A 57,671-nucleotide genomic window follows, 5' to 3' on the forward strand; every position below is an offset into this window, starting at 1 on the left:
GCAGGCATTGGGCATCTGAATGTGCAGCAGGGCGGCGATGGTGGCGGCGATGTCGGTCATATACACTTCGCGTACAAGGCGGCCGGGCTGCTGCTTCCAGCCAAAGAATACCAGCGGGATGTGGGCGTCGTAGGGGTAGGGGGCTCCATGGGTGGTGCCGGTGTTGCCGCCCCAGTCGAACCAGCCCGGCTTGAACATAAACTGGATGTCGCCGCTGCGCTTCTGGTTGTAGCCGTTCATGACCATATCGGCGATCCGCGGCGGCAGGGTAGCGGTGGTGAGGTTTTCAAGGTCCACCGCCTTCGACATCCCGGGCTGGCGCATCAGCTCGCTCATAATGAAGTTCTTGATGGCGGCGCGGTCGGCGCCGGCCTTGCGGATGGCGTCGTTGTCGAGGTATACCTGGTAATTGATCAGCGACTTGATGGGGCGGCGGAGACCGAAGGCACGGCCCGTGGCCTGGTTGAGGCTGTCCATCAGCGCACGGTCGTCAACGCGGCCCGCCGGCAGTTTGTGTGCTTCGGCGAAGCCCGGGCTGTGGGCGGCGCCGTGGTCGGCGGTGAGGAAGAGCAGGTATTTGCCCTTGCCTACCGACGCGTCGAGAAACTTCAGGAAGGAAGCGATCTCCCGGTCGAGGCGCAGGAAGCAGTCTTCGGCTTCAATGGAGTTGGGTCCGAAGGCGTGCCCGATATAGTCGGTAGACGAAAGCGACACGGTAAGGAAGTCGGTAAAGGCGCCCTTGCCGAGTTGCTCCGCGCTCACGGCCGCCTTCGCAAATTCAAGCGTATAGGTGTTGCCCCAAGGCGAGGTGCGGAAGGCATCCATCGACACATTGCCTTTGAGCGTATCCATAATGTGCGGGAACGTGTTGCCGCCACCCGGCTGCACGCCTTCCCAGCGCTGTGCGTCGGCGCTGCTCTGGCTGTAGGTGCTGACCGGGTATAAGGTGTTCCAGTTGTTTTTGAGGTAGGCGTCCGGGAGGGCGCGGGCGTTGAATTTCATTACCCAGGCCGGCATGCTGCTGCCATAGTAAGTGCTCGTGATCCAGCCGCGCGCGCTGTTGTCGAACCAATAAGCCTGGTTGGCCGTGTGGCCGCCGGGCAGGATGGCGCCGCGGTCTTTGAGGGCAATGGCGATCGTCTTGTTGCGGAAGTTGGTAGCGAGGCGCAGTTCGTCGGTGATGGTGTTGGCCCAGAGGTTCTTCGGCGACATCTGTCCCCAAACCGTATTGGTGCCAACGCCACGTACCGTCTTGTCTTCCGTGCAATACATGGTGGTGTCTACGCTACGGTCCCACCAGGTGTTGGAAATGATGCCGTGCAGGGAAGGCACGCTGCCGGTGTACACGCAGGTGTGGCCCGGCGCGGTGTACGTAGGTGTGTAGGGGATGAAGGTGTTCTCGCAGCTGAAACCTTCGCGCAGCAGGCGCCGGAAGCCATCATTGCCATAGCGATCGGCATAGCGGTAGAGATAGTCCCAGCGCATCTGGTCAACTACGAGTCCCACCACGAGTGCGGGGCGCTCTGGTGCCTGTGCAAAGGAAGGAGTAAGGGAAAGGAGGAAAAAAAGGGCGGTTAGCCAACGTTTCATGTGTGCAGATTAGGCCGCAAAATTAGGGCGGCGTTGCGGAAGGGCGGCAGGCCTGCTATAAATTTCGATTATATCTTTAAGCCATGAAAAGCCTCCTCCTGCTGCTTGCCTGTGCGGTCTCACTCGTATCTGCGGCGCAGCCTGCCACCAGCACCATGGTTGAAGCCGAGAAAAGCTTCGCCGCCTTCTCCGTGAAGAACGGAACACGCGAAGCCTTCCTTGCCTTCGTGGACAGCAATGCTGTTCTGTTCAGCCGCGACTCCTTCACCAACGGAATGCAGCTCTGGCTCGGTCGCGAAAAGCGCCCGGGCATCCTCGACTGGAAGCCCGTGGTGGCCGAACTGGCGCGCTCCGGCGACTGGGGCTTCACCACCGGGCCCTTTACCTTTACGGCCAAGGCAGGTGATACCGCTACCAGCCGCGGGCATTTCTTTACCATCTGGCACAAGGCCGCCGACGGGCAGTGGAAATTCCTGTTCGACTGCGGTGCCGAAGGCGGCAGGGAGCCGCTGAACGAACTCTATTCTTTCCAGGCGCCGAAGTTGCCGGGAACACTCGCCGCGCTGATGCAGGCCGAGCGCGACCTGGCGGCACGTCTCAAAACCGACCCCGTGGGCGCACACCAGCAATACCTTTCGGTAACCTCGGTGCTTGTGCGCAACGGCCAGGCCGTGGCCATCACCCCGGGGCAGCAAACAAAATGGTTTCGCGGCCTGCCGGCGTCGATCATCTCAGCGCATTCCGGTCACCTCATGGCACCATCTAATGATATGGCGCTTATTTACGGCACCATCATCTCCGGTACGCAGGGCGAAAGGAAAGAGCCCTTCCTGCGTCTCTGGCGCCACGAGCCGGGCGGCTGGCGCCTGGCGGCGGAGCTGCTGCGACTGTGATCTGCAATCTGCAATTTGGAAATCTGGAATCTAAGGACCATGTTGCCATGGCGGTTTGCGTCCTAGATTCCAGATGGTCAGATTCCAGATCCTTCGATTCCTTTTTGTACCTTTGCGCCAATTTTTCGCCCTCCGCGCTTGCCCCGGCTGCATTTGCAGGCGGTGGCGCGGTGGGTTTCACCTATAAAAACTTGTGATTCATGGCTGATATCTTCGAGCGCCTGGTCAAAAATTACGGACCGATTGGACAACACCGCGAACGTGCACACGGCTATTTTGCTTTCCCCAAGCTGGAAGGCGAGATCGGCAGCCGCATGAAATTCCGCGGCAAGGATGTAATCGTGTGGAGCCTCAACAACTACCTCGGGCTTGCCAACCACCCCGATATCCGCAAGGCGGATGCCGACGGTGCCAAGGATTTTGGACTGGCTTACCCCATGGGCGCCCGGATGATGAGCGGCAACTCGAACTACCATGAGCAACTGGAGCAGGAGCTTGCCGAATTCGTAGGCAAGGAAGACGCCGCCCTCCTCAACTTCGGCTATCAGGGCATGGTGAGCATCATCGATGCCGTTTGCTCCCGCCACGACGTAATCGTTTACGACGCCGAAAGCCACGCCTGCATCATCGACGGCCTGCGCCTGCATGCCGGTCACCGCTTTGTATTCAAGCACAACGACCTTGAAGACTTTGAAAAGCAGATGCAGCGCGCCTCCGCCCTTATCGAGGGTAAGGCCGGCGGCATCCTCGTGATCACCGAAGGCGTCTTCGGCATGGCCGGCGACCAGGGGAAACTCAAAGAGATCATCGACCTCAAATCAAAATACGACTTCCGCATCCTGGTAGACGACGCCCACGGCTTCGGTACCCTCGGTGCCACCGGCGCCGGCGCCGGTGAGGCGCAGGGTGTACAGGAAGGCATCGATCTCTACTTCTCCACCTTCGCCAAGTCGATGGCCTCCATCGGCGCCTTCGTGGCCGGCGACCGCCAGATCGTAGACTATATCCGCTACAACATCCGCTCGCAGATCTTCGCCAAGAGCCTGCCCATGCCTATCGTACTCGGCAACCTGAAGCGCCTCGAAATGCTGCGCTCGATGCCCGAGCTGCGCGAGCAGCTCTGGAAGAATGCCCTCGCCCTGCAAGCCGGTCTTAAGGAGCGCGGCTTCGACATCGGCAACACCGATACCATGGTAACACCCGTGTACATGAAGGGTGGGGTAGAAGAAGCCACCGCCATGGTGATGGACCTCCGCGAGAACTACGGCATCTTCTGCTCGATCGTGGTATACCCCGTTATCCCGAAGGGCCACATCATCTACCGCCTCATCCCCACCGCATCCCATACGGAGCAGGACATCCAGGATACGCTCAAAGCCTTCAGCGAAACGAAAGCCAAGCTGGATGCGGGTGCGTACAAGGTGGAAGCGATTCCGGATATGGCCGAGACGAAGGCATAAGAAGGAAAAGAAGGTTCGGAACCGCGAAGAGAAAAAGAAAAAAAGCGATTCGCTAAGTTTTATAGTCCTGCCTGACGGCAGGACTTTTTATTTTTCAGGATGCGTTCTGATAGTGCCAGTTGTTGACAATTCTGCGGATGCCTTCTTTCATCAGCACCACATTGAAGTTTAACAGGAAGCCGAGGCGTCGATCATAAAGCTTCAGGTATGTAAGCGTCTGGGCAAGGTGAATGGGCGCAAAGCAGTCGGCCGCCTTTATCTCTACAGGCACCAAGTCGTTGATCAATACATCCATCGCGTATGTTTTGCCCAGGTCAGCCCCCTTATAGTGGTAATTAATGGGAACTTCAAGATCGACCTTGTATCCCCGAAGTTCCATTTCCCGGGCAAATGCGAGTTTGTAAGCCGATTCAAGAAGCCCGGGTCCAAGCGCTCGATGAACCGTAATAGCTGCATCGACGATATCAGCTGCAATTTTTTCGATATCCAGTTCCATGTTATTTTTTTTACCAAATCTATCTGGCCAGGAATCGGATTGCCATGCGAAATAAACCAGATGAGTGTGGTTTTTTCCTGTTATTAAGATGATGTTTTAACCACTTGAACTTCGCGTATCAACTTCTTTCCTTCTTTCTTCGCGGTTCCGAACCTTGTTTACCTTTTCTTAACTTCCGGTCAGTTAAAGTATTTACCGCTCCTCAAATCGTGGGGCGCGCAAAGCCCCCTTGGGCTTATATTTAGCCCCTTAAACCCCTTACGCACATGCGCATTCTATTCCTGTTCCTCTTCCTGCCTTTTGTGGCGCTTGCCCAGAAAAAGCAGATCACGATGGAGGATATTTACAAGAAGGGCACCTTCCGCAGTGAGCCCGTCGCCGGCTTTTCTTCCACCGCCGACGATAAGCTTTTCGACCCCGAGGAGATCAAGGATGAATCTGGTAAGAAGATCAGCATCCAGGACTACTCCCTGTCGGGCGACAAAAAGCGGATCATCTTCTTCACCGGCCGCGAGCCCATCTACCGCCACTCCTCCAAGGCGACGGTATATGTATACGATCTGAATACGAAGAAGACCCTGCCGCTTGCCGCAGGCAAAGTGCTCCACCCGACCTTCTCGCCCGATGGCACCCGGATCGCCTACGTATTCGAGAACAACCTTTACGTACGCGACCTCGCCGCCGGCCAGACCACGCAGGTCACCACTGACGGCAAGTGGAACCACATCATCAACGGTAACTGCGACTGGGTATACGAGGAAGAATTTTCCTTCACCCGCGCCTACGAGTGGAGCCCCAACAGCCAGTACCTCGCTTACTATAAGTTCGACGAAACCAACGTGAAGGAGTTCCAGTTCACGATGTACGACAGCGCCTACAACCGCCAGTACGGTTACAAGTATCCCAAGGCCGGTGACAATAACTCCAAGGTGGAGATCCACCTGTACAACCTGGCTTCGAAAAACGACGTGCGTGCCCAGTACGAGCAGGGCGATATCTACATCCCGCGCATCAAGTGGACGCAGGACGCCAGCCCCAAGCTGGTGGTGTTCTGGCTCAACCGCCACCAGAACGACCTGCGCCTGCTGCTCACCAACCCCGCTACCGGCGCGGCTTCGCAGCTGTACCGCGAGCAGAATAAGTACTATGTAGACATCAGCGACGACTGGCAGTTCCTCAAGGATGGCAAGAGCTATCTCTTTACCTCCGAGATGAACGGCTTCAACCAGCTTTATCGCTACAGCATCGACGGCAAGGACAAGATCCAGATCACCAAGCTGAAATACGATATCGCCAACATCAACGGCGTGGATGAAAAGAACGGCCTCGTATACTACACGCTGGCTTACCCCACCCCCATGGACCGCAACCTCTTCGTGTCGGACTTCAACGGCAAGATGACGAAGCAGCTTACCCAGGGCCCCGGCACCCACCGCGCCGAGATCAAGGACGACTTCACGCAGTTCATGGACTACTATTCCAACATCAACACCCCGCAGGTGGTGAGCCTCTACGATCTGAAGAAGGACAAGGCTTTCCTCAACAAGGTACTCAACGAAAACAGCAAGCTGAAAGGCGTGCTTGAAGAATATGGCGTGGGCAAGGTGGATTTCATCCGCGTGCCCAACAGCAAAGGCGATACGCTCAACGGCTGGATGCTGAAGCCCGCCAACTTCGACCCCAACAAGAAGTACCCCGTGCTGTTCTGCAACTACGGCGGCCCCGGCTCGCAGCAGGTGGCCAACCGCTTCGGCGCTACCTCCATGTGGCACCAGATGCTGGCCCAGAAAGGCTTTATCGTGGTATCGGTAGACAACACCGGCACCGGCTTCCGCGGCGAAGAGTTCAAGAAGAAGACCTACCTGCAGCTCGGCAAGTTCGAGATCGAAGACCAGATCGACGCCGCCAAGTGGATGGCGAAGACGATGCCTTTTGTTGACAAGAACAATATCGGCCACTGGGGCTGGAGCTTCGGCGGCTTTATGAGCTCGCTGGCCATCACCAAGGGCAACGATGCCTTTACCGCAGCCGTAGCCGTGGCACCGGTAACTTCCTGGCGCTTTTACGACAACATCTACACCGAGCGCTACATGCGCACCCCGCAGGAGAATAAGGCCGGCTATGACGACAACGCGCCGCTCAACTTCGTGAACCGCATCAAAGGCAAATACCTCCTCATCCACGGCACCGCCGACGACAACGTGCACTTCCAGAACAGCACCCAGATGGTGTCGGCGCTGGTGAAGGCCAACGTGGACTTCGAGACGATGTATTATCCCAACAAGAACCACGGCATCTCCGGCCAGGGCGACAACACCACCTTCCACATCTGGAGCAAGATGACCAACTGGATCCTCGACAACCTCGGCAACGAGAATGTGAACAAGACCCATGTGGGTAACGCGATCAATGCTCCGAAGAAGGAGTTTTAAGGTGAAGTAGGTTTTTTACCGCCAAGAGAATAAGAAAAGAAGTTGTTGCGCTAAGATGATATGTAGAAGGTCCCGCCATTGGAGGGGCCTTCTCAATTATGTCCCTTAGCGTAACGCTTGTTCAACTTCTTTTCTTAGCGGTTGAAAACACTTCTTTCCCTTACTCCCCTTATTATGCCCCGTTTTTCCAGGTGCCGGTGAGGCGCAAACGTTCCCGGTAAAAACCGGCTCTGAAAACGCCTAATCCTTACCTTCGCCCCTTATTATTTGACCCAAATCAAACCCTGCAATGACGCAAAAGATCAAGGTGGCCAACCCGGTGGTAGAACTGGATGGCGACGAAATGACCCGCATCATCTGGAAATTCATCAAGGATAAACTGATCCTGCCCTATATCGATGTGGACATCAAATACTTCGACCTCGGTATCGAGTATCGCGACCAGACGAACGACCAGGTGACCATCGATGCCGCCAACGCTATCAAGCAATATGGTGTGGGCATCAAGTGCGCCACCATCACCCCCGACGAAGAGCGCGTGAAGGAATTCAGCCTGAAGCAAATGTGGAAGAGCCCCAACGGCACCATCCGCAACATCCTCGACGGCACCGTGTTCCGCGAGCCGATCGTGATCAAGAACATCCCCCGCCTCGTTACCAACTGGGATGCCCCGATCATCGTGGGCCGTCATGCTTTCGGCGACCAGTACCGCGCCACCGACTTCGTTACGAAGGGCAAGGGCAAGCTCACCGTCAAGTTTGAAGGTGAAGATGGCCAGGTGATCGAGCACGAGGTTTACAACTTCAAAGGCGACGGCGTTGCACTCACCATGTACAACACCGACGAGTCGATCCGCGGCTTCGCGCACAGCTGCTTCAACATGGCGCTGAGCAAGGGCTGGCCGCTCTACCTCTCCACCAAGAACACGATCCTCAAGAAATACGATGGCCGTTTCAAGGACATCTTCGAAGAGATCTATCAGAACGATTACAAGCAGAAGTTCGCCGACGCGGGCATCACCTACGAGCACCGCCTCATCGATGACATGGTGGCCTCCGCCCTCAAGTGGAACGGCAACTTTGTTTGGGCCTGTAAGAACTACGACGGCGACGTGCAGAGCGACACCGTTGCCCAGGGCTTCGGCTCGCTGGGCCTCATGACCTCCGTGCTGGTAACACCCGACGGCAAAACCATGGAAGCGGAAGCTGCCCACGGCACCGTTACGCGTCACTACCGTGAGCACCAGAAAGGTCGCCCGACTTCTACCAACCCCATCGCTTCGATCTTCGCCTGGACGCGCGGTCTCGCCTTCCGCGGCAAGCTCGATGGCAACCAGGAACTCATCGACTTCTGCAACAACCTCGAAGCGGTGTGCATCGAAACCGTTGAAAGCGGTAAGATGACCAAGGATCTCGCCCTCACCATCAACCCCGGTAAGGCCGAGCATGGTAAAGATTACCTGTACACCGAGGAATTCCTTGAGGCTATCGATCAGAACCTGCAAAAGAAAATGGGCAAGTAGGTCACTGACTGGTCCATGTACTGATGAGAAAAAGCGCTGGCATCCACCAGCGCTTTTTCTATGGATAAAGGCCCTTAGTCTTTGAAGACGCCTTTAAAGCTTTTGCGAAACGCATAATAATCCGGTAGCGACACATGCTGTACATAAGACTGCCCCGGGTGCTGCGACACGAACTCCTGGTGATAGCGCTCCGCTGGGTAAAACGCCGTAAGCGGCAGCACCTGTGTGGCGATCGGTTTTTGGTACCTGCCGGAAGCTTTCAGCTTCGCGATTTCTTCCTCGATGATCTGCTTCTCCGCGGCGCTTCGATAAAAGGCGATCGACCGGTACTGCGTGCCGCGATCGGGTCCCTGGCCGTCCACCTGCGTCGGGTCCTGGCTCGCGAAGAAAGCCTGCACCAGCGTGCGGAAGGAGATGACCTTCGGATCGTAATACACCTGCACACTCTCGGCATGACCGGTTCTGCCCGAGCTGACATCCTCGTAGCTCGGGTGCTTTGTGCTGCCGCCGGCATAGCCCGACACGGCGTCGCGCACCCCTTTCAGGCTCTGGAAAATAATCTCCGAATGCCAGAAGCAGCCTTCGGCAAAGGTGGCTACCGCCTCTCCGGAGGCCGGTGCTTTCGAAGATCCGACGTGGATCTGGTATTGGCCCATGCCGGCCTGCGGGTTGCAGGCGATGACGCCTGCGGCAAGCAGTAACAGGAGTAGCTGTTTCATGATCGTTCGTTTTGATTATTGTTTCGACGATGTGGGCGGCTTGCCACCTTCCGGAACAAAGAGGAGCGCGGCTGAATTCATACAGTATCGCTTGCCCGTGGGCGGCGGCCCGTCGTCGAACAGGTGACCCAGGTGCGAGCCGCTCCTGCTGTCGATCACCTCGGTGCGCACCATGCCATAGCTCCGGTCTTTCCGCAGGATTACCGATCCGGGAATGGCTTCATAGAAGGAGGGCCAGCCGGTGCCTGAATGAAACTTGGTTTCGGAACGAAACAGGGGCTGCAGCGAGGCCGCCGAGTAGTAGGTGCCCTTTTGCCAGAAGTCATCGTACTTGCCGGTGCCGGCCGTCTCGGTGCCCTGCTCACGCAGGATGTGGTATTGCTCCTTCGTGAGGCGCGCCCGCCATTCGGCGTCACTGTAGCGGATGGGAAATTTGTCTTGATGCGGCCTGTCTTTTTGTGCCTGCGCACAGCCGGCAACGAGCAGTGCGGCGACACCGAATACGAACAGATAATTCATAAGGGTGTTTTTAATAAGTTACGCAAATGCGCTGGGGCCGGTTCCCATCAAAATGTGAAGATGCGCGGCCTGAAATGGCTCAGTGGCCGGAGTAATAATCATAGCCGCGCTCGGCCCAGTAGTCCCGCGGCGGTGTGTTGCTGAAGAACAGGGTCCCGATGCGCTTAAGGTGCTTGATGCCGTATTTCACCGGTATGATGAGGCGGAGCGGCGCACCATGATCGGAGCTGAGCGGCGCCCCGTTCATCTCGTAGCAGAGCAGGGTTTGCGGGTGCAGGGCGCTGGGCATATCGATGCCCACATAATAGCCGCCATCGGGTGTTTCCAATCCTACATAACGTAGTTTTTCTTTTTGCTTCAGGCCATAATGCTCGAGAAATGTTTTGAGCGAAACGCCACCCCAATGGGTCACCTGGCTCCAACCCTCGATGCATTTAAAGTCGAACACGATCTCTTTTTTCGGAAGGGCTTTTATGTCGTCGAGGGTGAGGCGAAGCGTGTCGCCCGGGGCGCGCACCACCGACAGGTGCCAGTTGGCCGGATCGACCGGGCCGCGGGTGCCGAGCCGCCCGTTGACGCGCGGGTTGCGCAGCGCCGCACTCAGTGGGTAGCTGCGGGCCAGTTTGCCGGAGTCGTAGAATTTGCTGAAGATCTTCTCGTTGGTCTGCAGGGCCGAACGCAGGGGCGCCGGCGTTCCGTCGCGGTCGGGCTGCCGGCCGATCCAGCGGAAGAGCAGCCAGATGCCGCCCAGCATTAGCAGAAAGGCGGCAAAGGAAAGGAGTGTGCGCCGGCGCCACTGCGCGTGCGTCAGCAGGCGGGGTTCAGGGTTCTTCATGTTGATTGGTTTTTGTATCCCGCACCGTTTCCCAGCCGGTGACCATCGACTGGAAATTATTCCAGCCGGCGCGGAGCACCTGCAGGATGTGGATGAGGAAGAAAAAGACGTAACTCAGCGTGAGCACGAAATGCTCTAAGCGCGCGGCCTCGTAGCCGCCGCAAAGGGCCGCGATGCGATGCGCCTGTATGGGCTTGTAAATGGCGAGGCCGGTGAGGATCGAACCGGCACCCATCAGGATAATGGCGGTATAGGCGATGCGCTGCGCACCGTTGTATTTCGACTGCGGCGGCGCGGTTTTGCGCAGGTGCAGGTCGTGCAGCAACACCTGCCAGGCCTCGCGAAACGAGTGCCGGTTGGGCAGCAGGTAGCGCCATTCGCCCGAAACGACCGTATAGCAGACGTAGAGCAACCCGTTGATGAAAAAGACCCACATGATGGTGAAATGCCAGCTCATGCCTTCCGCCAGTCGGTAGGGGATTTTGAGTGCGCGGTAAAAGCCTTCGGGGAAAAAATGAAACCAGCGGCGGCCGCCGATGCGGAGGCCGTAGACGCCGTTGGCCCAGTAGATCAGCAGGCCGCTCCAGATCATACCGGCCAGCACCGGGAAGTTGACCCAGTGAAACCAGCGGATGGCAAGCGGGTGCTTACGGACGACCTTCCGGCTGCGGCGCATTGACTGCTGTTTAATGGCGGTGAAGAAATGGGCCCGGATCCGAACCTACAAGTTACGGAATCGCCGGTGCGAACCGCTGCTACAGCTGCCCGGCCCAGAAAAAAAGCGCCATTCGTATGAATGACGCTTCTCCTATAGTAGGTACGATGATTACCCCATTATCCTACCCCATTAACCCCATTCATTAATACGCTGCGATCACATTATAAAGCGTATCCCGCTCTACCGGTTTACGGCGTACTTGCTTGATGAGGGTAACGATCTCTTCGGTCGTCATCGCGGGTGTTTGTTCCTCGGATCCGGCCATCGAGTAGATCTTGGTGGTGTCGTCGATGGTACCGTCGATATCATTCACGCCGAAGGCGAGGGAGAGCTGGGCGTTCTTGCGGCCCAGCATCGGCCAGTAGGCTTTGAGGTGCGGGAAGTTGTCGAGGAAAAGCCGCGCGATGGCATAGCACTTCAGGTCTTCCACCAGGCTCACCTCGGGCACATGGCTCATGTCGTTGTCGCCGTTGCGGAACTTAAGCGGGATGAAGGTGTTGAAGCCACCGGTGCGGTCCTGCAACTCGCGTAGGCGCAGCATATGGTCTACACGGTCGGCATAGCTTTCCACGTGGCCGTAAAGCATCGTGGCGTTGCTGTGCATGCCCAGCTTGTGCGCGGTTTCGTGGATGTGAAGCCAGCCGGCGCCGTCAACCTTGTCGGCGCAGATCTTCTGGCGCACTTCCTCGTTGAAGATCTCGGCGCCACCACCGGGCATCGATTGCAGGCCGGCGTCGCGCAGGATGGTGAGGCCTTCTTCCACGCTCACCCTGGCCTTGCGGAACATATAATCGAGCTCCACGGCGGTGAAGCCTTTAATGTGCAGGTCGGGACGGTGCGCGCGGATCGCCTTCAGCAGGTCGACGAAGAAATACAGGTTCATCTTCGGGTGTACGCCGCCTACGATGTGCACTTCGGTCTCCGGCTTGCCGTCGTATTTCTTCACGATGTTGAGCATGTCTTCGATACTGAACTCCCAGCCTTCCTCGCGTTTTGCGTAGAGGCGCGAGTAGGAGCAGAAGTGGCAGGAGAACACGCACACGTTGGTGGGCTCGATATGGAAGTTGCGGTTGAAGTAGGTATTGTCGCCGTGCTTTTGCTCGCGCACGTGGTTGGCAAGTGCGCCGGCATAGGAGAGGGTGGCGGTCTCAAACAGCAGGAGTCCGTCTTCGGAGGAGAGGCGGGTGCCTTCCAGCACCTTGCGGCCAACGGCTTTCAGTTCGGGGCTTTGTTCCTCCACGAGGCGCTCGATCGGTAGGATACTCATGGCCGCAAAGCTACGCCAATACCAGTTCTGCGGGCCCCGCCGCCGCATTTTTAGCAGCTTCTTGCCTGCGTGTGGTTCGCAAAAAAGGCTATCTTTCGCGTTCAATCAAAACGTCTTGCTGATGAACCTGAAATTCCGGCTAACCCTAATGAGCTTTCTGCAGTTTTTCGTGTGGGGTGCCTGGCTGATTACGATCGCTACTTATTACTTCAACAACCCGGCCTTCGTAGCCAATAACCCGAATGCCGGCGCGCAGTTCGGTGCCATCTTCGGAACGCTTGCCCTTTCCTCGCTGTTCATGCCGGCCGTTACCGGTATCATCGCCGATAAATTTATCGACGCGGAAAAATTGTACGGCATCCTGCACCTGCTTTATGGGGTATGCCTCTTTATGGTGCCGCGTGCCGAAACGGCCAACCAGCTGTACTATACCATCTTCGCCGCGATGATCTGCTATATGCCCACGATCTCGCTGTCGAACTCTATTGCGTATACGATCCTCAAGCGCGAAGGCTACGACGTGGTGAAGGTATTCCCGCCGATCCGCGTATGGGGCACCATCGGCTTCATCGTGGCCATGTGGCTCACCAACCTTACGGGCTCCAAGGCAAACACCAACCAGTTCATCATCGGCGGCATCGGTGCGGTGGCACTCGGCCTTTTCTCGTTTACACTGCCGAAGTGCCCGCCCCAAAAGAGTATGGAGCGCGGCTCCGGGCCGCTGGAAGCCTTCAAGCTGTTTGGCAACTACAAGATGGCGCTCTTCTTCCTGTTCTCGATGCTGCTCGGGGGCGCCCTGCAGCTTACCAACGCCTATGGTGATACCTTTCTCGACGACTTCAAAAACAATTCGCTTTATGGCCACGATTCCTTCGTGGTAAAATATTCGACCATCATCATGTCGATCTCGCAGGTGTCGGAAACGCTCTTCATCGTCACTATTCCCTTCTTCCTGCGCCGCTTCGGCATCAAGAACGTGATGCTGTTCTCGATGATCGCCTGGGTGCTCCGCTTCGGGCTTTTCGCCTACGGCAACCCGGCTGAGGGTCTCTGGATGATCATCCTCTCCTGTATCGTTTACGGGATGGCTTTCGACTTCTTCAATATCTCGGGCTCGCTTTTCGTGGAAACGACTACCGACGCCCGGATCCGCTCCAGCGCCCAGGGCCTGTTTATGATGATGACCAACGGTGTCGGCGCCTTCCTCGGCAGCCGCATCAGCGGCTATGTCATCGACCAGTATTTCACGCACAACGGCCAGAAGGACTGGCACAATATCTGGCTTTCCTTTGCCGCCTATGCGCTGGTGGTAGCTATTTTGTTTGTGGTTCTTTTCCGCCACAAGCACGATCCGAAGGCAGTAGTCGCAGTGGCTCATTGATCCTGACTTTTACTGAAATACAAGAAGCCCGCACGGTATCGTGCGGGCTTCTTGTTTTATGGAAAGGTGCCGCCGGTTGCAGCGTTAAACGTTCCCGCGGATGTTTTTCGAACAAGGGTTATGGCAATGCGGTATTTTCCTCCTTCGCGGGCGTCGAGGGGGGGTAACCTTTGAAAAAACCGGATTTTTCAATACTGATGACTGCAGTGCCCGTTACAAGCGCGGTACTGATGGCGTAACGCCCCTGGTCATCGGTGGTGGCGGTTTGCAGGCCCGCGCCTACCACCGCATTTTCAACCGGAAGCCGCGGCATGTTGGTTGCCTGTCCAGATAACGCTATCCAGGTATTGCCTGCGCCCTGCACCTCAATAGTTGTTCCTCTATCTGCTTCAGTTGGTTTTTTGCAGCTGGTGATGAACAACAGGCTGACAAATAAATGCCCAGGCAAGGCGTTGCTTCATTTGTGTCGGTTTGGTGAAGTTTGTGGACTGGTTACACTGGTTTCAGTAAAAAGACAAAAGGGGCGGCTTTTTGGCTGCGTGCTAAAAATAACAAAAAAAGCCTCCCGCGGGGGAGGCTGTATTTCTACGAATAACGTTCTTAGATATGCGCTTCGATCTTCTTCACGAAGTTCGACTTGGGCTGCGCGCCCACCAGCTTGTCTACCACCTGGCCGTTCTTGATGAACAGGATGGCGGGGATGGAGGTGATGCCGTAGTTCATGCTCACCTGGGGGTTCTCGTCCACGTTCACCTTGCCGACGTTCACCTTGCCGGCGTATTCTTTCGAAAGCTCGTCGATGACCGGGCCGATCGCGCGGCAGGGGCCGCACCACTCCGCCCAGAAGTCTACAACAGTAAGCTTATCTGCGTTCAGCACATCCGTCTGAAAATTCGCATCTGTAAATGCTTGTGCCATAATTCGGGTTGTTTTGAGTTTTTTCTGTTTTCAGTACTAAGGGCAACAAATTTAATTCCGTACCATATTCGTGCGCCAGGCCCTGCCGGTTTGACAGCTAGGCCGTCAGCACCTTCACGTCGATCTCCGGGCGGCCGTCGAGCCACTGGATTAGGTCCCAGTTCATCTCGAAACCCGCGCCCAGCGTGGAAAAGCCGGCCTTGAGCGCGGCCTTGGGCTCTTTCACAACGATCTTCAAACCGGTGCTGCCGGGGTTTTTCTTGATATTATCATCTAAAAATTCAATAATGCCGGGCTCCAGGTTGCGCACATCCAGCTCCAGTTGCAGCGCTTTTGTCATCTGCCGCTTCATGTTCTCCGCCAGGTTGATCGAGCCGGGCTTGAACTCGTATTCGTCGCGGTAGCGGTGTTTCTGGAAGGAGCCGGTGAGCAGGATGGCGGCGCCCGCCTGCAGGTAGGGGCTGAACCGCACGTAATCATCCCCGAAGAGTACCATCTCGGTCTTGCCCGAATAGTCTTCGAGCACATAAGAGCCGAATTTGTTGCCCTGCCGGGAGATACGCTGCTGCGCGCCGGTAACGAGACAAAGCAACTTGAACGTGCGTCCCTGCGCCGCCAGCAGCTTCGAGTCCTTGGTTTCGTTGAAATCGGCCACGGCCGTTACACCGTAGTGCTTCATCTCGAACTTATAGTGATCCAGCGGGTGCCCCGAAAGGTAGATGCCCGCTACTTCCTTTTCTTTTTCCAACTGCTCGGTGAGCGACCATGGCGGGCAGCCGGGGATCACCGGCGGCTTGATGTCGAGCACGGCCGGCAGGTCGCCGAACAGCGTGTTGGTGGTGTTGACGCTCTGCGCCTGCACCACCTGCCCGAACTTCACCATCTTATCGAGGCCGCTCTGCGTTTCGCCCTCGGGCACGCAGATATACTGGGCGCGGTGCAGCGCCGGGAAGGAGTCGAAGGCGCCGGCAAACACGAGGCATTCCAGCGTGCGCTTGTTCACCGTGCGGGTGTTCACGCGCTTGATGAAGTCGAAGGGATCCTGGTAGCGGCCGCCATCCTTGCGCTCGGCGATGATATTCTCCACCGCGTTCTCGCCCACACCCTTAAGGCCGCCGAGGCCGAAGCGGATATCGCCCTGCTCGTTTACGGCAAAGCCTTTCTTTGATTCGTTGATGTCGGGGCCGAGCACTTTCAGTCCCATCCGCTTGCATTCCTCCATGAAGAAGGTGAGCTTGTCGAGCGCGTTGGCGTGGTTGAGCACCGCCGACATATACTCGCCCGGGTAGTGGGCTTTGAGATAAGCAGTTTGATAGGCTACGAAAGCATAGCACGTAGAGTGCGACTTGTTGAAGGCGTACTGGGCAAAGGCTTCCCAGTCGGTCCACACCTTCTCCAGCACTTTCGCGTTGTGGCCTTTACCAACGGCGCCGTCGATGAACTTGCTCTTCATCTTATCCAGCGTCTTGCGGTCCTTCTTACCCATGGCCTTCCGCAGAACGTCCGCGTCGCCCTTGGAGAAGCCGGCGATCTTCTGCGCCAGCAGCATCACCTGTTCCTGGTACACCGTGATGCCGTAGGTTTCCTCCAGATACTCGGCCATCTCTTCGATGTCGTACACCACTTCCTCGCGCCCGTGCTTCCGGTCTACGTATTGGGGGATGTACGCCATCGGGCCCGGGCGGTACAGGGCGTTCATGGCAATGAGGTCGGCAAACTGGTCAGGCTTCAGTTCCTTGAGGTACTTCTGCATGCCCGGCGATTCAAACTGGAAGGTAGCGATGGTGTCGCCGCGCTGGTACAGCTCGTAGGTCTTTTCATCATCCAGCGGCACGTCGTCGATCACAATGTCGACACCATGATTTTCCTTGATCATGATGAGCGCGTCGCGGATGATGGAGAGGGTCTTCAGACCCAGGAAGTCCATCTTGATAACGCCGGCGTCTTCAATGATGGAGCCTTCGATCTGGGTGATGAGAAGATCCGAATCTTTCGCGGTGAAAACGGGGATCAGCTCCGTCAGGTCTTTGGGGGCGATGATGATACCGGCGGCGTGGATGCCGGTGTTGCGCACCGAGCCTTCGAGCTTTTCGGCAATGCGGAGCACATCGGCGGCCATGTCTTTGCCAGCGTAGATCTCGCGTACCTTTTTAATGTTCTCGATATCATCCTGACCATACTCGTCGTCGAGGGGCTTGTCGCCTTCCTTCGAGGTAAAGGGCGCATGCAGCACGCGGTACAGCTTGGTGCCGGGCTTTTCGGGAATGAGCTTGGCGAGTGCGTTGGAGTCGGCAAGGGGCAGGTCCATCACGCGGGCCACGTCCTTGATGCTCGAGCGGGCGGCCATCGTACCGTAGGTCACGATCTGGGCCACCTGGTTCTGCCCGTATTTCTGCACCACGTAATCGATCACCTTCTGGCGGCCTTCGTCGTCGAAGTCCGTATCGATATCGGGCATCGACTTACGATCGGGGTTGAGGAAGCGTTCGAACAGGAGCTTGTACTTGATCGGGTCGATATTGGTGATGCCGATGCAATAGGCCACCGCCGATCCCGCGGCCGATCCGCGGCCAGGGCCTACGAACACGCCGAGATCCCGGCCCGCCTTGATGAAGTCGGATACGATGAGGAAGTAGCCGGCGAATCCCATCGTTTTAATGGTAAACAGCTCAAAGTCGAGGCGTTCCCGTATTTCTTCGGTGATCTCGCTGTAGCGGGCGCGGGCACCTTCATAGGTAAGAAAGTGCAGGTATTCCCACTGGTTCAGGTTGGAGTCGTCGTGCACCTGGAACTCCTTTGGCAGCGGAAAAGCAGGAAGGAGGATGTCGCGCTTCAGGTTGAGCAGCTCCACCTTGTCCACGATCTCGTTGGTATTATCGATGGCTTCCGGGATATCCTGGAAGACCTTGATCATCTCCTCGGTCTTCTTGAAATAAAACTGGTCGTTCGGGAAGGCGAAACGGCTGTTCTTCAGGTTCACGTCATCGTCCGAAAAATCACGGTTGGCCGGCGTGGCTACCTTTTCGCCGGTGTTGATACAAAGCAGGATGTCGTGGGCGTTGAAGTCTTCCACGTCGGTATAGTGCGAGTCGTTGGACGCGATCACCTTTACGTTGTGCTTCTTCGCGAATTTCACCAGCACCTGGTTCACTTTATCCTGTTCCGCCATCCCGTGGCGCTGGAACTCCACGTAGAAGTCCTCGCCAAACAGGTCGAGCCACCATTTGAATTCCTGCTCCGCTTCGTCTTCGGTCTTATACATAATGGCCTGCGGCACCGAAGCGCCGAGGCAGCACGTGGTGGCGATGAGACCTTCGTGGTATTTTAAAATGAGTTCCTTGTCGATACGCGGGTACTTGGAGTACATACCCTCCATAAAGCCGAGGGAGGTGAGTTTCACCAGGTTTTTGTAACCCTGCTCGTTCTTGGCCAGGAGGATCTGGTGAAAGCGGCGGTCTTTTACTTCTTTGGTGAACGTCTTGGCGAAGCGGTTCTCCACGAGGTAAAATTCGCAGCCGACGATCGGCTTTACCTTGGGCTTGCCATTCTCGTCGGTGTGCTTGTAGGCCTGCGACACGAATTCGAACACACCGAACATATTGCCGTGGTCGGAGATGGCGAGCGCCGGCATGCCGTCGGCGATCGCTTTCTTATAGAGGGAGTTGATAGAAGCGGCGCCGTCGAGAAGGGAATATTGCGTGTGGACGTGTAAGTGGGAGAATTTCATAGCGTCGTGGGTGCACCGGCGCTGCGGCCGGGGCAGGCGTGCAAGTTACGCCCGAAGGGCGGAAAACACCGGCACTTTAACCGGCTCTTTTAATCCACATTTTTGCGCAAATTTTTTATAATTTCGTCTTCCACCTAATCGATACCTATGATCCGGCAGTTCATCCTGATGGCCGCCCTCGCCACCGCGGGCAGCGCCAGCGCGCAGGGCGGTACCAAGTCCGCCACCGGCCCCCAGAGCGTTCGCTTCCTGGAGGATATCGAAGTAGGTTTCGGTCCCGCCGCTAATAATGCAACATCGCCGGCTAATTCCATCGCCCATAAGCCGGGTGCCCTGCCCAATGCGGCTCCTGTAAAATCGGTCGCCCACGGCGCGCCGGTGATGCCCACCCCGCGCAAGCCCGATTTCAGCATCGAAAACGCCGGTACGCTTCATCTGAAGTTCGCCCTGCTGCTCAATACCGAAGTAGAGGCGGTTCCCGAACTGCCACTGCTGGTGCTGATGGACGACTGGTGGGGTACGAAATACCGCCTCGGGGGAAACGACCGCAGCGGCATCGACTGCAGCGGATTTACCTGCATGCTGTACCGGGAGCAATTCCAGGTGCTGCTGCCCCGCACCGCCCGTGACCAATTCGCGGCCACCCGCAGCGTCGATCCGTCGCAACTGAAAGAAGGCGACCTGGTATTTTTTACCACGGGCGGGTCGATCACCCACGTCGGCTTCTACCTGCAGAACAATAAGTTCGTTCACGCCTCCACTTCCGAAGGCGTCACCATTTCCGACCTCAACGACCGTTACTGGCAGGCGCGCTTTGCCGGGGCGGGAAGGTGGGAGACGGGGGCGGTGCCGGTCAATGGTGGTGTAAGGCCTTAAGCCCGGTTGAGAGAAAGGCTTTTGAAGTAAAAAAGAGTCTTTCACCGCGAAGAGAATAAGAAAAGAAGTTGTTACGCTAAGATTATACAAATAGGTCCCGGCTTGCCGGGACCTATTCAATTATATTCCTTTGCGAAACGCTTATTCAACTTCTTTTCTTCGCGGTGAAAGACCCTTCTTCACCTTAAAAATCTTCCAGCGAAGAACTCCTGAAGCGGTCATTCTTTACTACCCAAACCGAGACGTTTCTTGATTGTTTCCCACACCGGCATGATATCCGGGGAAAGCTTCAGCGCCAGCACGCCGGTGGCAAAAGTGACGCTGAAAATGGTCGTGCGCAGCACCAGCCACCAGAAGCCCGTATGATCGCGGCCCGCGAAGTAGGCCAGCAGGTAGCAGGCCGCGGCCAGCAGCAGCGTGTACAGGGTGTTGATCGTAAAGGGCTGCATCCCGTAGCGGCGCCACAGGAAGATATAGCGCACGGCATTGAACACGGTAAAGGCGACGAGCCCGCTCACAGCCGGCCCGTAGATACCCACTTTCCGGGTGAGCAGGTAATTGAGCGGCAGCGCCAGGGTGAACAGGATGAGTCCGCTTGTAAATTCAAAGCGCCAGGAGGTGGAAGTAGCAATGATCTGCGAGGAAAGACCAGTACCCATATCCAACACCCGCGTCAGGCCGAGGAAGAAGAATACGAGGAAGGCGTAATTGAAGTCTTTCTGTATATGAAAGGTAAGCAGCGCGTCGCGGAAGTTGAGCCAGATAAGGCAAAACATGGCAACCGAAAACACCAGCTGGTTGATCGACGAGCGCTGGTAGATCCGCCCGATCCGACCAAGGTCTTTGGCCCGCCAGCCCTCCGACAGGTGGCTTACCGCCGCCGATACGATGGCCCGCTGCGGGGCCTGGATGAGGCTCGCCAGGATCTCTCCAAGCGAGTAAATCCCCGCCATGGCCATACCGTCGGGGAGCACCGCCGCGATGATCAACTTATCAACTACCGAAACCAGGTTGAAGATGATGGTGCTCGACCAGGTAAAGGTGGTGAGTGCGAGAATCTTTGATTTCAGGCGTCGCGACACTTTGCTGACGCGGAAGGTAAAATGCACAACGTCCATGCGCCACAGCACCAGCAGGAGCAGGAGGCCGATGAGCAGGTAAAGGAGCGAATAGATATGGATGAAGCGGTCGAAGCTCCGGATGACCCCCAGGGTGGTGAGCACGATCAGCAGCATCGTAAACAGCCGGAAGAGCACCTCCTTGAAAAAATTACTCAGAACCGACTTGCCGTGAAACCACGAGAAGCCTTCCAGCACCGCGTAAATAGTGTAGCCGAAGGCAAAGGGATAGATCCAGTAGTAATACTTCGGAAGCTCGGGGGCGTTGTTGAATACTTTGTTGACCACCGGCTCTTTGAACACCGCTCCGATGATGGCAACGACCACAAAGCCCAGCAGGGGAAAGAGCAGTGCCCAGGTAAACTGGTCGTTTTGCCTGCGGGGCAGATGCGCATTGTAATAGGGGAAGAACTTGGTGATGTAGGAGAGTGTGCCGAAAGATGCAAGGGTGAAAAAAATGCTCGCCACCGACAGGAAGGTCATGGTGAGCCCGTATTGCTCTTTGGTTAAGCCGCCCTCCCGGGTAAAGAGGTACGTATTGACGAAACCGAGCAGGAAGCCAAAGTATACGATGGCTGAAGAGAAAAGGCTTTGCTTCCGGATGGTGCTCATGGCGGCGAAGATAGGGATCGTGAATCGAGGTCCGTCAGCTGCGGGCGAGGGGCTTTCTGAAGAGGAGCAGGTTTTCGCCCTCGACGGTGCGGGGGCCGTCGTTGCGCAGCCCGAGCCGCTCCAGCAGGCGGATCGAGCGATGATTGTCCGGAAGTGTAATGGCAAATACCTCGGGCAGGACGCCGTTTTGCGCCAGCCTGTCCAGGAGGGCTTTACTCGATTCGTAGGAATAGCCTTTTCCTTCATGCTCCGGAAGCAGCGCAAAGCCGATATCCGGATGTTCCAGCCAGGGACGGCGGATCAGCGTGGTGATACCCACCGGGATGCCGCTTTCGCGCAGCCGAACCACGTGAATGGTGGCATTGGCATTGCCCAGCATCCCCTGTATATAGCGTACCGCGTCTTCTTCAGAATGCACCTTGCGGTCGCCGATAAAGTGAAGCCAGCCTTCGGAGTTGACCAGCCCGCGGATAAAGGTGCTGTCGTCGATCCGCAGGATGTCGAGGCGGAGGCGCCCGGTTTCGAGGTGATCGGGGAGGAGGCCCGCGCCCTGGCGCTGCAGGAAGTCACCATCGATGATCAGGAGGCGAACGCCGTCTTCCGACACCGAGCGGTGGCTGCTCAGCTCGTCCGACACCACGTAGGTGCCGCCTTCCCGCAGCTCGATGCGCTCGCCGCTTTGCAGCTCACTGGTGAAGTGCCCCTGCAGGCAATGCACAATATGCCCCTTGCGGCACCAATGGTCGGCAAGGTAGCCCGGCGAATACTCCACGATCCGGATGCGCAGGCCGCCGAATTGCTGCGTCTGCCACCAGGAGGTGCCCGTTTCACCCTTGTGCTCGGTCTTTTCTATGTGCGACCAGTCGATGGCCTGGAAGGGAATGTTGATTTGTGCCATGGGATGTGGGGCGAGCGATAAAGAACGCTGATTCCGCAGGCGGAATACGCTGATTGGTTATGATGTTTTATGATTGGCTGACGCACGCGATCTCATCTGCGTGCACCATAAAAATCATAAGAAATCTGCGTTCTTTCGTCTTCACGACTTCACCTTAATGTAAAAGTTCTTATCCACCGTCAGCCCGTCGAACTTGCCGCCATCGATCTTTACCTTGGTCTCACCCGTTGTGGGGTTGATCCACTGGCCGTTGGAAAGACGCACCGGCATGTTGAAGCCGTCGATACAGTCGGTCCAGCGGAACACCAGCTTGTCATCCTCCGCCTTGAACTCGAGGGTCGGGACCTGCGTGGTGCGGAGATACTGGTCAAAGATCTTCGAGAGATCCTTGCCGCTTTTCTTCGATATATATTGCTCCACCTGTTGCGTGGTAACGGTCTGGTGGCGGAAGTCTCTGTTGAGACCCCGCAGGATGTCGCGGAACAACTTGTCGTCGTTGATCACCTGGCGGATCGTGTGAATGAGGTTGGCGCCTTTATAATACATATCGCCCGAGCCTTCCTGGTTTACACCGTAGGGGCCGATGATGGGCTTGTCGTTTGCAATGTTTTTGCGCAGACCCTGCAGGTAGACGTTTGCCGAATCCTTGCCTTTGTAGTATTCGATGAACAGGGTTTCCGAATAATCGGTAAAGCCTTCGTGCACCCACATGTCGGCGATGTCTTTGGTGGTGATGTTGTTGGCAAACCATTCGTGTCCGCTTTCGTGCACGATAATATAGTCCCACCATTTGCCCTGGCCCGTGCCCGAAAGGTCGGAGCCGAGGTAGCCGTTGCGGTACTGGTTGCCATAGGCCACGGCGCTCTGGTGTTCCATGCCGAGGTGCGGTGCGTCCACCAGCTTATACGAGTCGTTGTAGAAAGGGTAGGGGCCAAACCAGTATTCAAAGGCGCGGAGCATGGGCTTTACCTGCTGGAATTGCTTCTGCGCTTTTTCAAGGTTGTAGTCGAGCACCCAGTAGGAGAGATCCAGCTTTCCGCCTTCGCCCATCAGCGTGTCGGTGAAGTTGACGTACTTGCCGATATAGGGAATGATCGTGTAGTTGTTGATGGGAGATGTGACGGACCAGTCGTAGTAGCGTTTGCCCGGCACGTTGGCGGCGGCCGTTCGTTTCACCATCATCTGGCGACCATTGCCGACGGCTACCAGCGTATCGGGCACGATCATCGTGAGGTGCGCGCCGAGGTCGGGTTCGTCGCTCTGGTGATCTTTACAGGGATACCACACGGAGGCGCCAAGACCCTGGCAGGCAACGGTCATCCAGGGACGGCCCTGCTTGTCTTTGCGCCAGATCCAGCCGCCATCCCAGGGCGGACGGATCGCGGGGCGCGGTACGCCATGGTAGGTGATCGTCAGCTGTGCGTCTTCGGGGGCAAATTGTTTTGAATCGAGAAGCCACGCATTTCCGTCACGCCGCACCGGGATGTTGTGCCGCTTGGTGCCGTTGCTGAAGGATGCGGTGACCCGGTCGATCGTCATCGGCTCCTGCAGATCGATCTGCAGGAGCCCGGGGTTGGGCGCTACCCGCTTAAAGTCGATCACGACGGAGCCCTTTATACTGCGCTTATCGAAATCGGGTTCCACCTCTATTGAATAACGCTGTACATCCCACCAGGTTCTGTTCGGGTTGAGCGATCCCCTCAGCGAGTCCTGACGGGTAAACTCCTGCTTCTGGTGCAGGGGCTGCGCGCCGGCAACGGAGGCGGCAAGCAGGGCAGAGGCGAAGAGAAGACGGTGTGCTTGTATCATCAGTAAGGCCTTTTGGCTTTAAGGGCCTAATTTAGACTGCTTTTGGATACCGCATGAACCGCCCGTCGAAATATTGGCTTTTTGTATTAGTACTGCTCGCCGGATGCTACGGCGGCGAAAAGGAGGCCGGCAATGTATTCCGGTACAACGAGTCTTCCGGCGTCGCTTCGCTCGACCCGGCCTTTGCCAAGAACCAGAGCGTGATGTGGCCGATCCACCAGTTGTTCAATACGCTGGTGGAGACCGATTCGGCACTCAACCTCGTTCCTTCGCTTGCGCGTGCCTGGGAGCTTTCGCCCGACCGCCGTACCTATACCTTTCACCTGCGCACGGACGTTTTTTTTCACGACGATGCCTGCTTTCCGAACGGTACGGGTCGGCGCATGAAGGCAAGCGACGTAGCCTACAGCCTGGGCCGCATCATCGATCAAAAGACCGCATCGCCCGGCGCCTGGATTTTCCAGGACAAGATCGACAGCGCACGCAGCTTCGTAGCGGTCAACGACTCCACGTTCGAGCTGCGCCTGCTGCGGCCCTACGGACCCATCCTCGGTATTCTTTCCATGCAATACTGCTCCGTGCTGCCCCGCGAGGCCGTGGCGCGCTACGGCAACGACCTGCGCAAGCATCCTGTCGGTACCGGCCCTTTCCGCTACGTGGCCTGGGAAGAAGGGCAGGCCCTCATCCTGAAGCGGCATCCGCACTACTTCGAACGCGATGCACAGGGGCGGCAGCTGCCTTACCTCGACGGGGTGCGGATTTCTTTTTATGACAATAAAGCCACGGAGTTCCTGCTCTTCCGGCAGGGCAAGCTCGATTTTATCAATGATATCGAGGCTTCCTTTAAAGACGAAGTGCTTTCGCGCCGCGGTGAGCTGCGGTCCGAATGGCGCGGCCGTGTGCGGCTCGACAAGCATGCTTACCTGAACACCGAATACCTGGGATTGCTGGTGGACAGCACCAACCCGCTGCTACGGGCGGCGCCCACGCGGCAGCGACTCGTGCGGCAGGCCATCAACTATGCTATCGACCGGAGGGCGCTGGTACGGTACCTGCGCAACTCCATCGGCACACCCGCGGAAAGTGGCTTTGTGCCGGCAGGGCTGCCCTCTTTTAGTGCGGAAGCGGTGAAAGGATACGTGTACAACCCGGCGGAGGCGCGGCGACTGCTGGCTGAAGCGGGTTACGGATCGAGGCCGGTGCCGGCGCTTAAGCTGCAAACAATCCCGGTGTATGCCGAGATCGGCAACTTCATTGCGCGCCAGCTGGGGGAGGTGGGCATCCCGGTGCAGGTGGAGGTAGTGCAGAAGTCGCTGCTGCTGGACATGACCAGCAACGGCAAGGCGCTTTTTTTCCGTGGCTCCTGGATCGCTGATTATCCCGACGCGGAGAATTACCTCAGCGTGTTCTATTCGAAAAACCCGGCGCCGCCGAATTATACGCGCTATCACAACCCGGCCTTTGACGCGCTGTTTGAAGCCGCCATTGCCGAGCCGGATGAGGCAAAGCGCGATGCGCTCTACCGCCAGGCCGATGCGCTCATCGTACGCGACGCGCCCGTGGTGCCGCTTTGGTACGATATGGTGATCCACCTGGTGCAGCCCGGCGTGGAAGGCTTTCCGGCCAATGCGTTGAATCTACTGGAATTGAGAAAGGTCAGAAAGACGAGATGAATATCGAACACCGATCAAGAAATTTCGAATAACGAAATAGGCCTGAGTATCCGGCTCATTTCAACCTTACTTCGAAATTCGGTATTCCTTGATCGATATTCAATATTTTCTACTCTTCATCCTCGTGGTACGAGTCCTGCTCTTGTGTAGACGTGTCATTGTACTGCTTCTCCCACTCCGAAACATGCTCGTCGGTGAGGCACTCAATGATGTCATGAATAGAGTCGCCCTTGCGGCGCCAGCCGGTAGCCAGCTGGTCGTCGTAGTAGAAGACATAAAGGCAATGGTCCGTTTCGCTCGCAACGCGGATGAGGCGAACGGAGTCATCCTTTTTTTCCTGAATCAGATAATAGCAGCCGGGTTCCAGCAATCCATACGAATACATACGTTCTCCTCTTTTTAAAAATCAACACGGGTATGGGTCAGTAAGTGTACTTCCGAATTTAATGGGGGTGGGTACGGGAGCCCGGGTTAAAGGCGCGTTCCGGGGTCAAAATTAGGGGCTTTCGGGTGGAAATAATTTTTAGAATATCAAAAATTTGTGTTATCAAAAGAATCTTTATAATTGATTGATTGTCAATAGTTTAAAATACCTGAGCCGTGCCCGTTAGTGAAAATAAAAACTAAATAATTTAGTACATATGCCGGAAATTCGCCGTATATTTGAGGGCTGAGTTTACGGACCGTTTTAGCCCCTGGAAGCCACCCTTTCCCCGTTTTTTCGATGCGCCTCGCACCCCGTTCGCCCAAAGGCGGCGGTCACTGGCTGGCGGTCGGCTTCCGGGCACCGCGGCAGGGCTACTTGCCCGCGGCGACGGCCAATCCTGTCCGTAACCATTATTTTTACCAAAAAAGTGAATGGACGAACTGATGGCAGATCCTAAGAAAACCGGCGCCGAATACACCGAAGACAGTATCCGGAGCCTCGACTGGAAAGAACACATCCGCCTACGGCCCGGCATGTATATCGGCAAGCTGGGCGACGGCTCGAGCCCCGACGACGGCATTTACGTGCTGGTAAAGGAGGTGATCGACAACTGTATCGACGAATACACGATGGGCTACGGCAAATCCGTGGAAGTGACCATCTCCGAAAAGGCGGTGACCGTGCGCGACTACGGGCGCGGCATTCCCCTCGGCAAGGTGGTGGATGTAGTGAGCAAGATCAATACCGGCGCCAAGTACGACTCCAAGGCCTTCCAGAAATCGGTGGGACTCAACGGGGTGGGTACCAAGGCCGTGAACGCCCTTTCGAACTACTTTAAAGTGACCGCCTTCCGCGAAGGCCGCCAGAAGACCGCCGAATTTGAGCGGGGCAACCTCGTAAAGGAGCATAAAGAGGCCGCTACTTCCGAAGCCAACGGCACCTTTGTGACCTTTACGCCCGACGAAACGATCTTTAAGAACTATCATTTCATCCCCGAATACCTCGAGAAGCAGATCTGGAATTATTGCTTCCTCAATGCGGGCATGAAGATCAACTTCAACGGCAAGAACTACGTTTCCAAAAACGGTCTCCTCGACCTGCTGGAACGGAATACGAATGCCGACGAACTCCGCTACCCGATCATCCACCTCAAGGGTGAGGACATCGAGGTGGCTATCACCCACAACAACGACTACGGCGAAGACTATTACAGCTTCGTCAACGGCCAGCATACCACGCAGGGCGGCACGCACCAGGCGGCCTTCCGCGAGGCTTTCGTGAAGGCGATCCGTGAGTTCTTCAAGAAGGATTACGATGCGTCCGATATCCGCCAGTCGATCGTCGCCGCCGTGTCGGTGCGCGTGGTGGAGCCGGTATTCGAATCGCAGACGAAGACCAAGCTCGGCTCGCTCAACGTAGACGAGGGCGGTCCGTCGATGCGCCAGTTTATCAACGATTTCCTGGGCCGCGAACTCGACAACTTCCTCCACAAGAATCCATCCGTGGCCGAGGCCATGAAAAAGCGGATCGAGCAGAGCGAGCGCGAGCGCAAGGACCTGGCCGGCATTAAGAAGCTCGCCAACGAGCGCGCGAAAAAGGCCAACCTGCACAACAAGAAGCTGCGCGACTGCAAGGTGCACCTCAACGAGGAAACACCTCCGAAGGCCAAGCCGGAATACTTTACCACCAAGCAGAATACGACCATCTTTATTACGGAAGGCGACTCGGCTTCGGGTTCGATCACGAAGGCCCGCAACGTGGATACACAGGCCGTGTTCTCGCTCCGCGGCAAGCCGCTCAACTGCTTCGGCATGAGCAAAAAGATCGTGTACGAAAACGAGGAGCTCAACCTGCTCCAGCATGCCCTCAACATCGAGGAAGGCATGGACGGGCTGCGTTACAACCGCATCGTGATCGCCACCGACGCCGACGTGGACGGTATGCACATCCGCCTGCTCATCATGACCTTCTTCCTGCAGTTCTTCCCCGACCTTGTGAAGAACAACCACGTATATATCCTGCAAACGCCGCTCTTCCGGGTGCGCAACAAGCAGGAAACGATTTATTGTTACTCGGAGCAGGAAAAGCAGAAGGCCGTGAAAAAGCTGGGCAACAAGCCGGAGATCACCCGCTTCAAGGGCCTCGGTGAGATCTCGCCCGACGAGTTCGGCCGCTTTATCGGCGACGAAATGCGGCTTGACCCGGTCATCCTCGAGCATGGCGACCACATCACGCACCTGCTGGAATATTACATGGGTAAGAACACACAGGAACGCCAGGAATTCATCATCAACAACCTGCGCGTGGAGCTCGACGCCGTAGAAGAAGGCGCCGTAGTAGCCGAAGGATGAAAAGACGCACCTTTGCGCGCAAACCGATAAAGACCAGAACCGATGATTCATTTAGTGTTCCAGCCGGCCGATGCGGACACCCTCCGCAAGGCGATGGAGGTTGATGAAACCCTTCAGGGCGACATCGTAGAAATAAAAGACGACTATGCCGTAGGTCCGCTTTACCTGGCGGATGACGCCGAACCCTGGCAGCAGCGCCGCGACTGGTGGAAGGGCCTGTGGGAACAGTCGCCCTACGTGGCGGGCGAGAGCCTGCCGATGGTAGACGACAAGATGACCCTGCACAGCCTGATGCGCACCCTCGACGAGAACCCGAAAGAGGAACTCTGGATCTGGATGGGACAGAACGCCCACGACGTGTGCGGCTACTACTGGCTTATTGCGCAGATCCAGAAATACCAGGGCCGCGTGTTTGTGCTGTATATGAACAACCTGCCTTTCATCAACGAAAAAGGCGGCATCTTTTACCCCGTATACCTTTTCGAGATACCGCCCGCCGAGTACCGCAAGGCCAAGAAGCTTTGCCGCAAGGTGACGCTTTCGGAAATGGAGGTGGACCCTGACGAGTGGAAGCGCCTCTGCCAGGAAAATACGCGGGTGCGCCACCTCGAGGGCGGCAAGAAGATCGTTTCCAAGGGCGACGACTTCTTTGATGCCGACATCCTGAAGGCGCTGACCAAAGAGCCGCAGAAAGGGGCCAAGGCGATGCACAACATCCTGTCGAAGATGAAAGTGAAGACCGGCGACATCTTCCTGCTGTGGCGCATGCGGGTGCTGCATGAGCGCGGCGAGCTGGTAATTACCGGCGACCCGGCAAAAGGCTGGAAAGAATTTGATGTGCGCCTGCCGGGCGGAGCTTCCATCGCTCCTGAGAGCGATGGAATATCGAATATCGAGCAAGGAATAACGAATAACGAAGGGTAGGCTTCGGCTGCGCTCGGCCTGACAAAAAGCAATTGTCGTCCTGAGCTTGCCGAAGGACCAATTAACCAATAGACTAATTAACCGAGTACTACGAACATCCATGAAGAACAAGAACTACGAACACGTACAAACCGACCATGGCATCAATGGCCAGTATAAGAGCTGGTTTCTCGACTACGCCTCCTACGTGATCCTGGAGCGCGCGGTGCCCGCCGTGGAAGACGGACTGAAGCCCGTACAGCGCCGCATCCTGCACGCGATGAAGGAGATGGACGACGGGCGCTTCAACAAAGTAGCCAACATCATCGGACAGTCGATGCAGTACCACCCGCACGGCGATGCCTCCATCGGCGACGCGCTGGTGAATATGGGCCAGAAAGGCCTGCTCATCGACACCCAGGGCAACTGGGGCGATGTGCGCACCGGCGACGATGCCGCCGCCTCCCGCTATATCGAGGCACGCCTGTCGAAGCTCGCCCACGAGATCGTCTTCAACCCGAAGACGACCAATTGGCAGCTTTCCTACGACGGCCGCAAGAACGAGCCGGTGACGCTCCCGGTGAAGTTCCCGCTGCTGCTGGCGCATGGCGCCGAAGGCATCGCCGTGGGCCTGGCCACCAAGATCCTGCCGCACAACTTCTGCGAGCTCTGCGATGCCGCCATCAAATACCTGAAGGGCCGCAAGTTTGACCTGTATCCCGACTTCCTCACCGGCGCTATGGCCGATGTGACCGATTACAACCAGGGCATGCGCGGCGGCCGCGTGAAAGTGCGCGCCCACATCGAGGAGATCGATAAGAAAACGCTCGCGGTACGCAGCGTACCCTTTGGTGTTACGACGTCCTCGCTGATGGATTCCATCGTGAAGGCCAACGACGCCGGCAAGATCAAGATCAAAAAGGTAACCGACAATACGGCCGCCGAAGTGGAGATCCAGATCGACCTGGCGCCCGGCATATCGCCGGATATCACCATCGATGCACTGTATAAGTTTACCGACTGCGAAGTATCGGTAGCCACTAACGCCTGCGTTATCGTTGACCAGAAGCCGGTTTTCATCGGCGTGCACGAACTGCTGCGTCTTTCGGTTGACCGCACGAAGGACCTGCTGCAGAAAGAGCTGGAGATTCGCCTCGGTGAACTGCAGGAAAAATGGCACTACACCTCGCTCGAAAAGATCTTCTTCGAAGAAAAGATCTACAAGGAGCTCGAGAAGAAGCATGATACCTGGGAGCTGGTGATCAAAGCCATCGACAAGGCCTTCCAGCCTTTTGCGAAGCACCTGCGCCGCCCCATCACCCGCGAGGATATCCTCAAGCTGACCGAGAAGCCGGTGCGCCGCATCTACAAGCTCGATATCGACGAACTGAACGAACAGATCCGCGGCCTCGAGGCAGAGATCAAGCAGGTGAACCACGACCTGGCGCACCTCAATGAATACGCGATCTCCTATTATGAAAACCTGCTGAAGAAGTTCGGCAAGGGTCGTGACCGGAAGACCGAGCTGAAGGTGTTTGAAGTGATCGAAGCCAAGCACGTAGCCATCGCCAACACCCGCATCTTTATCAACCGCGCCGATGGCTTTATCGGCACCTCGCTCAAGAAGGACGAATTCCTGGTGGAATGCTCCGACCTCGATGATATCATCGCGTTTACCAAGCGCGGTATCATGAAAATCGTGAAGGTGCAGGATAAGGTGTTTATCGGCAAGGACATCATACATGCGGCGGTGTTCCGCAAGGGCGACGACCGGATGACCTACAACATGATGTATACCGATGGCGAAACGGGCACCACTTATGCCAAGCGTTTCAATGTTACCGGTATCACCCGCGACAAGGAATACGACCTCACAAAAGGACATGATAAGAGCAAGGTGCACTACTTCACTGCCAACCCCAACGGGGAAGCGGAGGTGGTGCGCATCATCCTGAGCCCCAACTGCTCGGCCAAGAAAAAGGAGCTGGACTTCTTCTTCGAGGAGATCGAGATCAAAGCCCGTGGCTCCATGGGTAACCAGGTAACCAAGTACCCGGTGCGCCAGGTACGCTTCAAGGAAGCCGGCGTGGCTACCCTGGGCGCCATCAAGCTGTGGTATGACGATAAGTTCGGTCGCCTCAACCACGACGGCAAGGGCATTGAGCTTGGCGACTTCGACGCCGAAGACCGCCTGCTGGTCATCTACTCCGACGGCTCTTACGAGATCACCGACCAGGAGCTGACGCAGCGCTTCAATCCGGAGGAAGTATGGCTGGTGGAGAAATTCGAGCCCCAGCGCATCATTACGGCCGTTTACCTCGATGCCGACAAGCTGCAATTCAACGTCAAACGCTTCCGCATCGAAACGCAAACCCTCAAGACCAAGTTCACCTTCATTAAAGAAGGAAAGAACAACAAGCTGGAAGCGGTTTCAACCGAAGCCGACCCGGTGCTGCTGGTGAACAGCGGCAAGGGCGCCCAGGCACGTGCCAGCAAGTTCAAGGTGGCCAACTTGGTGGAAGTGATGGGTTGGAAAGCCGTTGGCGCCAAGCTGATCGACTTCAGCAAGAGCACCGAGCTGAGCTGGGAAGTGAAGGAAGAAGCGAAACAGGTAGGACTGTTCTGATGTCAGATCTCAGATGTAAGATGTAAAGATTTAAAGGCCGTCGCTAGCGACGGCCTTTTTCGTTTGCGTAAGCGACGGGCGCAGCCCGTCATTGCGAGCGGAGCGAAGCAAACTCCCCGACCTGAAGACTGGTCATAGCAGGTATGAGCTCTAGCACGCCAGCTCTTGCGCTATCAAACAACGTGCGTAAAGCAGGAGTTAGCTTCGCTCCGCTCGCAATGACGCCGAAGGCGTCGCTTGCGCGATGTCTTCGGCGAACAACCAGTGCTACTTCCAGTAATCCTGCAGCAGTTCATCCACCCACGCCGGCTGCCGTACCTCGCCCTGTGTGCCGAACTGGCGGAACACCGGTTTGATGTCGAGCACCGGGGTGCCGTCGATGGCATCGAGGCGGCGGACAAGCAGGGAGCGCTCCCCGCGCTCCAGTAGTTCTACGGTGACGAGGCCGATCCGGTTGGGGCGGTCTTTGTTGCGCTGCGCGAAGATGCCCACCCGCGGCCAGGCGGTGTTGCCCCGCGGGTGGCGCGCGAAGGGGAAATCCTGCTCCGCCACCTGGTTGAAGCAGTAGATGATCTCGAGGTGTGAAAAAGCCTCGATCCCGTCGAGCGCCTCGGCGGGGACGTTGTCTGCCAAAATGATCTCCGAACGAACGGTACCCCAGTAATCATCCGTGGGGGTGCTGCGCACGTTGTGAACAAAGGCCACCGGTGCTAGTGAAAAGGTCATCTGAATTACTGGCGGTTATTTTCTCCTAAATATTATTTCCCTGTTCTCCAAGTCTTCCGCATGCTACAATTTCCCGTCCCTGATCTCCTCCACCACGCCCGGGTCGAGCAGGGTAGTGGTGTCGCCGAGGTTCGCGGTTTCTCCCTCCGCGATCTTGCGCAGGATGCGGCGCATGATCTTGCCGGAGCGCGTCTTCGGAAGGCCGCTCACAAACTGAATCTTGTCGGGTTTGGCAATGGGCCCGATAATGCGCGATACGGTCTGGATGATGTTCCTCCGGGTCTCGTCTTCACTTCCGCGATGATTCGTGCAAATCACGTACGCATAGATGCCCTGCCCCTTGATGTCGTGCGGGTAACCCACAACGGCGCTCTCCACCACATCGGAATACATGTTGATGGCGTTTTCCACTTCTGCGGTCCCGATGCGGTGGCCGCTTACGTTGAGCACATCATCCACGCGTCCGGTGATGCGGTAGTTGCCGGCTTCATCGCGCAGGGCACCGTCGCCGGTGAAATAGAGTTCCGGGTAGCTCGAAAAGTAGGTTTGCCGGCAGCGCTCATGGTCGCCCCAGGTGGTGCGCAGGATGCCGGGCCAGGGAGCACGTATGCAGAGGTTGCCGGCGGCGGGGTTGCCGGTGAGCTCTTGCCCGGACTCATCTACCAGGAGCGGCTGAACACCAGGCATTGGCAGGGTTGCGAAGGTGGCCTTGTCGGGCGTTACACCGGCGAGGCTCGTCATTAGAATACCACCGGTCTCGGTCTGCCACCACGTATCCACAATGGGGCAGCGCCTGCCCCCGATTTGTTCGTCGTACCAATGCCAGGCTTCTTCGTTGATGGGCTCGCCTACAGTTCCGAGCACTTTAAGCGTCGATAAGTTCTTGCCCTGCAGGGGAGCGAGTCCGAAGCCCATCAGCGAGCGCAATGCGGTAGGGGCCGTATACAGGATATTCACCTTATGCTTTTCCACGATATCCCAGAAGCGGCCAGCATCCGGCCAGGTGGGAATGCCTTCGAAGATCAGCGAGGTGCCACCGGCGCTCAACGGGCCGTATACGATATAGCTGTGGCCGGTGATCCAGCCGATATCGGCACTGCAGAAGTGCACCTGCCCCGGTTTGTATTGAAAGGTGTTGACGAAGGTGTAATTGGTCCAGATCATATAGCCGGCCGTAGTATGCACCACGCCTTTGGGCTTGCCCGTGGAGCCGGACGTATAAAGAATGAAAAGCGGGTCTTCCGCGTCCATCGTGGCGGCGGGGAACGAAACGACGCCTTCTTTTTCCACCTGCGATTCGGCGTATTCCATTTCGTCTTCCCACCAGAGGTCACGGCCTTTGAGCATCGACACCGGCGTTCGGGTACGGGTATACACGATCACTTTCTTAACCGTATTGTTGCCGACCAGTGCGTCGTCGATCACATTTTTTAATGGAATCACTTTGTCGCCGCGGTAGGCGCCGTCGCAGGTGACGATGTATTCCGCCTGCGCGTCTTCAAGGCGGTCGGCAATGCTTTGTGCCGAGAAGCCGCCGAAAATGACCGAGTGGATGGCGCCGATGCGCGCGCAGCCCAGCACCGCGTAGGCGAGCTCGGGGATCATCCCCATATAAATGCACACCCGGTCGCCCTTTTTTACACCGAGGTTGGTAAGCACCTGTGCAACCTGGCAGACCCGCTTGTGGAGGCGGTTGTAGGTGACCACGCGCACGCGTTCATCGGGGTTGTTGGGCTCCCAGATGAATGCGGGCTGCTCGCCCTTGTCGGTAAGATGCCGGTCGATGCAGTTCTCCGTGATATTAAGCTGGCCGCCGCCGAACCATTCAATGCGTGGTTCGGTGAAATTCCACCGGAGCACGCGGTCCCATTTGCGGCGCCACTGGAAGTGCTCCGCGATGGAACCCCAGAAGCCTTCAGGGTCGTCTATGCTGCGCCGGTAGTCTTCATGGTACTGCTCCAGGGTCTTGATCTGGTACGGGTAGGTCATAGCAATCAGGCTTTGCGCACAAGTTAACGAAAACGCGAGCCCGCTTTTATTTCCTAATTTCCACATATGACCAGGACAACCGTTTCGGGCCGCACCCTTGCCAAAGTGATCAGCGCCTCTTCTGTAGGAACCATGATCGAATGGTACGACTTCTACATCTTCGGTATGCTCGCCAAAACAATATCGGTGCAGTTCTTCCCGGAGGGAAACGAGACTGCTGCATTGCTGAGCACACTCGCCATTTTTGCCGCCGGCTTCATCGTGCGGCCTTTCGGCGCGCTTGTGTTTGGCCGCCTTGGCGACAAGGTGGGGCGCAAGCACACCTTCCTGCTGACGCTTGTGCTCATGGGCGCTGCCACGTTCCTCATCGGCGTGGTGCCGGGCTATAAGCAGATCGGCATTGCGGCACCGGTGCTGGTTTTGCTGTTGCGTCTTTTGCAGGGACTGGCCCTTGGCGGCGAGTACGGCGGCGCGGCTACCTACGTAGCTGAATATGCACCGGAGGGGCGCCGCGGCTTTTTTACCAGCTGGATCCAGACCACGGCAACGCTTGGCTTGTTCCTGGCGCTTGGCGTTATCATGGCCGTTAAAATGAATATGAGCGACGCGGCTTTCAACGCCGACTGGGGCGGCTGGCGTTACCCGTTCTGGGCATCGGCCCTGCTGGTGGGCGTGAGTATCTTCATCCGGCTGCGGATGGCCGAGTCGCCCTTGTTCTCGATGCTGAAATCGGAAGGCAAGACTTCGGTAAACCCGCTGAAGGAAAGCTTCGGCAACCGGGAGAATTTCCGGATGGTGCTGCTGGCACTCTTCGGCGCGGTGATGGGACAAGGCGTCATCTGGTATACGGGACAGTTTTATGCGCAGTCTTTTCTCGAAAACACCGTCCGTCTCGACTTCGTGGAAAGCCGGTCTATCCTGCTCTGGGCAATTGCATTTGCAACACCGTTCTTCGTTTTCTTCGGGTGGCTCAGCGACCGCATCGGCCGTAAATGGATCATGATCACGGGTATGCTGCTGGGAGTGCTCTGCTATCGCGACCTGCCCGGCATCAAGGACTGGGGCATTTACAATTCACTGCTCCGCGGGGCACAGGTGGACGAGGGCCGGATTGCCTATGATAATATCGTCTGGCAAAGTGCCGTGGCGCGGAAGGTGGAACCGCTTCGCGCGGGCAACGGCACCGTGCGCACATCCACCGACACCATTCAATTGCGCGAAGGGCTTCGTTTTGTGCGGATGCGCGCCGATACGGCCTTTGTGCCGACACCGATCGTGGCGCACTATTCAAAGCCGGTTTATAAGGACAAGGTGCTTCCGCCGGCCACACGCCGCCTCTTTATCTTTCTCGTATTTCTACAGGTGCTTTTCGTAACGATGGTATACGGCCCCATCGCCGCATTCCTGGTGGAGCTGTTCCCGACGCGGATCCGGTACACATCGATGTCACTGCCTTATCATATCGGCAACGGCATCTTCGGCGGGCTGGTGCCTTTCATCGGCGTGCTGCTTTCCGCTACCTACCCCTCCGACCCTTTGGTGGGACTGTGGTACCCCGTCGGTGTTGCGGCGCTTTGTGCATTGATCGGTATACTCTACATCGGTCACCGTAACGGCCTCCTGCAGCGGGTAGCCGGGCTGGCATGGCTGCTGCTCGGACCGCTGCTCGTATTCCTGCTATTGAAGGGCGCTGCGCAGCACATCAACTTTACGGGCTCCCGGGATATCAACAAGCCGGTACCCTGGATGATCATCATCGCGGTGTTTGTACCCATCGCCGCCGGCCTGGTGGTGTTTGGCTGGTATGCATGGAAAGGAGACTATGAAAAAGCAGCAACAACGGCTGAATAAGATTTATACGTACCACACCTGTCCCGCGTCGGCAACCACGCTTACTTCCTGGCCATGCGACCAGTTGCGGCCGTGTACCCGCGCACGCAGCGGATGCCCGGCCACGAAAACCTCCGCTTCGAAATGGCTCCCGTAATAATACAGGTGTCGTATGGTGCCGCGGGCTCCCGGCTCGGAAGGCGGTAACAGGAATAATCCTTCGGGCCGTATCCCGATGTCACGTCCTTCGGGATGAAAGGTATTTACGCCCGCGAATGCCTCAGCCTGCGCCAGGGTAAGCAGGTTGTACGGGCCAAAAAGTCCGGCCACGTATTCCGAGACCGGTTGGCGGTAAAGCTGCTGGGGCGTGCCGCGCTGTACCTGGCGGCCGTTCTCCAGAACAACGATGGTGTCGGCCCACGAGAGCGAGTCCAGCGGGTCGTGGGTGACCAGCATGCAGGTAATGCCCAGCTCGGCGCCGATGGCACTGATGACCGATTGCATGCGTGTCTTATGGTTGCGGTCGAGGTTCGAGAAGGGCTCATCGAGCAGCAGGAGCGAGGGCCGCTGCACCAGCAGGCGGGCCGTTGCCACGCGCTGGCGTTCGCCGCCGCTAAGCTCGTTTTCCTTGCGTTGCAGCAGGTGCGTGATCCGGCACAGGTCGTAGATCCACATTGCCTCCGTATACGACAGGCTGTTGACGCGGTCGAGCAGTTCCTCCACCCGGTAGTGATGGCGGAGCTCGAAGTGCTGCGACAGGTAGCCGATCTTTTCGTGACCGGGTATCAGGCGCTCTGCCGGTCCCTTGACGCGCTTGCCTTCAAAGATCACGGCGCCGCCGTCGGGCTGCTCGAGCCCGGAAATGATTTTGAGCAGGGTGCTTTTGCCGGAGCCGGTAGCACCCGCAATGGCCCACTGGCTCCCTTTTTCCAACGAAAAAGAACCACTGGTCAGTTCGAAATCAGTCCCCACCCGCTTACGGATATCCTGTACCTCCAAAAACGCCATACGGGCTGCAAGGTAATCAAGAACAATAGGTTGCGGCAAAGCCCGTTGGCGGTAACGCGGAGCTTGGGCGGCAACCATGCTTCAGTTTGGTTCAGCTTTTGTTAGTCGAGGCAATATGACACGCGAAACCTGGAATAAAATACCGGCCCTTACCCTGCTTTTCTGGGTAATGAAAATTATTGCCACGACCCTGGGCGAAACCGGCGGCGACCTGCTGGCCCAAACGATGGGTATCGGTTACGGTGTAAGCACCCTGATTTTTTTCGGCTTTTTCCTCGCTGCCCTGGGCGGGCAACTGGCCGTCAACAGGTATATACCGGCCCTGTACTGGTCGGTGATCGTGGCAACCAGCACGGCCGGCACCACCATGTCGGATTTCATGGACCGTACTCTCGGGCTCGGCTATATGCTGGGGGCGCTGATCCTGGCAACTTTACTCGGGTTAATACTCCTTTGCTGGAAGCTTGTTGAAAAAAATCTTTCCGTGCAGGATGTGCGCTCGCGGCGCGGCGAGCTGTTTTACTGGATCGCCATACTCGTTTCCAATACCCTGGGCACCGCGCTTGGTGACTTCCTTGCAGACGATTCTGGCCTTGGTTTCGGCGGAAGCGCAGCGCTCATCAGCGGGGTACTCCTGCTGGTAATTGCCGCCTATTTCCTGACGCGGGTGTCCCGCGTGCTGCTCTTCTGGATAGCCTTCGTACTCACACGTCCGTTCGGTGCCACCTTCGGTGACCTGCTTACAAAATCGACGGAAAAGGGAGGCATGGGCCTGGGCACCCGGGGCACATCGGAGATACTATTCGGATTGCTGGTGGTACTGATCATTTACGAGTCGGTAAAGCGGCAACGGGCCGGTGCGTCGCTCCAGGCTGCCGGGCAATAAGCGCCGGATTGCGCAACCTGCTGCCTTATTCCGACAATTGGCGCGGTCTATGTCGCGGTGTATCCCGGGCACAACTACTTTCGGCTGCCTGAAGCAGCTACGTGAACACACAATTTTGCATACCGGTCCATTGCACGCTGGCAGCGTACGCCACGCTGATCTGGGAGGTGAACGGCCCTGCAGTGCAGGAGACCATTTTGCCGCAGGGCGTGGTGGAGATCGTCTTTCATTTCGCCGATGCCATTCAAGGCATCCCGCCGCACCAGGAAGATCCGGTGCGGACACCACGCTGCTTTGTCCAGGGATTCAATACCCACGTGATCCGCGCTACCTATATCGGCAGGCAGCACCTGGTAGGCGTCCGCCTGCAGCCACACCGGGTGCGCGGGCTTCTGGGCGTTCCGCCGTCGGCCTTTCTCAATGCCACGGTCGACCTCTCGCTGCTGCACCCGCGTTTCGATACGCTCTGGCACCAACTTGGCGAAGCAGCTTCGTTTGAAGAGCGGGTGGGTATACTGCTCCGGGAACTGCCGGTACTCGATCCGGCCACCTGTCCCCGTTCGGACCAGCTCAGTAAACTGGTGCTGGGGCCGGGAGCCGATGCTTTTGAAAGTGTTGATGCGCTTGCCCGTGCCGTATGTTATTCCACCAAACAGCTCGGCCGGGTTTCGCGGCAGCTCTTTGGCATTTCCGCCGAAATGCTGGTCACCTACAAGAAGTTCCTCGAAGCGGTCAAGGGCGTGCACCGGCCCCACGCCAGCCTGACTTCGGTTGGGTACGATTCCGGTTTTTACGACCAGGCACATTTCTCACGCGTATTCAAGTCTTTTTCCGGAATGACGCCGAAGGAATACCGGGCAGGCAAAAGCGCCGTGCCTTTTCACTTGTTTCCCGGTCCCGGCGCAACATGTCCGATTGGTACAATTCGGGGCGGCCTGGCAACCGGAGCTTTACATCATGGAACGAACCATGATTTTGTAAAGCTTTAAAAAAACACCTATGCTTTTTCTTCTCATTCCCGCGGCTTACCTCGCTGTGGGCTACCTGTGCCACTACCTGCTTTTTCCTGAAAAGAAGCCCGACATCAAACACTATTTTCAACCGGGCCATGTGTTTTACAGCAAGGCCGAAGGCGTACGGCAAACGGTGCTTCGCCAGGAAGGTGGTGTCGTGTATTGCCATGCGGTGATCGAGCCCTATGCGCCGGGGCCTCCGAAGCATATCCACGCCCGCTTCGACGAGCACTTTGCGGTGGCCAACGGTGAGCTGAGCATTTGGTATGGCGGTACGGTGAAAAAGATCCGCCCCGGCGAAACGCTGCTGATCCCGAAAGGCATGCCGCACAAGCCCTTCAACGAAACCGGTGAAAGCATCGCCGTCGCGGGAGAGATTCATTTTCCGGAGCAGTTTGCCTTTTACCTGAGCCAGATCTACGGTGTATTTGATCGGAATCCCAGGCTGGCCCATCCTTTCCATGCGGTGCTGCAGATCTCGCTGTTTCAGCGCGCCGGTTTCGACTCGTATATCGTCGATGGCCCGCCGGTATGGGTGCAGCAGCTTACCGGCTTCCTGCTGACACCGCTGGCGCGCCTGATGGGTTACAAGAGCTACTATCCTGAATACCAGCCACAGGTGGAAGACATGGCGACCGGGCGCACACCGGCCCGCGAGCTGGCGGCTCCCTGAACAGCTGTTACCGTGCCGGGTAAATGCCCTGTGGCCATCAGGGCAGCACGGCATTTCCTTTGCCTGCAATGCGCACCATGGCACTGGAAAAGCGCAAAGCCCTGCTGGAAGGGCCGATACTACAATCATTGCTCCGGCTGGCGATACCGATCGTGCTGGCAAACCTGCTGCAGGCGGGCTACCAAATTGTGGATGCCTTTTGGGTGGGCCGCCTTGGCGGCGCCGCGGTAGCAGCCGTGAGCGTCAGCACCCCGGTGACCTTCCTGACACTTGGCCTGGGGACCGGTTTCGCCATTGCCGGATCCGTGCTCATCGCGCAGTATTACGGTGCCGGCGACCACCGGATGGTAGGGCATGTGGCGGCCCAAACCCTGCTGATGGTGATCGTGGTATCGTTGCTGCTCGGCACGGTGGCCTTCATCTTTGCGCCCGACTTCCTGCGCCTGCTGAAGGTGGCTCCTGAAGTTTACCAGGGAGCGCTTGGCTTTATGCGCGTATCGTTTGTCGGCCTCGTATTCAACTTCAGCTTTTTCGTATTCCAGTCCATCATGCGCGGCGTGGGCAATGCCACGGTGCCGGTCTGGATCGTTCTAGGAACTGTCATCCTCAACTTCGCGCTCGACCCGCTCTTCATTTTCGGCTGGGGGCCGGTGCCGGGTTATGGCGTGATGGGGGCGGCGCTGGCCACGCTCAGCACTCAGGTGGTTGCGGCCCTTGCCGGATTCCTCATCCTGCTGCGCGGGCGGCGCGGCGTACACCTGCGTCTGGCCGATTTTCGGCCCGACGGGAAGCATATCCGCAGGGCATTCAATATCGGCCTGCCCGCGTCGGTGGAGCAGTCCATGCGCGCGCTGGGCCTTACGGTGATGACCTTCCTGATCGCTTCCTTTGGCACCGAAACGGTCGCATCCTACGGCGCCGGCTCCAACCTGTTGCAGGTGGTCATGATCCCTGCACTGGGTCTTTCGATGGCCATTTCAACGCTTGTGGGGCAAAACATCGGTGCCGGCCAGATCGCCCGCGCGGCCCGCATCGGGAAGCTTGGCGCCATGCTCGGTTTCAGTGCCCTGACGATACTCGGCGTCATGGCCTACCTGCTGGCCCCGCAGCTCGTTGCCTTCTTCGTGCCCGAAGACCCGGCGGTGATTCGCGGCGGTTCGGAGTTTTTGCGCACGATGTGTCTTGCCTGGGGCTTCCTCGGGCTGCAGATGAGCCTTTCGGGTGTGCTCCGTGCCTCCGGCAATATGGTGCAGGTGATGATGCTCACCATCATTTCGCAGTGGGTGCTTCAGTTTCCGTTGGCCTGGATGCTGGCTGAAAAATCGGGCATGGCCGCCCGCGGCATCTGGCTGGCCTTTCCGGTCACCAATATCGTGATGTCGCTGGTGACGATGGGCATTTATGCGCGTGGCGACTGGAAGAAGGGGCGCCTCACCGATGAATCTTCAGTGCTTTCCCGGGCCGTGCGCAACGAGGCAGAAGCGAAAGAAGGCGCACTCAAGTAGGAAAACGAAAACGCCCTTCGCGGGAAGGGCGTTTTCGTTGGATTATTTCGCACTTTTTTAGAAGCGGCGTACAGGGCGGACATAGGCATCAGCGGTTTTCGCGGAGGCCTCGGCAAAGGCGTACACGCCGTTGTAGGGGCGGATGACATAGGCGCTGTTATTGTCGATCTCGGTCGACGTCCAGTAGGTACGTCCCTGCAGCACTGCATAGGGAAGCGTTTCAAACATAGCCAGCACTTCATCGCGGGAAGGAAGGAACCAGCCGGTTGCTCCGTTTACGGTGTAGTTGGCGCAGAGCCGGGCGGCGCAATTGCTGGCCGTACAGTGGCTTATGATCTGGGCCGTGTTGGCAAGACCGGTGCCGAGGTCGGGCGCCGTAGAAGTTACCGAGGTGCCGGTGCAGCCCCACTGGGAGCCCACATAGTAGGTTACGTTGAGGTTGGTGGGAGCGATCTCCAGGTAGCGCCACCCGTTGGTGGTTTCACCTTTGTCGTAATACACCGTGCCGCCGGAAGCGCTCAGGTAGTCGGCGGTGCGGAAGCTTACCTCCGGACCGTAAACGGTGATGTTGTAACTGATCGCATAGGCGCGCACGTAATACGTAGTATTACGGGTCAGGTTGATGAGGTCAGCCTGGAAGTCGCCGTTAGAAGCGCTGCCGCTAACCGTGGTTTGCGCGATCGTCGGGTTGGGCGTGGTGGCGTAAGCGAAGCCCGTGCTGCCGGTAGCGCTGGTGGGGTACGCCACGCTGCCGCGGAGCGTGGCCTTGCTCGCGTAGATCGCAACGGTAGGTTTGGTGGTGACCGTTGCCGCAGCAGTGGTGGTAAAGGTCTGGTCGGCGCCATAGGCGATCCCGGTGGCATTTACCGCGTAGGCGCGGAAATGATACGTGGTGGCCGGCGTCAGGTTGAAGGCATAGGTTCCAAAGGAGCCCACGGTGCCGTTCCCGGAGCCGAAGGTGAAGGTATTGGATTGGTTGAGCTGCGGATTGGCATTAGTGCCGACGGTAAAACCTTGCTCGGTAACATCGCTGCCGCCCTTGCTGGTGAGGTTGCCGCTGAGGTCGGCCGTGGTGGCGGTGATATTATTGACGCCTACAGTGGTTACCGTGGGCACGCTGCCGGATGATTCAGCACTTTTCTTCGAACAGCTGGAAATGAAAACGGAAGCGGCGAACAGCGCCGCTGTGAAACGGATCTTCATGCAGTTAGTGTTTTGAAATTCAGAAAGCGAATGTAATTTTTTCAACCGACCTGCGAAAGAAACAGCAAGGATAATTTAGCGGCATCCTGGTCGGTTTCGGTTGTGGTAAAATCCGATCGTAAAAATGCGATCGGAAGGGCCTGTTTCAAATGGAAGTCTTGCTGCATTCCTGCTCTGGTTTTTGGCCGCCTGCATACCCGGTTCGGCCCCTGGAATCCGTCTGTTTGTCTGATACGTATACTAATCGTTGCCGGCGCGGGTAATTTTATCATGTTCGACAGAACCGGTGTTTTCCTTTTTCACCCTTACTTCCTAGCCGAAAGACGCTCATCCAGACAACAAAACCCCGGCGTTGCAAAACGACCGGGGTTTTCTGTTCTTTATTCCTCGGAATGCTATTTATTCTTTTACGGTTTTTCGCGTGGAGCCGCGGGCCGCTTGCGGCGGATGCGCACCACCGCATTTTTTTCGAGGTTACTCGACAGGCGTACCTCGTAGCGTCGCTTGCCATCCCACACCGTCATGAGCGCCGTGTTGGGCGCAATGCGGCCCAGGTTGTTGGCGAACATGCTGATCTCGTTCACCTCTTTGGTGGTGTCGAGCCCAAGGTAGAAATGAATGGCACGGGTGCTGAGCATGCGGTTGAATGTAAGCAGTTGCCGGTTGAAGAAAACGGAGATCGAATCGCCGTCTATCTCACCGTTGTCGTAGAAGTTTACGTCCACCGAATCCGCCTCTACCTCGATCTCCTGGCTTACTTCGCTGGTCCGTTTCAGGAATTCGTTGTTCACGACATAGTTAACTACCGGGCGCTGCTGCACGTTCACGGCAACGAGCGTGTCGTAGGCGCCCGGTGTCCAGTATTGTTTTGTTTCCTTGAACTGTGCGATTGCCAGGAGGATGGAGTCGCGGTTGCCGGCGTCCTTGTTTTGCTTCAGGGTAAAGTATACCGGCGGGCAGGTGTTGCGGTACGTTCCCTTGCTCACGAACGCTCCTTTCAGTTCGGCGCCTACGCGCGATACCCGCAGCTGGCCCACGAAGTCCATCGGGCAATCCACCTCCATCGATGCCGGCGACGCGTAGTAGGTCACCGGCACGTTGAACAGGGTGAGGTTGCGGGTCATCGAGTTGAAGTTGCCGCCGAGCCTGAAGCTGCGGAAGGAATTCTTGAAATAGTAGTTCAGGATGCCCGTGGCCGAGGTGCCTTTTTGCTCCACCAGCAGCTCAAACATGTAGTTATTGCTCGAGCCGCCGTTCTCCACGTTGCCCGATCCGTACCAGTAGCCGTTCGCGTCCTGGGCGCGGGCGGCCAGGGCGGTGAAGGCGAGCAGGAAGGAGAGGAGGTGCTTCATAGCAGGTGATAACGGGTTTGCGGGGTGTTTTATTTCAGGTAGCGCTTCAGGTCGCGGTCATTGTCGCGCGCCTTGATGCTTTCCCGTTTGTCATAAAGCTTTTTGCCGCGTGCCAGCCCGATCTCGATCTTGATCAGGTTTTTGTCGGAAGTGAAAATGCGCACGGGTACAATGGTGTAGCCCTTTTCCTTGATCTTGGACTCGAGGCGGCTGAGCTCGCGCTTTTTCAGCAGGAGCTTGCGGTCGCGCAGCGGGTCGTGGTTGTTGTCGGTGCCATGGCTGTAAGGGGAAATGTGCAGGCTTTTGAGCCAGAGCTCACCTTTGTTGAACTGGCAATACGCGTCGTTGAAGGAGGCTTTGCCTTCGCGCAGCGCCTTCACCTCCGTGCCGAGCAGGAGTGCGCCGGCCACGAAAGTGTCGTCAATAAAGTACTCGTGGTACACCGGGCGGTTGCGTATGTCTACGGCTTTGGGTTTTCGCGCCACTTAGTTGCTGAATAATGTGAGTACCGTGGCCAGCTTTTGCTTCAGGTTTTTGCGGTCCACGATAAAATCGAGGAAGCCGTGCTCGAGGATGAACTCGGAGCGCTGGAAGCCTTCGGGCAGGTCTTTTTTAATGGTCTCCTTGATAACACGCGGTCCGGCAAATCCGATCAGCGCGCCGGGTTCGGCGATGTTAAGGTCGCCCAGCATACCGAAGGAAGCCGAGATGCCGCCAAAGGTGGGGTCGGTGAGCAGCGAGATATACGGGAGTTTCGCATCGGAAAGCCGGGAGAGCTTGCCGGAGGTTTTGGCCAGCTGCATCAGCGAGAAGGCGCTTTCCATCATCCGGGCGCCGCCGCTTTTGCTGATGACCATATAGGGCAGCTTGTGCTCGATACAATAATCCACGGCGCGGCTGAATTTTTCGCCCATCACCGACCCGAGCGAGCCGCCGATAAACTCGAAGTCCATACAGGCGATCACGATGCCCTGGCCGTTTACCGTGCCAGTGGCCACGCGCATCGAGTCTGTCAGGTCGGTCTTGGCCCAGGTTTCCTCAAGGCGCTTCTGGTAAGGCTTCAGGTCGGTAAAGCCGAGAAAGTCCTTGGAGCGGATATTGTCAAAAAGCTCGGTAAACTGTCCTTCGTCGAACAGGATGCTATAGTATTCGTTGGAATCTACACGGTGGTGATAGTTGCACTTCGGGCACACGAACAGCTGCTCGCGCAGGTCGTTGACGGTGCAGATATAATTACACTCGGGGCATTTGGCCCAGAGGCCTTCAGGCGTTTCCCGCTTTTCTGATGAAGAAGTAGTGATCCCTTTCTTCAGGCGCTTGAACCAACTGCTTTTTGTTTCTTCGGTCCGTCCTTCCTCGCCCGCCAGGTTCGCGTCAAAGTCTTCGATTTGCTTGGACATCAGCCAGATTGTTTAGCGGCAAATATAGCGGGAATCTCAGATCTCAGATCTCGGATCTCAGATCTGGCTGAGCGCTTTTTGTGTTCGTTACGTTATGAGCTTCCGAGTACCGGAACCTCGATCTGACATCTGACATCTGAGATCTGACATCATTTTCCCTACTTTTACCGCCACATTTTCCGACTATGCCTAGAAACGCGAACCGCCAGTTTCTCGATTTCGAGAAGCCGATCAAGGACCTGATCGACGAGATCGAAAAGCTGAAGCACTCCGGCGAGCAGAAGAAGATCGACTATACCGAGCAGATCCAGAAGCTCGAGGAACAGATCCTGGAGCGCCGCCGTGCGATCACTCAAAGCCTGACCTCCTGGCAGAAAGTGCAGCTGAGCCGCCACCCCGACCGTCCCTATACCCTTAAGTACATCGAGAAGATGACCACCAACTTCGTGGAGCTTTTCGGCGACCGCAACGTGAAGGACGACAAGGCCATGGTAGGCGGCTTTGCCCAAATCGAAGGGCAGACCTGCATGTTTATCGGACAGCAGAAGGGCATCAACACCAAAACGCGCCAGATGCGCAATTTCGGCATGGCCAACCCCGAAGGTTACCGCAAGGCCCTGCGCCTCATGCGCCTCGCCGAGAAATTCAACAAGCCGATTGTAACGCTGATCGACACACCGGGTGCCTATCCCGGTCTCGAGGCGGAAGAACGCGGCCAGGGCGAAGCCATCGCCCGCAATATCTACGAGATGATCCGCCTCAAGGTGCCCGTGATCGTGGTGATCATCGGTGAAGGCGCTTCCGGCGGTGCCCTCGGCATCGGCGTCGGCGACCGCATCCTGATGATGGAGAACGCCTGGTATACCGTGATCTCGCCCGAAAACTGCTCCACCATCCTGTGGCGCAGCTGGGCACAAAAAGAGATCGCCGCCGAGCAGCTGAAACTTACCGCCGATTATATGAAGTCCTTCGGCCTTGTGGACACCATCGTGCCCGAGCCCGCCGGAGGCGCCCACTGGGATTACGACGAGGCCGCACAGCTGCTCAAGGCAAAGATCCTTGAAACGCTGGCCGAGATCCGTAACATCCCGGCAACGGAGCGCATCGACGACCGGATTGAAAAGTTCGGCAAGATGGGGCATTGGGAAGAGCTTCCCGTTGCCGCCCAAGCTTCCTGATCGGTCCTGGCTTAAATTCGAAGTCAAAATTCAAAAGTCAAAAGGCTGCCCGGTCATTACGGTTTTGAATTTTGACTTTTTATTTTTCATTTAATTACGACACTTCCATGGTTAAAGACCTGTTACAGGGTACCGGCGTAGCGCTGGTGACACCCTTCGATAAAAACGGTGTGCTCGATCTCAAGTCGCTGGAGCGCCTTATTAATTTCGTGATCGAAGGCGGCGTCGACTACGTTGTGTCCCTGGGCACCACCGGCGAAACGCCCGTGCTGAGCCGCGAGGAAAAGCTGGAAGTGCTGCAGTGCACCTTCTCCACCGTGGAGGCCCGCGTGCCCGTGGTGATCGGCGCCGGCGGCAACAACACCGCGTCGGTCATCAAAGAGATCGAAGCCCTGCCCGTGGAAAAAGCAGCCGCCATCCTCTCTGCTTCTCCCTATTACAACAAGCCTTCGCAGGAAGGCATTTACCAGCACTATAAGGCGATCGCGGCAGCCACCCCGCGTCCGATCATCCTGTATAATGTTCCGGGCCGGACCGGCTCCAACATTGCCGCCGAAACCACCGTGCGCCTCGCCGGCGATTTCGAAAACATCAACGGCATCAAGGAGGCCAGCGGCAATATGAACCAATGCATGCAGATCCTGCGCGACGTATCGCCCGACTTCATGGTGGTGAGCGGCGACGATAACCTCGCGATGGCCCAGATCGCCTGCGGCATGAGCGGGGTGATCTCGGTGGCGGCCAACTGCTTCCCGAAAGATTTCAGCACGATGATCAGCAGCGCGCTCGAAGGCAATTTCACCGAGGCCCGCTCCATCAACACGCGCCTGCTGCGTGGTTACGACCTGCTGTTTGCGGAGAACAACCCCGCCGGCGTCAAGGCTTTCCTTGCCGAAATGGGTGTGATCGCAAACTACCTGCGCCTGCCGCTGGTGCCGCTCAGCGAGGGCGTGCACAACCAGGTGCGCGCCTACCTGCAGCAGCTGCATCAAAGTGGCCTGCATGCGTAAAATCATCTGCCTCCTAGGCTTGCTGACGGCAGTGCGCGCATCGGCCCAATACAAAGTGGTGCTCGAAGTGGAGGGCCTTCCGGCCAATACGCCCGCCGACTCCGTGTATGTTGCCGGTAGCATGAACAGCTGGAATCCCGGGGTAGACAAGTACCGGGTCAGCAGGACACCGGACGGGCCAGCCCGGGTGACCCTGATGTTGCCCGAGGGCCCTGCCTCCTTCAAATTTACCCGCGGCTCCTGGGCTTCGGTGGAAACCGGTAGCTCCGGTGCGGATGTCGATAACCGCACGATCGTGGTTCGCCGCGATACCACCGTCCGGGTTTCCATTGCGGGCTGGAAAGACCGCTTTGCCCCCGTGGCGAAAAAGAGCACCGCGGGAAGCCGCGTTCATATTGTCAGCGACCGGTTTTATATGCCGCAGCTGAACCGGTACCGCCGCGTATGGATCTGCCTGCCGAAAGGCTATGAATCGGGACGGCATTACCCCGTGCTGTATATGCACGACGGCCAGAACCTGTTCGAGGACACGACCGCATTCTCCGGCGAGTGGGGCATCGACGAAGCGATGGATACGCTCCAGGCCAAAACCGGTGGCCTCATCATCGTGGGCATCGACCACGGCGGACCGAAGCGGATCAACGAATATTCGCCTTACGACATGGAGCGCTTCGGCAAGGGTGAAGGCGCGGCCTACACCGACTTCCTGGTGCGCACGCTGAAACCTTTTATTGATTCGGCCTACCGCACGCGCAAGGGACGCGCCGACACGTATGTGGCCGGCTCCTCGATGGGCGGGCTCATTTCGATGTATGCGATCCTGCGTTATCCCAATGTCTTCGGTGGTGCCGGCATCTTCTCGCCCGCCTTCTGGGTGGCGCCGGGGCTGAAGCGCGATGTGCTGCGCTGGGGAGCGGACGTCCGCGGGCGCCTCTATTTCTACGCCGGGGCGCAGGAGAGTTCCGAAATGGTGCCCGACATGATGGGTATCTACCAGCTCCTGCGCCGTCTTTCCGCCGCCCCGATGCAAACCGTGGTACGACCGGACGGAAAACACAACGAGCCGACCTGGCGGCAGGAGTTCCCCGCCTTCGTGGAATGGGTGACGAAGAAGCCACCCGTGAAGCCGATGCCGAAGTTCTGATCTCGGCCCGGCCTGCGCTCCTTTCGACCTCACCCCCGGCCCTTCTCTCTGGGGGAGAGGGGTGGCTCTCGGTAGAGTTACTCTTGTTTGAACCATTTTTCTGTTTGATCCTGATACTAAGAGCGGATGCCTTTGGCATCCGCTCTTAGCTTTTGAAGTTCAATCAGCAGAAAGCAACAAACCGAAATGAATGTACAACAGAGACACCCCTCTCCGTCCCGGAAAGGGGCCGGGGGTGAGGTCTGGGTGATGTCAATGTACCTCGTACGTATTCCCTTCAATTGCCAGATCCGTATTGGGAAATACTTCCCGCGCCTCTACCTGGAACTGGTCGAGCACGGCGTACTTGGAGCTGAAGTGCCCGATGAGCAGCTTGCGCACGCGGGCTTTGCGCGCGATCTCGGCGGCTTGCCGCGTGGTGCTGTGAAAGCGGAGTTCGGCCTTGTCGCGCATGTTGTCGAGGTAGGTCGTTTCGTGGTAAATCATATCGCATCCCTGTATGTAGGGGATGATGTTCTCATCATACTTTGTGTCGGCGCAGAAGGCGTAGCACTTGCCCGGCTCGGGCGGTGCCGTCATCCGCTCATTCCTGATCACCTCGCCGCGCGGCGTGATGTAGTCGAGGCCGGCCTGCAGCGAGCTGTAAAAGGAAACCGGGATCTTGAACTTGCGCACCTGCTCAATCAGCAGCTTGCGCTTCCCTTGCTTTTCCTCGAAAAGAAAACCATAGGTTTCGATGCGGTGCGTAACGGGGAAAGCGCTGATGCGGATCTTGTCGTTATCTACCAGGATACCGGGGCCGGCCAGCGTATGAAAATGAAGCGGGTAGCAAAGCACCGAGTCGGCCACCTTCAGCTGCGTTTCGATGATCGCCTTCAGGGGCGCCGGGCCGAAGATGTGCAGCTCCTGCTTGTGCGACAGCAGGTTGAAGGAGTTGATCAGGCCCACAAGCCCGAAGTAGTGATCGCCGTGCAGGTGCGAGATGAAGATATGGGTGATCTTGCCGCGACGGATCTTGTAGCGGATCATCTGGATCTGCGTACCCTCGCCGCAGTCAACAAGAAAATTGGTGCCGTCCTGTGTAACCACCTGGCTCGTAGGGTGGCGGTTGAAAGCCGGAACTGCCGAATTATTACCAAGGATCGTCACCGAAAGCATAGGTCGTAAAAATAGGAAAAAGTAAAATGGGTAAGTGGGCTATCAGTCAATTGGTTACTTGGTAATTGAACCCGACTGACATTTCAGGATCGGTGCCGGCACTCACGATTGACGATTTACGAATAGATTCGTAGTGTCTCTTCGATTGCGCCGAGGTAGGAGCGCCCGAACAGGTACAGGTGCACCAGCAGCGGGTAAAGGTTGGCAAGCTCCCATTGCTCCCGGTGGTTCGGTGGCAGGGGCGCGGCCTCCTGGTAGGCCTGGTAAAAGCGGTCGGCGAAGCCCCCGAAAAGCGTGGTCATGCCGAGGTCGACGGCGGGGTGCCCGTAATAAACGGCGGGGTCGATCAGCACCGGGTCGCCGTTGCCGGCGCAGAGCAGGTTACCGCTCCAAAGGTCGCCGTGCAGCAGGGAAGGAGCGGGGCTGCCGAATACCGAAGGCAGCCGTTTTTCGAGCGCCGCGACGGCGTCGGAATGGCGGCTGTCGAGCAGGCCCTTTTCCCGGCAGCGGGCAGCCACCGACAGGAGGCGCTCTTCGAGGAAAAACCGGTTCCAGTCGCCGGTCGGCCGGTTGCTTTGTGGTACGGCGCCCATATAATTATCCGGCACCGAGCCGAAGGCGGGGGCGCTCCGTTGGTGGAGGGCCGCAAGGGCGGCACCGAAGCGCTCCCAGTAGGCATCATCGGGTGTTCCTTCCTCGATCCACTCGAGCAGGAGGTACTGGCGCTCCGCCGTTTCCCATTGATCCACAACGGCCGGTGTGCGGATGAGCTGAGCCTCTGCTATTAATTTCAGGCCAGCCGATTCCGTACTCAGCAATTGGGGAAATTTTAGCGCAGAATTCTCCTTGCAGAAAAGGGTCGTTCCATTTACGAAGCGCAGCTTGGCGGTGGCATTAATGCTGCCGCCACCGACGGGGTGTGCAGAACCGAGCCCTATACCGAGCCGGTCCCAGACAGGTTGCCAATGGTACAGCTCCGATCGCATCAGGCATCGGGTTCATCGTCCAGCAGCTCCCGTTCGATCTCTTCCATCTGAACGATGTCCCAGGCCTCGCTTTCGGAGGGGGTGACGTTCATCAGCTCCAGGAGGTCGTAGTCATCGAGCTTTGTCTCCAGCGTGGGAGGCATACAGCAGGCCACGAAGGAGGCGCCGCGCTCGTAAAACTCCTGCTGCATCCGCACCAGCTTTTCGGCAGCCACTTCGTCGATATCCGAGACGCCTTCCATGTTCAGCACGATGTTCTTCAGCGGGGCCTCGAGGTAGCTTGTCAGTTGGCGGCACAATTCTTCTGTCATTGTTGCCGATAATTGATCCGGAAGACCAGATATGACAGTAAATTTCTCTTTGGTACTAGTTTTGACTTCCATACGGAATAGCTGGTGATACGCGGATATTTAATTAACAAAACAGAGGATAAACCCTCGGTAAAAATATTCGTTATTACGTTATTATTGTAAGGAGCTTAATCTAAACACGCTTAATCAATCAAATGGACAATAATTTCTCCTCGCAGGTTAAAGAGATCATCTCGTTCAGTCGGGAGGAGGCATTGCGTTTAGGGAATGATTTTATTGGAACGGAGCACCTGCTTCTGGGACTCATCCGCGAAGGAGACAACACCGCGGTACGAATCTTGAAGAGTTTCAGCGTCGACCTCTATGAGTTGCGCAAAGAAGTGGAGCTGGCCGTCAAGGATAAAACTGGTAAAAACATTGCCAACATAAACAGCTTGCCGCTGACCAAACAGGCCGAGAAAGTGATCCGGGTGACGGTCCTTGAAGCCAAGGCCCTCAAAAGCCCCACAGTCGAAACCGAGCACCTCATGCTGTCGATCCTCAAGAACAAGGAAAACATTGCTACACAAATCCTAAATCAGTTTGACGTGGACTACGAATTATTCAGGCAGGAACTCGGCATTGTAAAATCGAACGATGTCCGGGCAGAGTACCAGGAAGAAAACGACGACGACTTCGACGACGAAAAGAAATTCTCCGGCTCCAAGTCTCGCGGCGGCGCTGCCGCCAAGAGCAAGACGCCGGTGCTCGACAACTTCGGTCGCGACATTACCAAGCTCGCCGAAAGCGGCACCCTCGACCCGATCGTGGGCCGCGAGAAGGAGATCGAGCGGGTGTCGCAGATCCTGTCGCGTCGCAAGAAAAACAACCCCATCCTTATCGGTGAGCCCGGTGTGGGTAAGACCGCCATCGTGGAAGGCCTCGCCCTCCGCATCGTGCAGCGCAAGGTGAGCCGCGTGCTGTTCGACAAGCGCGTCATCTCCCTCGACCTCGCCGCCCTCGTGGCCGGTACCAAGTACCGCGGCCAGTTTGAGGAGCGCATGAAGGCCATCATGAACGAGCTGGAGAAGAACCGCGACGTGATCCTGTTCATCGACGAGATCCACACCATCGTGGGTGCCGGCGGTGCCTCGGGTTCGCTCGACGCCTCCAACATCTTCAAGCCGGCCCTCGCCCGCGGTGAGCTCCAGTGCATCGGCGCCTCCACCCTCGACGAGTACCGCATGTACATCGAGAAAGACGGTGCCCTCGACCGCCGATTCCAGAAAGTAATGGTGGATCCCCCGAGCGTGGAAGACACGATCAAGATCCTCAACAATATCAAGTCGAAGTACGAAGACTACCACAATGTCAACTACGACGATGCGGCCATCGATGCCTGCGTGAAGCTCAGCGACCGCTACATCACCGACCGCCTGCTGCCCGACAAGGCCATCGATGTGATGGACGAGGTTGGCGCCCGCGTGCACCTGAAGAACATCAACGTGCCGCAGAACATCCTCGACCTCGAGCAGAAGATCGAAGACATCAAGGTAGAAAAGAACCGCGTGGTGAAGAGCCAGAAGTTCGAAGAGGCCGCCGCCCTCCGCGACACGGAGAAACGCCTCGGTGAAGAACTCGAAAAGGCCAAAGCACAGTGGGAGGAGGAATCCAAGCACAAGCGCTACCCCATCGGTGAAGAAGAGATCGCCGAGGTGATCTCGATGATGACCGGCATCCCGGTGAAGCGTATGGTGGAAGCCGAAACGCAGAAGCTGCGCAAGATGGCCGACGAGATGAAAGGCATGGTGATCGGGCAGGACGAAGCGATCCTGAAGGTGGTGAAAGCCATCCAGCGCAACCGCGTTGGTCTGAAAGATCCGAAGAAGCCGATCGGTACCTTCATCTTCCTGGGTCCCACCGGTGTTGGTAAAACCGAGCTCGCCCGCGCCCTCGCCCGTCATATGTTCGACTCCGAAGATGCGCTGATCCGCATCGACATGTCGGAATACATGGAGAAGTTCACCGTGTCGCGCCTTATCGGTGCACCTCCCGGGTACGTTGGCTACGAAGAAGGTGGCCAGCTTACGGAGCGCGTACGCCGCAAGCCCTACAGCGTGATCCTGCTCGACGAGATCGAGAAGGCCCACCCGGATATCTACAATATCCTGCTGCAGGTGCTCGACGACGGACAGCTCACCGATGGTCTCGGCCGCAAGGTAGACTTCAAGAACACCATGATCATCATGACGTCCAACATCGGCGTACGCCAGCTGAAGGACTTCGGTGAAGGAGTTGGTTTCGCCACCCAGGCCCGTATCGACAATGCCGACGAGGCTTCGAAGGCGGTGATCGAGAAAGCGCTGAAGCGTACCTTCTCGCCCGAGTTCCTCAACCGTATTGACGATGTGATTATTTTCAACTCGCTCACGAAGGACAATATCTTCCAGATCATCGATATCCTGATGAAGGGTGTGATGAAGCGTCTGCAAAACCTCGGCTTCTCCCTGGAGCTTACCGAGGCGGCGAAATCCTTTATCGCTGATAAGGGTTACGACCAGCAGTTCGGTGCCCGCCCGTTGCACCGCGCCATCCAGAAATACCTGGAAGACCCGCTGGCCGAGGAGATCCTCAACATGAACATCAAGAACGGTGACGTGCTGCAGGCCGATCTCGACGAACCCAACGGAAAGCTGACCTTCACGCTGAAGGAAAGCGCCAAGGAGGAAGAGACGAAAGCCTAAGCGGTATCCCTTTTATAGATTTGAAATCCCATCGAAAGATGGGATTTTTTTTGCCCGGTACTCATCCGTAATACCGCCTGCGTTGAAATGTGTTTTTTAAACACAAAGAAGTCTACCGGCTAAGTAGGGATAAGGTCTTCCAATTAACGCCCGGAATTTCTCAAAAAACTTCAATCCGTCTCCTGTTTTACGCCCGTATAAACAGGGTCATCGTTAAGAGTTTGTTAACGAACTGGCGTATTTGTTGCTGAGATTTTTAAACAAGACAATCGCATCTGTTTTTGACCCTTAACTTCTTACAACTGTCCCAATCGTTTATCGGCGATGCCCGCCGGATGATCTGTTGCAGACGCTCGTCATCCCTTTTCACACACATAAAAACCAGAAACCTTATGATTAAAAGGTTACCCGCCCGCAGGCTGATGGGCCTGCTTGCTTTTGTATCGATTGCCGGAACGGCAACCGCGCAGGAAAGCACCCGCGCCGATGCGGCCCGAAAGGCTGTGCTCGGCGACCCGAAGGTGGCGCGCATGGCACTGTCGCCGGAACGAGAAACGCCGTCGCTGATCGTGCTGCGCGCCGGCGAAGGTTATGGCCGCGACTACGTGGCTTCGGCACTCGGTAAATACCTTTCGGTGCGCAGCGGCCAGGATGAACTCCGCCCCGCCAACGTACAGCAGGTTGGCAATAGCCTGGAGGTGCTCGAATACCAGCAATACTATAAAGGCATCAAGGTAGATCGCGCCGGCTTCAAGGCATTGATGAAAAACGGCACAGCCCGTTTCTTCAACGGCGCCTGGTACGATGTGCCCGCCAGCCTGCCGGTAACGCCCGCGCTCGACGAGGCTACCGCACTCGGCCGCGCTAAAGCCAGGATCGGCGCCCGCCGCTGGGCCTGGGAAGATGTGAGCGATAAGATGGCGCAAGCCAACGACCGTAACCTGCGCGCAGCGCTGGAGCAGGAGCGCCTCGAATACCTTCCCAAGGGCGAGCTCGTGATCGTCAACGATTTCAACAACCGTAAGAAAGCAGTGCCGCGTCTCGCATGGAAGTTCAACCTCTACGCCGCCGAGCCGGTGAGCCGCGCGTGGGTGTATATCGATGCGCTGGACGGCCGCACGCTGCTGGTTGACAAAATCATCAAGCACTTCGACGGCAACCCGCCTTCAACTTCGGTAAGCGCCACGGTGCAGACGCGTTACGCCGGTCAGCAGGTGATCAGGACGAAACGCATCAGCGGCAATGATCCTGTACTCGGTTTGCCCATCACCAGCAGCCACCCCACAAACGAAGTGTATGTTCCGGGTAGTGCTACCTATGTATTGATCGACGATACCCGCGGCAATGGTATCGAAACCTACGACATGAACGGCGTTGGCGGCCTCCCGCTGTCGGTGCCGCAGCTCTACCTGCAGGGAAAGAGCTTCACCGACATTGATAACGTCTGGAACGTGTGGGAGCACCACCGTTCGCAAAGCGAGGGCGGTGCCTTCGAGGCAGAAAACGACGACATCGCCTGGGATGCCCATTGGGGTGCCAGCGTGGTGTACGACTACTGGCTGGCGAAGCACAACCGCCTCAGCTACGACAACAAGAATGCCCGTATCCGGTCATTCATACACTACGGTCCGGCCTACGACAACGCCTTCTGGAACGGCTCTGTGATGACTTACGGTGATGGCTCCGGCCCGCTCGCCGGCGGCTTCAAAGCCCTGACCTCGCTCGACGTGTGCGGGCACGAAATCGGTCACGCCGTTTGTTCCTCCACTTCCGACCTTGTATACCAGGGTGAGTCGGGGGCTATGAACGAGGCGCTCAGTGATATCTGGGCCGCCTGTATCGAGCACTTTGCCATGACGCGTAGCGGCAGCACCGTTCCGCCGTCCGCTTATCGTCCTTTTTATATCGGCGAGCAGATCGGCGCCGATGAAAACAGCCCGCTGCGCCGCATGGATAACCCGAAGGCGCAGGGCAATCCCGATACTTATGGCGGCACCAACTGGCAAGAGCCCAACTGCGCGCCCAACCTGGCCAACGACCAATGCGGCGTGCACACCAACAGCGGCGTGCTGAACCACTGGTTCTTCCTGATGACGGCCGGCTCGCTGAACGGCACGCGCCCGGCGGGGATGACACCCAGCCAATACTATATGGCCGACAGCGATGACGAACGCAACGACCTTGGTAAGAGCTACCGGGTGAACGGCATCGGTTTCGACCTTGCCGAGCAGGTAACCTTCCTGATGGAAACGATGCTGAGCTCCACGGCTACGTATGCGGAAGCCCGCGCCGCTTCCATCGAAGCCGCCACCGTACTTTCCAACGATCCCTGCAGCAACCTTGTAGAGTCGGTAACCAATGCCTGGTATGCCGTGGGTGTAGGCGACGCTTTCGTGAAGCCCTGCATCATCACCTATGGCTTCATTTCGAAAAACGGAGCTTCCCTGCTGGAAGCAGCCGATACCAGTGGCTGTTATGCCACCCGTACCTTCGAAGTGCCGGTGCTGCTGCCCGCAGGTGGTACAGCTACCCTTACAACGCGCGGCACCGCCATCAACGGCACCGACTATACCGTGAATACCACTTCGCTGACGAACAGCGGTACCGGTATCTCGCGCCAGAATTTCGTAGTGACCGTGAAGAACGATGCGGTGGTGGAGCCCGATGAAACCATCATCTTAAATATCAGTGTAACGAATGCAGGCACCTCGCCTGTGAATTCGTCCTTCACTATTACCCTCATTGATGATGATGTGGTGCCTGTGATCGGGGAGGGGCAGCGCTCGCTGCTCAGCGAGACCTTTACACGTGCCGATGGCTTCGACGATCCTTCGGGATGGAGCGAAGTGCTCGAGGTGGCGGAAGGCAGCGCCGACCCGATGGCTTTCGGGAAAAACCAGTGGGGGATTTTCTCCAATAAGCTCGCTATCACCGGCAGGGAAGGACTCACCGGTACGGTGTTCCCGGGTGGCACTTACAACAGCAACAGCGAAAGCCAGACCCTGATAAAATCGCCGCTGCTCGATTCGCGCGGCCTCAGCCAGCTGAAGATCCAGTTTGACTACGAGGTGCAGGGCGAAGTGGATGTGCAGAATGCCGATCCCACCAACCTCGAAGGCGCCCCCGTATTCGATTACATGGCGGTTGCCTACTCGCTCGATGGTGTCAACTTCGTGGAGCTCAACACCGGTGCGTTCAACCGCTTTGCCTCCGTGCAGCCGGCCTCCGGAACCTTTACGGCCAACCTGCCGCCCAACCTTGCCAACAAGCAGTTCTACCTGGCCTTCCGTTGGGTGAACGACGGCAATGCCGGCGGACCGGGGTCGGTAACGATCGATAACCTGAGTGTGACCGGTACGCCGCGCCGCCTGGAGAGTGAAATCAATCAGCCGGGCCGCGAAACGCTGCTCCCGGGACAGGATGCCTACTTCTATAGCATCCAGGATGGTGATCTCATCGTGCGCGCTTCCAACAACTCCACCCGCGACTACGGTTGCACCACGGCCTACCTGGAGAAGACCGGCAACGGCACGTTCAATCTCTACCAGGGCGGCGGCAGCCTCATCAAGGTTTCGGATAAGATTGTACGCATCGAGCCGGTAACGGCCTATCGCGTGTCGAACACTGTGACCTTCTACTTCACGGAGCAGCAGCTGCTCAGCCTCGAGCAGAACACCGGCATCAGCCGCGCCAACTTCAAAGTATACCAGGCCAATGTGGGCAATTACCTGCAAGCCTCTTATAACAATACGACGGCTTATAACGCGGTGTATACCCCAATTCCGGGTGTGGGTGCTTCCTACACC

The 57,671-nt window shown here is 57.2% G+C and carries 44 protein-coding genes (2 of these 44 cut by a window edge); 20 read left to right on the plus strand and 24 right to left on the minus strand.

Annotated features, from left to right (window positions below; all coding sequences use genetic code 11):
• On the minus strand, positions 1–1,590 hold the 5' portion of the coding sequence (pafA, locus tag EPD60_RS14840) for an alkaline phosphatase PafA (protein WP_131450300.1). Its footprint begins 33 nt before the window's first position; only the first 1,590 of its 1,623 coding nucleotides appear in the window; its start codon is at positions 1,588–1,590; the stop codon falls past the left edge of the window.
• Between the two features lie 83 nt (positions 1,591–1,673).
• Between pafA and EPD60_RS14845 the strand changes: the two genes are divergently transcribed.
• Both EPD60_RS14845 and EPD60_RS14850 read left to right on the plus strand, forming a co-directional pair.
• Positions 1,674–2,483: a Cif family virulence factor gene (locus EPD60_RS14845; protein ID WP_131450301.1), complete on the plus strand. Its 810-nt coding sequence runs from the start codon at positions 1,674–1,676 to the stop codon at positions 2,481–2,483.
• Positions 2,484–2,683: 200 nt separating this feature from the next.
• A complete protein-coding gene (locus tag EPD60_RS14850) occupies positions 2,684–3,943 on the plus strand; it encodes an aminotransferase class I/II-fold pyridoxal phosphate-dependent enzyme (protein ID WP_131450302.1) in 1,260 nt (419 codons plus the stop codon).
• 94 nt (positions 3,944–4,037) lie between these two features.
• On the opposite strand, the gene EPD60_RS14855 is transcribed toward EPD60_RS14850, so the two are convergent.
• Positions 4,038–4,439: a GxxExxY protein gene (locus EPD60_RS14855; protein ID WP_207896692.1), complete on the minus strand. Its 402-nt coding sequence runs from the start codon at positions 4,437–4,439 to the stop codon at positions 4,038–4,040.
• 266 nt (positions 4,440–4,705) lie between these two features.
• On the opposite strand from EPD60_RS14855, the gene EPD60_RS14860 reads away from it, so the two are divergent.
• Both EPD60_RS14860 and EPD60_RS14865 read left to right on the plus strand, forming a co-directional pair.
• Entirely contained in the window at positions 4,706–6,871 is a 2,166-nt protein-coding gene (locus EPD60_RS14860; RefSeq protein WP_131450303.1) for a S9 family peptidase, read from the plus strand.
• 289 nt (positions 6,872–7,160) lie between these two features.
• Positions 7,161–8,393, plus strand: coding sequence for an NADP-dependent isocitrate dehydrogenase (locus EPD60_RS14865; RefSeq protein ID WP_131450304.1), 1,233 nt, complete (start codon positions 7,161–7,163; stop codon positions 8,391–8,393).
• A 74-nt stretch (positions 8,394–8,467) separates the two neighbouring features.
• Here EPD60_RS14865 and msrA read toward each other — a convergent pair whose 3' ends face one another.
• The 5 genes from msrA to mqnE all read right to left on the minus strand — a co-directional run bounded on the left by msrA (position 8,468) and on the right by mqnE (position 12,451).
• Positions 8,468–9,112, minus strand: coding sequence for a peptide-methionine (S)-S-oxide reductase MsrA (gene msrA / locus EPD60_RS14870; RefSeq protein ID WP_131450305.1), 645 nt, complete (start codon positions 9,110–9,112; stop codon positions 8,468–8,470).
• 15 nt (positions 9,113–9,127) lie between these two features.
• On the minus strand, positions 9,128–9,631 hold the full coding sequence (msrB, locus tag EPD60_RS14875; protein ID WP_131450306.1) for a peptide-methionine (R)-S-oxide reductase MsrB: 504 nt from the start codon (positions 9,629–9,631) through the stop codon (positions 9,128–9,130).
• A 79-nt stretch (positions 9,632–9,710) separates the two neighbouring features.
• Positions 9,711–10,466 carry a molybdopterin-dependent oxidoreductase gene (locus tag EPD60_RS14880; RefSeq protein WP_131450307.1) on the minus strand — a complete coding sequence of 252 codons (756 nt, stop codon included), beginning with the start codon at positions 10,464–10,466 and terminating at the stop codon, positions 9,711–9,713.
• Positions 10,453–11,142, minus strand: coding sequence for a cytochrome b/b6 domain-containing protein (locus tag EPD60_RS14885; protein WP_131450308.1), 690 nt, complete (start codon positions 11,140–11,142; stop codon positions 10,453–10,455). The genes EPD60_RS14880 and EPD60_RS14885 overlap by 14 nt, the downstream gene beginning before the upstream one ends.
• A 184-nt stretch (positions 11,143–11,326) precedes the next feature.
• Positions 11,327–12,451 carry an aminofutalosine synthase MqnE gene (gene mqnE / locus EPD60_RS14890; RefSeq protein ID WP_131450309.1) on the minus strand — a complete coding sequence of 375 codons (1,125 nt, stop codon included), beginning with the start codon at positions 12,449–12,451 and terminating at the stop codon, positions 11,327–11,329.
• A 121-nt stretch (positions 12,452–12,572) separates the two neighbouring features.
• On the opposite strand from mqnE, the gene EPD60_RS14895 reads away from it, so the two are divergent.
• Positions 12,573–13,832: a nucleoside permease gene (locus EPD60_RS14895; RefSeq protein WP_131450310.1), complete on the plus strand. Its 1,260-nt coding sequence runs from the start codon at positions 12,573–12,575 to the stop codon at positions 13,830–13,832.
• Positions 13,833–13,950: 118 nt separating this feature from the next.
• On the opposite strand, the gene EPD60_RS14900 is transcribed toward EPD60_RS14895, so the two are convergent.
• From EPD60_RS14900 to dnaE, 3 genes are all read right to left on the minus strand, one after another.
• Positions 13,951–14,280, minus strand: a complete 330-nt coding sequence (locus EPD60_RS14900; RefSeq protein ID WP_131450311.1) for a carboxypeptidase regulatory-like domain-containing protein — start codon at positions 14,278–14,280, stop codon at positions 13,951–13,953.
• Between the two features lie 152 nt (positions 14,281–14,432).
• On the minus strand, positions 14,433–14,750 hold the full coding sequence (gene trxA, locus EPD60_RS14905) for a thioredoxin (protein ID WP_131450312.1): 318 nt from the start codon (positions 14,748–14,750) through the stop codon (positions 14,433–14,435).
• A gap of 97 nt (positions 14,751–14,847) precedes the next feature.
• Positions 14,848–18,477: a DNA polymerase III subunit alpha gene (dnaE, locus tag EPD60_RS14910; RefSeq protein ID WP_131450313.1), complete on the minus strand. Its 3,630-nt coding sequence runs from the start codon at positions 18,475–18,477 to the stop codon at positions 14,848–14,850.
• A 147-nt stretch (positions 18,478–18,624) separates the two neighbouring features.
• Between dnaE and EPD60_RS14915 the strand changes: the two genes are divergently transcribed.
• Positions 18,625–19,353: a C40 family peptidase gene (locus EPD60_RS14915; RefSeq protein WP_131450314.1), complete on the plus strand. Its 729-nt coding sequence runs from the start codon at positions 18,625–18,627 to the stop codon at positions 19,351–19,353.
• Positions 19,354–19,571: 218 nt separating this feature from the next.
• On the opposite strand, the gene EPD60_RS14920 is transcribed toward EPD60_RS14915, so the two are convergent.
• From EPD60_RS14920 to EPD60_RS14930, 3 genes are all read right to left on the minus strand, one after another.
• On the minus strand, positions 19,572–21,083 hold the full coding sequence (locus tag EPD60_RS14920; protein ID WP_131450315.1) for a lipopolysaccharide biosynthesis protein: 1,512 nt from the start codon (positions 21,081–21,083) through the stop codon (positions 19,572–19,574).
• A 34-nt stretch (positions 21,084–21,117) separates the two neighbouring features.
• Positions 21,118–21,981 carry a DHCW motif cupin fold protein gene (locus EPD60_RS14925; RefSeq protein ID WP_131450316.1) on the minus strand — a complete coding sequence of 288 codons (864 nt, stop codon included), beginning with the start codon at positions 21,979–21,981 and terminating at the stop codon, positions 21,118–21,120.
• A gap of 141 nt (positions 21,982–22,122) precedes the next feature.
• On the minus strand, positions 22,123–23,790 hold the full coding sequence (locus tag EPD60_RS14930) for a M1 family metallopeptidase (protein ID WP_131450317.1): 1,668 nt from the start codon (positions 23,788–23,790) through the stop codon (positions 22,123–22,125).
• A gap of 53 nt (positions 23,791–23,843) precedes the next feature.
• Here EPD60_RS14930 and EPD60_RS14935 point away from each other — a divergent pair, with 53 nt between their 5' ends.
• Positions 23,844–25,463, plus strand: a complete 1,620-nt coding sequence (locus EPD60_RS14935) for an ABC transporter substrate-binding protein (protein WP_131450318.1) — start codon at positions 23,844–23,846, stop codon at positions 25,461–25,463.
• 109 nt (positions 25,464–25,572) lie between these two features.
• Here the strand turns inward: EPD60_RS14935 and EPD60_RS14940 are convergent, their stop codons facing one another.
• Positions 25,573–25,848 (minus strand): hypothetical protein, encoded by a 276-nt coding sequence (locus EPD60_RS14940; RefSeq protein WP_131450319.1) that lies wholly within the window; start codon positions 25,846–25,848, stop codon positions 25,573–25,575.
• Positions 25,849–26,321: 473 nt separating this feature from the next.
• Here EPD60_RS14940 and EPD60_RS14945 point away from each other — a divergent pair, with 473 nt between their 5' ends.
• From EPD60_RS14945 to EPD60_RS14955, 3 genes are all read left to right on the plus strand, one after another.
• A complete protein-coding gene (locus tag EPD60_RS14945; protein ID WP_207896695.1) occupies positions 26,322–28,241 on the plus strand; it encodes a DNA topoisomerase IV subunit B in 1,920 nt (639 codons plus the stop codon).
• Positions 28,242–28,283: 42 nt separating this feature from the next.
• A complete protein-coding gene (locus tag EPD60_RS14950; RefSeq protein ID WP_131450320.1) occupies positions 28,284–29,165 on the plus strand; it encodes a DUF1835 domain-containing protein in 882 nt (293 codons plus the stop codon).
• A 100-nt stretch (positions 29,166–29,265) separates the two neighbouring features.
• Positions 29,266–31,770 carry a DNA gyrase/topoisomerase IV subunit A gene (locus EPD60_RS14955; protein WP_131450321.1) on the plus strand — a complete coding sequence of 835 codons (2,505 nt, stop codon included), beginning with the start codon at positions 29,266–29,268 and terminating at the stop codon, positions 31,768–31,770.
• A gap of 267 nt (positions 31,771–32,037) precedes the next feature.
• On the opposite strand, the gene tsaA is transcribed toward EPD60_RS14955, so the two are convergent.
• Positions 32,038–32,496, minus strand: a complete 459-nt coding sequence (tsaA, locus tag EPD60_RS14960) for a tRNA (N6-threonylcarbamoyladenosine(37)-N6)-methyltransferase TrmO (protein ID WP_131450322.1) — start codon at positions 32,494–32,496, stop codon at positions 32,038–32,040.
• Between the two features lie 63 nt (positions 32,497–32,559).
• Positions 32,560–34,485, minus strand: a complete 1,926-nt coding sequence (acs, locus tag EPD60_RS14965; RefSeq protein ID WP_131450323.1) for an acetate--CoA ligase — start codon at positions 34,483–34,485, stop codon at positions 32,560–32,562.
• A 66-nt stretch (positions 34,486–34,551) separates the two neighbouring features.
• On the opposite strand from acs, the gene EPD60_RS14970 reads away from it, so the two are divergent.
• Entirely contained in the window at positions 34,552–36,336 is a 1,785-nt protein-coding gene (locus EPD60_RS14970) for an MFS transporter (protein ID WP_131450324.1), read from the plus strand.
• A gap of 3 nt (positions 36,337–36,339) precedes the next feature.
• Here EPD60_RS14970 and EPD60_RS14975 read toward each other — a convergent pair whose 3' ends face one another.
• A complete protein-coding gene (locus tag EPD60_RS14975; RefSeq protein ID WP_165871563.1) occupies positions 36,340–37,323 on the minus strand; it encodes an ABC transporter ATP-binding protein in 984 nt (327 codons plus the stop codon).
• Positions 37,324–37,438: 115 nt separating this feature from the next.
• On the opposite strand from EPD60_RS14975, the gene EPD60_RS14980 reads away from it, so the two are divergent.
• The 4 genes from EPD60_RS14980 to EPD60_RS14995 all read left to right on the plus strand — a co-directional run bounded on the left by EPD60_RS14980 (position 37,439) and on the right by EPD60_RS14995 (position 41,400).
• Positions 37,439–38,209 (plus strand): COG4705 family protein, encoded by a 771-nt coding sequence (locus EPD60_RS14980; protein ID WP_131450326.1) that lies wholly within the window; start codon positions 37,439–37,441, stop codon positions 38,207–38,209.
• 101 nt (positions 38,210–38,310) lie between these two features.
• Entirely contained in the window at positions 38,311–39,198 is an 888-nt protein-coding gene (locus tag EPD60_RS14985) for a helix-turn-helix domain-containing protein (RefSeq protein WP_131450327.1), read from the plus strand.
• A 10-nt stretch (positions 39,199–39,208) separates the two neighbouring features.
• Complete coding sequence (locus EPD60_RS14990; RefSeq protein ID WP_131450328.1) at positions 39,209–39,895, plus strand: cupin domain-containing protein; 687 nt, start codon at positions 39,209–39,211, stop codon at positions 39,893–39,895.
• Between the two features lie 77 nt (positions 39,896–39,972).
• Positions 39,973–41,400 (plus strand): MATE family efflux transporter, encoded by a 1,428-nt coding sequence (locus tag EPD60_RS14995; RefSeq protein WP_131450329.1) that lies wholly within the window; start codon positions 39,973–39,975, stop codon positions 41,398–41,400.
• Between the two features lie 57 nt (positions 41,401–41,457).
• Here the strand turns inward: EPD60_RS14995 and EPD60_RS15000 are convergent, their stop codons facing one another.
• From EPD60_RS15000 to accD, 4 genes are all read right to left on the minus strand, one after another.
• A complete protein-coding gene (locus EPD60_RS15000; protein ID WP_131450330.1) occupies positions 41,458–42,603 on the minus strand; it encodes an Lcl C-terminal domain-containing protein in 1,146 nt (381 codons plus the stop codon).
• A gap of 407 nt (positions 42,604–43,010) precedes the next feature.
• On the minus strand, positions 43,011–43,955 hold the full coding sequence (locus tag EPD60_RS15005) for a hypothetical protein (RefSeq protein WP_131450331.1): 945 nt from the start codon (positions 43,953–43,955) through the stop codon (positions 43,011–43,013).
• A gap of 29 nt (positions 43,956–43,984) precedes the next feature.
• Complete coding sequence (smpB, locus tag EPD60_RS15010) at positions 43,985–44,440, minus strand: SsrA-binding protein SmpB (protein ID WP_131450332.1); 456 nt, start codon at positions 44,438–44,440, stop codon at positions 43,985–43,987.
• Entirely contained in the window at positions 44,441–45,355 is a 915-nt protein-coding gene (accD, locus tag EPD60_RS15015) for an acetyl-CoA carboxylase, carboxyltransferase subunit beta (RefSeq protein WP_131450333.1), read from the minus strand.
• A 185-nt stretch (positions 45,356–45,540) separates the two neighbouring features.
• Between accD and EPD60_RS15020 the strand changes: the two genes are divergently transcribed.
• From EPD60_RS15020 to EPD60_RS15030, 3 genes are all read left to right on the plus strand, one after another.
• Positions 45,541–46,533 (plus strand): acetyl-CoA carboxylase carboxyltransferase subunit alpha, encoded by a 993-nt coding sequence (locus EPD60_RS15020; protein ID WP_131450334.1) that lies wholly within the window; start codon positions 45,541–45,543, stop codon positions 46,531–46,533.
• A gap of 107 nt (positions 46,534–46,640) precedes the next feature.
• Complete coding sequence (dapA, locus tag EPD60_RS15025) at positions 46,641–47,543, plus strand: 4-hydroxy-tetrahydrodipicolinate synthase (protein WP_131450335.1); 903 nt, start codon at positions 46,641–46,643, stop codon at positions 47,541–47,543.
• Positions 47,536–48,687 carry an alpha/beta hydrolase gene (locus EPD60_RS15030; RefSeq protein WP_131450336.1) on the plus strand — a complete coding sequence of 384 codons (1,152 nt, stop codon included), beginning with the start codon at positions 47,536–47,538 and terminating at the stop codon, positions 48,685–48,687. The genes dapA and EPD60_RS15030 overlap by 8 nt, the downstream gene beginning before the upstream one ends.
• Before the next feature lie 252 nt (positions 48,688–48,939).
• On the opposite strand, the gene EPD60_RS15035 is transcribed toward EPD60_RS15030, so the two are convergent.
• From EPD60_RS15035 to EPD60_RS15045, 3 genes are all read right to left on the minus strand, one after another.
• Positions 48,940–49,845 carry a ribonuclease Z gene (locus EPD60_RS15035; protein WP_131450337.1) on the minus strand — a complete coding sequence of 302 codons (906 nt, stop codon included), beginning with the start codon at positions 49,843–49,845 and terminating at the stop codon, positions 48,940–48,942.
• 116 nt (positions 49,846–49,961) lie between these two features.
• Positions 49,962–50,831 carry a fructosamine kinase family protein gene (locus EPD60_RS15040; protein ID WP_131450338.1) on the minus strand — a complete coding sequence of 290 codons (870 nt, stop codon included), beginning with the start codon at positions 50,829–50,831 and terminating at the stop codon, positions 49,962–49,964.
• Positions 50,831–51,214: an STAS domain-containing protein gene (locus tag EPD60_RS15045; protein WP_131450339.1), complete on the minus strand. Its 384-nt coding sequence runs from the start codon at positions 51,212–51,214 to the stop codon at positions 50,831–50,833. The genes EPD60_RS15040 and EPD60_RS15045 overlap by 1 nt, the downstream gene beginning before the upstream one ends.
• 122 nt (positions 51,215–51,336) lie before the next feature.
• Here EPD60_RS15045 and EPD60_RS15050 point away from each other — a divergent pair, with 122 nt between their 5' ends.
• Both EPD60_RS15050 and EPD60_RS15055 read left to right on the plus strand, forming a co-directional pair.
• Positions 51,337–53,865 (plus strand): ATP-dependent Clp protease ATP-binding subunit, encoded by a 2,529-nt coding sequence (locus tag EPD60_RS15050; protein WP_131450340.1) that lies wholly within the window; start codon positions 51,337–51,339, stop codon positions 53,863–53,865.
• A gap of 392 nt (positions 53,866–54,257) precedes the next feature.
• Positions 54,258–57,671: the 5' portion of a M4 family metallopeptidase gene (locus EPD60_RS15055; protein WP_165871564.1), read on the plus strand. The gene runs 363 nt beyond the window's last position; the window shows 3,414 of its 3,777 coding nt (coding positions 1–3,414); it begins with the start codon at positions 54,258–54,260; its stop codon lies off the right edge, out of view.

This window comes from Flaviaestuariibacter flavus, assembly GCF_004337505.1.
In the GTDB taxonomy this organism is placed as follows: domain Bacteria; phylum Bacteroidota; class Bacteroidia; order Chitinophagales; family Chitinophagaceae; genus Flavisolibacter; species Flavisolibacter flavus.

Bases quoted from the DNA above. Each gene is read 5' to 3' on its own strand.
- EPD60_RS14845 (WP_131450301.1), top strand. From the start codon at position 1,674: ATGAAAAGCCTCCTCCTGCTGCTTGCCTGTGCGGTCTCACTCGTATCT.
- EPD60_RS14850 (WP_131450302.1), top strand. From the start codon at position 2,684: ATGGCTGATATCTTCGAGCGCCTGGTCAAAAATTACGGACCGATTGGA.
- EPD60_RS14855 (WP_207896692.1), bottom strand. From the start codon at position 4,439: ATGGAACTGGATATCGAAAAAATTGCAGCTGATATCGTCGATGCAGCT.
- EPD60_RS14860 (WP_131450303.1), top strand. From the start codon at position 4,706: ATGCGCATTCTATTCCTGTTCCTCTTCCTGCCTTTTGTGGCGCTTGCC.
- EPD60_RS14865 (WP_131450304.1), top strand. From the start codon at position 7,161: ATGACGCAAAAGATCAAGGTGGCCAACCCGGTGGTAGAACTGGATGGC.
- msrA (WP_131450305.1), bottom strand. From the start codon at position 9,112: ATGAAACAGCTACTCCTGTTACTGCTTGCCGCAGGCGTCATCGCCTGC.
- msrB (WP_131450306.1), bottom strand. From the start codon at position 9,631: ATGAATTATCTGTTCGTATTCGGTGTCGCCGCACTGCTCGTTGCCGGC.
- EPD60_RS14880 (WP_131450307.1), bottom strand. From the start codon at position 10,466: ATGAAGAACCCTGAACCCCGCCTGCTGACGCACGCGCAGTGGCGCCGG.
- EPD60_RS14885 (WP_131450308.1), bottom strand. From the start codon at position 11,142: ATGCGCCGCAGCCGGAAGGTCGTCCGTAAGCACCCGCTTGCCATCCGC.
- mqnE (WP_131450309.1), bottom strand. From the start codon at position 12,451: ATGAGTATCCTACCGATCGAGCGCCTCGTGGAGGAACAAAGCCCCGAA.
- EPD60_RS14895 (WP_131450310.1), top strand. From the start codon at position 12,573: ATGAACCTGAAATTCCGGCTAACCCTAATGAGCTTTCTGCAGTTTTTC.
- trxA (WP_131450312.1), bottom strand. From the start codon at position 14,750: ATGGCACAAGCATTTACAGATGCGAATTTTCAGACGGATGTGCTGAAC.
- dnaE (WP_131450313.1), bottom strand. From the start codon at position 18,477: ATGAAATTCTCCCACTTACACGTCCACACGCAATATTCCCTTCTCGAC.
- EPD60_RS14915 (WP_131450314.1), top strand. From the start codon at position 18,625: ATGATCCGGCAGTTCATCCTGATGGCCGCCCTCGCCACCGCGGGCAGC.
- EPD60_RS14920 (WP_131450315.1), bottom strand. From the start codon at position 21,083: ATGAGCACCATCCGGAAGCAAAGCCTTTTCTCTTCAGCCATCGTATAC.
- EPD60_RS14925 (WP_131450316.1), bottom strand. From the start codon at position 21,981: ATGGCACAAATCAACATTCCCTTCCAGGCCATCGACTGGTCGCACATA.
- EPD60_RS14930 (WP_131450317.1), bottom strand. From the start codon at position 23,790: ATGATACAAGCACACCGTCTTCTCTTCGCCTCTGCCCTGCTTGCCGCC.
- EPD60_RS14935 (WP_131450318.1), top strand. From the start codon at position 23,844: ATGAACCGCCCGTCGAAATATTGGCTTTTTGTATTAGTACTGCTCGCC.
- EPD60_RS14940 (WP_131450319.1), bottom strand. From the start codon at position 25,848: ATGTATTCGTATGGATTGCTGGAACCCGGCTGCTATTATCTGATTCAG.
- EPD60_RS14945 (WP_207896695.1), top strand. From the start codon at position 26,322: ATGGACGAACTGATGGCAGATCCTAAGAAAACCGGCGCCGAATACACC.
- EPD60_RS14950 (WP_131450320.1), top strand. From the start codon at position 28,284: ATGATTCATTTAGTGTTCCAGCCGGCCGATGCGGACACCCTCCGCAAG.
- EPD60_RS14955 (WP_131450321.1), top strand. From the start codon at position 29,266: ATGAAGAACAAGAACTACGAACACGTACAAACCGACCATGGCATCAAT.
- tsaA (WP_131450322.1), bottom strand. From the start codon at position 32,496: ATGACCTTTTCACTAGCACCGGTGGCCTTTGTTCACAACGTGCGCAGC.
- acs (WP_131450323.1), bottom strand. From the start codon at position 34,485: ATGACCTACCCGTACCAGATCAAGACCCTGGAGCAGTACCATGAAGAC.
- EPD60_RS14970 (WP_131450324.1), top strand. From the start codon at position 34,552: ATGACCAGGACAACCGTTTCGGGCCGCACCCTTGCCAAAGTGATCAGC.
- EPD60_RS14975 (WP_165871563.1), bottom strand. From the start codon at position 37,323: ATGGCGTTTTTGGAGGTACAGGATATCCGTAAGCGGGTGGGGACTGAT.
- EPD60_RS14980 (WP_131450326.1), top strand. From the start codon at position 37,439: ATGACACGCGAAACCTGGAATAAAATACCGGCCCTTACCCTGCTTTTC.
- EPD60_RS14990 (WP_131450328.1), top strand. From the start codon at position 39,209: ATGCTTTTTCTTCTCATTCCCGCGGCTTACCTCGCTGTGGGCTACCTG.
- EPD60_RS14995 (WP_131450329.1), top strand. From the start codon at position 39,973: ATGGCACTGGAAAAGCGCAAAGCCCTGCTGGAAGGGCCGATACTACAA.
- EPD60_RS15000 (WP_131450330.1), bottom strand. From the start codon at position 42,603: ATGAAGATCCGTTTCACAGCGGCGCTGTTCGCCGCTTCCGTTTTCATT.
- EPD60_RS15005 (WP_131450331.1), bottom strand. From the start codon at position 43,955: ATGAAGCACCTCCTCTCCTTCCTGCTCGCCTTCACCGCCCTGGCCGCC.
- accD (WP_131450333.1), bottom strand. From the start codon at position 45,355: ATGTCCAAGCAAATCGAAGACTTTGACGCGAACCTGGCGGGCGAGGAA.
- EPD60_RS15020 (WP_131450334.1), top strand. From the start codon at position 45,541: ATGCCTAGAAACGCGAACCGCCAGTTTCTCGATTTCGAGAAGCCGATC.
- dapA (WP_131450335.1), top strand. From the start codon at position 46,641: ATGGTTAAAGACCTGTTACAGGGTACCGGCGTAGCGCTGGTGACACCC.
- EPD60_RS15030 (WP_131450336.1), top strand. From the start codon at position 47,536: ATGCGTAAAATCATCTGCCTCCTAGGCTTGCTGACGGCAGTGCGCGCA.
- EPD60_RS15035 (WP_131450337.1), bottom strand. From the start codon at position 49,845: ATGCTTTCGGTGACGATCCTTGGTAATAATTCGGCAGTTCCGGCTTTC.
- EPD60_RS15040 (WP_131450338.1), bottom strand. From the start codon at position 50,831: ATGCGATCGGAGCTGTACCATTGGCAACCTGTCTGGGACCGGCTCGGT.
- EPD60_RS15045 (WP_131450339.1), bottom strand. From the start codon at position 51,214: ATGGAAGTCAAAACTAGTACCAAAGAGAAATTTACTGTCATATCTGGT.
- EPD60_RS15050 (WP_131450340.1), top strand. From the start codon at position 51,337: ATGGACAATAATTTCTCCTCGCAGGTTAAAGAGATCATCTCGTTCAGT.